At 69.2% G+C, this 48,992-nt stretch carries 67 protein-coding genes (1 of these 67 running past the window's edge); 55 read left to right on the top strand and 12 right to left on the bottom strand.

Annotated elements, in window-relative coordinates:
• From tuf to KAH28_RS08755, 38 genes are all read left to right on the top strand, one after another.
• Nucleotides 1-914 (top strand): elongation factor Tu (gene tuf / locus KAH28_RS08940; RefSeq protein ID WP_290575800.1); only part of this gene is annotated, 914 nt, incomplete at its 5' end.
• Between the two features lie 58 nt (nt 915-972).
• Nucleotides 973-1,290: a 30S ribosomal protein S10 gene (gene rpsJ, locus KAH28_RS08935; RefSeq protein WP_043768409.1), complete on the top strand. Its 318-nt coding sequence runs from the start codon at nt 973-975 to the stop codon at nt 1,288-1,290.
• Between the two features lie 20 nt (nt 1,291-1,310).
• Entirely contained in the window at nt 1,311-1,949 is a 639-nt protein-coding gene (gene rplC, locus KAH28_RS08930; RefSeq protein ID WP_290575798.1) for a 50S ribosomal protein L3, read from the top strand.
• 23 nt (nt 1,950-1,972) lie between these two features.
• Complete coding sequence (rplD, locus tag KAH28_RS08925) at nt 1,973-2,575, top strand: 50S ribosomal protein L4 (protein ID WP_290575797.1); 603 nt, start codon at nt 1,973-1,975, stop codon at nt 2,573-2,575.
• A complete protein-coding gene (rplW, locus tag KAH28_RS08920; RefSeq protein WP_290575795.1) occupies nt 2,572-2,871 on the top strand; it encodes a 50S ribosomal protein L23 in 300 nt (99 codons plus the stop codon). Before rplD ends, rplW begins: the two co-directional genes overlap by 4 nt.
• A gap of 8 nt (nt 2,872-2,879) precedes the next feature.
• Entirely contained in the window at nt 2,880-3,719 is an 840-nt protein-coding gene (rplB, locus tag KAH28_RS08915; protein WP_290575793.1) for a 50S ribosomal protein L2, read from the top strand.
• A gap of 13 nt (nt 3,720-3,732) precedes the next feature.
• Nucleotides 3,733-4,005, top strand: coding sequence for a 30S ribosomal protein S19 (rpsS, locus tag KAH28_RS08910; RefSeq protein WP_290575791.1), 273 nt, complete (start codon nt 3,733-3,735; stop codon nt 4,003-4,005).
• A 2-nt stretch (nt 4,006-4,007) separates the two neighbouring features.
• Nucleotides 4,008-4,340 (top strand): 50S ribosomal protein L22, encoded by a 333-nt coding sequence (gene rplV, locus KAH28_RS08905; RefSeq protein WP_290575789.1) that lies wholly within the window; start codon nt 4,008-4,010, stop codon nt 4,338-4,340.
• A gap of 17 nt (nt 4,341-4,357) precedes the next feature.
• Nucleotides 4,358-5,032: a 30S ribosomal protein S3 gene (gene rpsC / locus KAH28_RS08900; protein ID WP_290575787.1), complete on the top strand. Its 675-nt coding sequence runs from the start codon at nt 4,358-4,360 to the stop codon at nt 5,030-5,032.
• 14 nt (nt 5,033-5,046) lie between these two features.
• A complete protein-coding gene (gene rplP, locus KAH28_RS08895; RefSeq protein WP_290575785.1) occupies nt 5,047-5,460 on the top strand; it encodes a 50S ribosomal protein L16 in 414 nt (137 codons plus the stop codon).
• Complete coding sequence (gene rpmC / locus KAH28_RS08890) at nt 5,460-5,660, top strand: 50S ribosomal protein L29 (protein ID WP_290575783.1); 201 nt, start codon at nt 5,460-5,462, stop codon at nt 5,658-5,660. Before rplP ends, rpmC begins: the two co-directional genes overlap by 1 nt.
• A 12-nt stretch (nt 5,661-5,672) precedes the next feature.
• Entirely contained in the window at nt 5,673-5,963 is a 291-nt protein-coding gene (rpsQ, locus tag KAH28_RS08885) for a 30S ribosomal protein S17 (RefSeq protein ID WP_290575781.1), read from the top strand.
• Between the two features lie 10 nt (nt 5,964-5,973).
• A complete protein-coding gene (gene rplN, locus KAH28_RS08880; RefSeq protein ID WP_290575779.1) occupies nt 5,974-6,339 on the top strand; it encodes a 50S ribosomal protein L14 in 366 nt (121 codons plus the stop codon).
• A 20-nt stretch (nt 6,340-6,359) separates the two neighbouring features.
• Nucleotides 6,360-6,686 (top strand): 50S ribosomal protein L24, encoded by a 327-nt coding sequence (rplX, locus tag KAH28_RS08875; protein WP_290575777.1) that lies wholly within the window; start codon nt 6,360-6,362, stop codon nt 6,684-6,686.
• Between the two features lie 19 nt (nt 6,687-6,705).
• Nucleotides 6,706-7,242: a 50S ribosomal protein L5 gene (rplE, locus tag KAH28_RS08870; RefSeq protein WP_366918160.1), complete on the top strand. Its 537-nt coding sequence runs from the start codon at nt 6,706-6,708 to the stop codon at nt 7,240-7,242.
• Between the two features lie 15 nt (nt 7,243-7,257).
• Nucleotides 7,258-7,563 (top strand): 30S ribosomal protein S14, encoded by a 306-nt coding sequence (gene rpsN / locus KAH28_RS08865; RefSeq protein WP_290575773.1) that lies wholly within the window; start codon nt 7,258-7,260, stop codon nt 7,561-7,563.
• Between the two features lie 10 nt (nt 7,564-7,573).
• Entirely contained in the window at nt 7,574-7,969 is a 396-nt protein-coding gene (gene rpsH, locus KAH28_RS08860) for a 30S ribosomal protein S8 (protein WP_290575771.1), read from the top strand.
• 39 nt (nt 7,970-8,008) lie between these two features.
• On the top strand, nt 8,009-8,539 hold the full coding sequence (rplF, locus tag KAH28_RS08855) for a 50S ribosomal protein L6 (RefSeq protein ID WP_290575769.1): 531 nt from the start codon (nt 8,009-8,011) through the stop codon (nt 8,537-8,539).
• An 18-nt stretch (nt 8,540-8,557) separates the two neighbouring features.
• Nucleotides 8,558-8,917, top strand: coding sequence for a 50S ribosomal protein L18 (rplR, locus tag KAH28_RS08850; RefSeq protein ID WP_290575767.1), 360 nt, complete (start codon nt 8,558-8,560; stop codon nt 8,915-8,917).
• A 3-nt stretch (nt 8,918-8,920) separates the two neighbouring features.
• Nucleotides 8,921-9,457: a 30S ribosomal protein S5 gene (rpsE, locus tag KAH28_RS08845; RefSeq protein WP_290575765.1), complete on the top strand. Its 537-nt coding sequence runs from the start codon at nt 8,921-8,923 to the stop codon at nt 9,455-9,457.
• Entirely contained in the window at nt 9,450-9,638 is a 189-nt protein-coding gene (gene rpmD / locus KAH28_RS08840) for a 50S ribosomal protein L30 (protein ID WP_290575763.1), read from the top strand. The genes rpsE and rpmD overlap by 8 nt, the downstream gene beginning before the upstream one ends.
• An 85-nt stretch (nt 9,639-9,723) precedes the next feature.
• The gene (gene rplO, locus KAH28_RS08835) at nt 9,724-10,170 is read left to right on the top strand and encodes a 50S ribosomal protein L15 (protein ID WP_290575761.1); all 447 of its coding nucleotides are present in this window, start codon (nt 9,724-9,726) and stop codon (nt 10,168-10,170) included.
• A gap of 82 nt (nt 10,171-10,252) precedes the next feature.
• Nucleotides 10,253-11,560 carry a preprotein translocase subunit SecY gene (secY, locus tag KAH28_RS08830; protein ID WP_290575802.1) on the top strand — a complete coding sequence of 436 codons (1,308 nt, stop codon included), beginning with the start codon at nt 10,253-10,255 and terminating at the stop codon, nt 11,558-11,560.
• Nucleotides 11,561-11,584: 24 nt separating this feature from the next.
• Nucleotides 11,585-11,698 carry a 50S ribosomal protein L36 gene (gene rpmJ / locus KAH28_RS08825; RefSeq protein ID WP_290575759.1) on the top strand — a complete coding sequence of 38 codons (114 nt, stop codon included), beginning with the start codon at nt 11,585-11,587 and terminating at the stop codon, nt 11,696-11,698.
• 333 nt (nt 11,699-12,031) lie between these two features.
• The gene (gene rpsM, locus KAH28_RS08820) at nt 12,032-12,397 is read left to right on the top strand and encodes a 30S ribosomal protein S13 (protein ID WP_290575757.1); all 366 of its coding nucleotides are present in this window, start codon (nt 12,032-12,034) and stop codon (nt 12,395-12,397) included.
• Nucleotides 12,398-12,422: 25 nt separating this feature from the next.
• The gene (gene rpsK / locus KAH28_RS08815; protein WP_290575755.1) at nt 12,423-12,818 is read left to right on the top strand and encodes a 30S ribosomal protein S11; all 396 of its coding nucleotides are present in this window, start codon (nt 12,423-12,425) and stop codon (nt 12,816-12,818) included.
• A gap of 12 nt (nt 12,819-12,830) precedes the next feature.
• On the top strand, nt 12,831-13,454 hold the full coding sequence (gene rpsD / locus KAH28_RS08810) for a 30S ribosomal protein S4 (RefSeq protein ID WP_290575753.1): 624 nt from the start codon (nt 12,831-12,833) through the stop codon (nt 13,452-13,454).
• 72 nt (nt 13,455-13,526) lie between these two features.
• Nucleotides 13,527-14,504, top strand: coding sequence for a DNA-directed RNA polymerase subunit alpha (rpoA, locus tag KAH28_RS08805; protein ID WP_290575751.1), 978 nt, complete (start codon nt 13,527-13,529; stop codon nt 14,502-14,504).
• 22 nt (nt 14,505-14,526) lie between these two features.
• Nucleotides 14,527-14,949, top strand: a complete 423-nt coding sequence (rplQ, locus tag KAH28_RS08800) for a 50S ribosomal protein L17 (protein ID WP_290575749.1) — start codon at nt 14,527-14,529, stop codon at nt 14,947-14,949.
• Nucleotides 14,950-15,022: 73 nt separating this feature from the next.
• Complete coding sequence (holA, locus tag KAH28_RS08795; protein WP_290575747.1) at nt 15,023-16,063, top strand: DNA polymerase III subunit delta; 1,041 nt, start codon at nt 15,023-15,025, stop codon at nt 16,061-16,063.
• A gap of 2 nt (nt 16,064-16,065) precedes the next feature.
• Nucleotides 16,066-17,346: a glutamate-5-semialdehyde dehydrogenase gene (locus KAH28_RS08790; RefSeq protein ID WP_290575745.1), complete on the top strand. Its 1,281-nt coding sequence runs from the start codon at nt 16,066-16,068 to the stop codon at nt 17,344-17,346.
• 18 nt (nt 17,347-17,364) lie between these two features.
• Entirely contained in the window at nt 17,365-17,994 is a 630-nt protein-coding gene (gene nadD, locus KAH28_RS08785; protein ID WP_290575743.1) for a nicotinate (nicotinamide) nucleotide adenylyltransferase, read from the top strand.
• A gap of 3 nt (nt 17,995-17,997) precedes the next feature.
• On the top strand, nt 17,998-18,345 hold the full coding sequence (rsfS, locus tag KAH28_RS08780) for a ribosome silencing factor (RefSeq protein WP_290575741.1): 348 nt from the start codon (nt 17,998-18,000) through the stop codon (nt 18,343-18,345).
• A gap of 6 nt (nt 18,346-18,351) precedes the next feature.
• Nucleotides 18,352-18,822, top strand: a complete 471-nt coding sequence (gene rlmH, locus KAH28_RS08775) for a 23S rRNA (pseudouridine(1915)-N(3))-methyltransferase RlmH (protein WP_290575739.1) — start codon at nt 18,352-18,354, stop codon at nt 18,820-18,822.
• An 81-nt stretch (nt 18,823-18,903) separates the two neighbouring features.
• Entirely contained in the window at nt 18,904-19,479 is a 576-nt protein-coding gene (locus KAH28_RS08770) for a cytochrome b (protein WP_290575737.1), read from the top strand.
• On the top strand, nt 19,476-20,048 hold the full coding sequence (locus tag KAH28_RS08765; protein ID WP_290575735.1) for a YceI family protein: 573 nt from the start codon (nt 19,476-19,478) through the stop codon (nt 20,046-20,048). Before KAH28_RS08770 ends, KAH28_RS08765 begins: the two co-directional genes overlap by 4 nt.
• Nucleotides 20,049-20,106: 58 nt before the next feature.
• Nucleotides 20,107-20,694 (top strand): YceI family protein, encoded by a 588-nt coding sequence (locus KAH28_RS08760; protein WP_290575733.1) that lies wholly within the window; start codon nt 20,107-20,109, stop codon nt 20,692-20,694.
• A 58-nt stretch (nt 20,695-20,752) separates the two neighbouring features.
• Complete coding sequence (locus KAH28_RS08755; RefSeq protein ID WP_290575731.1) at nt 20,753-22,066, top strand: hypothetical protein; 1,314 nt, start codon at nt 20,753-20,755, stop codon at nt 22,064-22,066.
• 22 nt (nt 22,067-22,088) lie between these two features.
• On the opposite strand, the gene KAH28_RS08750 is transcribed toward KAH28_RS08755, so the two are convergent.
• From KAH28_RS08750 to KAH28_RS08740, 3 genes are all read right to left on the bottom strand, one after another.
• Nucleotides 22,089-22,556: a hypothetical protein gene (locus KAH28_RS08750; RefSeq protein WP_290575729.1), complete on the bottom strand. Its 468-nt coding sequence runs from the start codon at nt 22,554-22,556 to the stop codon at nt 22,089-22,091.
• Nucleotides 22,557-22,774: 218 nt separating this feature from the next.
• Nucleotides 22,775-23,737 carry a hypothetical protein gene (locus KAH28_RS08745; RefSeq protein ID WP_290575727.1) on the bottom strand — a complete coding sequence of 321 codons (963 nt, stop codon included), beginning with the start codon at nt 23,735-23,737 and terminating at the stop codon, nt 22,775-22,777.
• Nucleotides 23,738-23,767: 30 nt separating this feature from the next.
• Nucleotides 23,768-23,959 (bottom strand): hypothetical protein, encoded by a 192-nt coding sequence (locus KAH28_RS08740; protein WP_290575725.1) that lies wholly within the window; start codon nt 23,957-23,959, stop codon nt 23,768-23,770.
• 232 nt (nt 23,960-24,191) lie between these two features.
• Between KAH28_RS08740 and KAH28_RS08735 the strand changes: the two genes are divergently transcribed.
• Genes KAH28_RS08735 through KAH28_RS08725 form a run of 3 tightly spaced genes read left to right on the top strand, consistent with a single transcriptional unit; the run spans nt 24,192 to nt 26,982 of the window.
• Nucleotides 24,192-24,758, top strand: a complete 567-nt coding sequence (locus tag KAH28_RS08735) for a hypothetical protein (RefSeq protein ID WP_290575724.1) — start codon at nt 24,192-24,194, stop codon at nt 24,756-24,758.
• Nucleotides 24,759-24,766: 8 nt separating this feature from the next.
• The gene (gene dusB / locus KAH28_RS08730) at nt 24,767-25,756 is read left to right on the top strand and encodes a tRNA dihydrouridine synthase DusB (protein WP_366918159.1); all 990 of its coding nucleotides are present in this window, start codon (nt 24,767-24,769) and stop codon (nt 25,754-25,756) included.
• On the top strand, nt 25,753-26,982 hold the full coding sequence (locus tag KAH28_RS08725; protein WP_290575720.1) for an RsmB/NOP family class I SAM-dependent RNA methyltransferase: 1,230 nt from the start codon (nt 25,753-25,755) through the stop codon (nt 26,980-26,982). The genes dusB and KAH28_RS08725 overlap by 4 nt, the downstream gene beginning before the upstream one ends.
• Here the strand turns inward: KAH28_RS08725 and KAH28_RS08720 are convergent.
• Together KAH28_RS08720 and KAH28_RS08715 are read right to left on the bottom strand one after the other, a co-directional pair.
• Nucleotides 26,979-27,692 carry an alpha/beta fold hydrolase gene (locus KAH28_RS08720; RefSeq protein ID WP_290575718.1) on the bottom strand — a complete coding sequence of 238 codons (714 nt, stop codon included), beginning with the start codon at nt 27,690-27,692 and terminating at the stop codon, nt 26,979-26,981. The two genes, KAH28_RS08725 and KAH28_RS08720, sit on opposite strands and share 4 nt — an antisense overlap.
• A complete protein-coding gene (locus KAH28_RS08715; protein WP_290575717.1) occupies nt 27,689-28,744 on the bottom strand; it encodes a saccharopine dehydrogenase NADP-binding domain-containing protein in 1,056 nt (351 codons plus the stop codon). Before KAH28_RS08715 ends, KAH28_RS08720 begins: the two co-directional genes overlap by 4 nt.
• Before the next feature lie 247 nt (nt 28,745-28,991).
• Here KAH28_RS08715 and KAH28_RS08710 point away from each other — a divergent pair, with 247 nt between their 5' ends.
• Nucleotides 28,992-29,204 (top strand): cold-shock protein, encoded by a 213-nt coding sequence (locus tag KAH28_RS08710; protein WP_290575715.1) that lies wholly within the window; start codon nt 28,992-28,994, stop codon nt 29,202-29,204.
• An 89-nt stretch (nt 29,205-29,293) separates the two neighbouring features.
• Here the strand turns inward: KAH28_RS08710 and KAH28_RS08705 are convergent, their stop codons facing one another.
• Nucleotides 29,294-29,941: a hypothetical protein gene (locus tag KAH28_RS08705; protein ID WP_290575713.1), complete on the bottom strand. Its 648-nt coding sequence runs from the start codon at nt 29,939-29,941 to the stop codon at nt 29,294-29,296.
• 103 nt (nt 29,942-30,044) lie between these two features.
• On the opposite strand from KAH28_RS08705, the gene KAH28_RS08700 reads away from it, so the two are divergent.
• Both KAH28_RS08700 and KAH28_RS08695 read left to right on the top strand, forming a co-directional pair.
• The gene (locus tag KAH28_RS08700; protein WP_290575711.1) at nt 30,045-30,911 is read left to right on the top strand and encodes a hypothetical protein; all 867 of its coding nucleotides are present in this window, start codon (nt 30,045-30,047) and stop codon (nt 30,909-30,911) included.
• Nucleotides 30,908-31,060: a hypothetical protein gene (locus KAH28_RS08695; RefSeq protein WP_290575709.1), complete on the top strand. Its 153-nt coding sequence runs from the start codon at nt 30,908-30,910 to the stop codon at nt 31,058-31,060. Before KAH28_RS08700 ends, KAH28_RS08695 begins: the two co-directional genes overlap by 4 nt.
• On the opposite strand, the gene KAH28_RS08690 is transcribed toward KAH28_RS08695, so the two are convergent.
• The 3 genes from KAH28_RS08690 to KAH28_RS08680 are packed head-to-tail and all read right to left on the bottom strand — an operon-like array spanning nt 31,057 to nt 32,592.
• The gene (locus KAH28_RS08690) at nt 31,057-31,542 is read right to left on the bottom strand and encodes a C40 family peptidase (RefSeq protein ID WP_290575707.1); all 486 of its coding nucleotides are present in this window, start codon (nt 31,540-31,542) and stop codon (nt 31,057-31,059) included. The two genes, KAH28_RS08695 and KAH28_RS08690, sit on opposite strands and share 4 nt — an antisense overlap.
• A gap of 55 nt (nt 31,543-31,597) precedes the next feature.
• A complete protein-coding gene (locus KAH28_RS08685; RefSeq protein WP_290575705.1) occupies nt 31,598-32,062 on the bottom strand; it encodes a DUF4864 domain-containing protein in 465 nt (154 codons plus the stop codon).
• Between the two features lie 53 nt (nt 32,063-32,115).
• Entirely contained in the window at nt 32,116-32,592 is a 477-nt protein-coding gene (locus KAH28_RS08680) for an SET domain-containing protein-lysine N-methyltransferase (RefSeq protein WP_290575703.1), read from the bottom strand.
• Between the two features lie 99 nt (nt 32,593-32,691).
• On the opposite strand from KAH28_RS08680, the gene KAH28_RS08675 reads away from it, so the two are divergent.
• The 3 genes from KAH28_RS08675 (at nt 32,692) to KAH28_RS08665 (ending at nt 34,706) form a co-directional block, all read left to right on the top strand.
• The gene (locus tag KAH28_RS08675; RefSeq protein WP_290575701.1) at nt 32,692-32,979 is read left to right on the top strand and encodes a hypothetical protein; all 288 of its coding nucleotides are present in this window, start codon (nt 32,692-32,694) and stop codon (nt 32,977-32,979) included.
• Nucleotides 32,980-33,045: 66 nt separating this feature from the next.
• Entirely contained in the window at nt 33,046-33,750 is a 705-nt protein-coding gene (locus tag KAH28_RS08670; protein ID WP_290575699.1) for a nitroreductase, read from the top strand.
• Nucleotides 33,747-34,706, top strand: coding sequence for a beta-ketoacyl-ACP synthase III (locus tag KAH28_RS08665; RefSeq protein ID WP_290575697.1), 960 nt, complete (start codon nt 33,747-33,749; stop codon nt 34,704-34,706). Before KAH28_RS08670 ends, KAH28_RS08665 begins: the two co-directional genes overlap by 4 nt.
• Nucleotides 34,707-34,722: 16 nt before the next feature.
• On the opposite strand, the gene KAH28_RS08660 is transcribed toward KAH28_RS08665, so the two are convergent.
• Nucleotides 34,723-35,628, bottom strand: coding sequence for a lipid kinase (locus KAH28_RS08660; protein WP_290575695.1), 906 nt, complete (start codon nt 35,626-35,628; stop codon nt 34,723-34,725).
• Entirely contained in the window at nt 35,625-36,179 is a 555-nt protein-coding gene (locus tag KAH28_RS08655) for a hypothetical protein (RefSeq protein WP_290575693.1), read from the bottom strand. The genes KAH28_RS08660 and KAH28_RS08655 overlap by 4 nt, the downstream gene beginning before the upstream one ends.
• 74 nt (nt 36,180-36,253) lie before the next feature.
• Here KAH28_RS08655 and KAH28_RS08650 point away from each other — a divergent pair, with 74 nt between their 5' ends.
• Nucleotides 36,254-38,266 (top strand): hypothetical protein, encoded by a 2,013-nt coding sequence (locus KAH28_RS08650; RefSeq protein WP_290575692.1) that lies wholly within the window; start codon nt 36,254-36,256, stop codon nt 38,264-38,266.
• A gap of 59 nt (nt 38,267-38,325) precedes the next feature.
• Nucleotides 38,326-39,411, top strand: coding sequence for a TauD/TfdA family dioxygenase (locus KAH28_RS08645; protein WP_290575690.1), 1,086 nt, complete (start codon nt 38,326-38,328; stop codon nt 39,409-39,411).
• Nucleotides 39,412-39,444: 33 nt separating this feature from the next.
• On the opposite strand, the gene corA is transcribed toward KAH28_RS08645, so the two are convergent.
• Nucleotides 39,445-40,392 carry a magnesium/cobalt transporter CorA gene (gene corA / locus KAH28_RS08640; RefSeq protein ID WP_290575688.1) on the bottom strand — a complete coding sequence of 316 codons (948 nt, stop codon included), beginning with the start codon at nt 40,390-40,392 and terminating at the stop codon, nt 39,445-39,447.
• Between the two features lie 271 nt (nt 40,393-40,663).
• Between corA and KAH28_RS08635 the strand changes: the two genes are divergently transcribed.
• From KAH28_RS08635 to KAH28_RS08610, 6 genes are all read left to right on the top strand, one after another.
• Entirely contained in the window at nt 40,664-42,118 is a 1,455-nt protein-coding gene (locus tag KAH28_RS08635; protein WP_290575686.1) for a TolC family protein, read from the top strand.
• Complete coding sequence (locus tag KAH28_RS08630; RefSeq protein ID WP_290575684.1) at nt 42,115-43,284, top strand: efflux RND transporter periplasmic adaptor subunit; 1,170 nt, start codon at nt 42,115-42,117, stop codon at nt 43,282-43,284. The genes KAH28_RS08635 and KAH28_RS08630 overlap by 4 nt, the downstream gene beginning before the upstream one ends.
• Nucleotides 43,277-46,471, top strand: coding sequence for an efflux RND transporter permease subunit (locus KAH28_RS08625; RefSeq protein WP_290575683.1), 3,195 nt, complete (start codon nt 43,277-43,279; stop codon nt 46,469-46,471). Before KAH28_RS08630 ends, KAH28_RS08625 begins: the two co-directional genes overlap by 8 nt.
• 61 nt (nt 46,472-46,532) lie before the next feature.
• Nucleotides 46,533-46,847, top strand: a complete 315-nt coding sequence (locus KAH28_RS08620) for a hypothetical protein (protein WP_290575681.1) — start codon at nt 46,533-46,535, stop codon at nt 46,845-46,847.
• 156 nt (nt 46,848-47,003) lie between these two features.
• Nucleotides 47,004-48,182 (top strand): TolC family protein, encoded by a 1,179-nt coding sequence (locus KAH28_RS08615; RefSeq protein ID WP_290575679.1) that lies wholly within the window; start codon nt 47,004-47,006, stop codon nt 48,180-48,182.
• A gap of 12 nt (nt 48,183-48,194) precedes the next feature.
• Nucleotides 48,195-48,992: the 5' portion of an efflux RND transporter periplasmic adaptor subunit gene (locus tag KAH28_RS08610; protein ID WP_290575677.1), read on the top strand. It continues 549 nt past the right edge of the window; only the first 798 of its 1,347 coding nucleotides appear in the window; the start codon lies at nt 48,195-48,197; its stop codon lies beyond the right edge, outside the window.

The raw sequence follows: 48,992 nt of genomic DNA, 5'->3' as shown, positions 1-48,992 counted from the left end.
TCACGGGCGCGGCGCAGATGGACGGAGCGATTCTGGTGGTGTCGGCTGCTGACGGCCCGATGCCGCAGACGCGGGAGCACATTCTTCTGGCGCGTCAGGTGGGCGTGCCGTACATCGTGGTCTTCCTGAACAAGGCGGACATGGTGGACGACGCGGAGCTGCTCGAGCTGGTGGAGATGGAGGTCCGTGATCTTCTGAACCAGTACGACTTCCCTGGCGACGAGACGCCGATCGTGACGGGTTCGGCGCTGAAGGCGCTGGACGGTGACGAGGGCGAGCACGGCTCGCAGGCGATCGACAAGCTGATCGAGGCGCTGGACGCGTTCATTCCGGAGCCGGAGCGCGCGATTGACGGCGCCTTCCTGATGCCGGTGGAGGACGTGTTCTCGATCTCGGGCCGCGGCACGGTGGCGACGGGGCGCGTGGAGCGCGGCGTGGTGAAGGTCGGCGAGGAGATCGAGATCGTCGGCATCAAGGCGACCACCAAGACGACGGTGACGGGCGTCGAGATGTTCCGCAAGCTGCTGGACCAGGGCGAGGCGGGGGACAACATCGGCGTTCTGCTGCGCGGCACGAAGCGCGAGGACATTGAGCGCGGCCAGGTGCTGTGCAAGCCGGGCTCGATCAAGCCGCACACGCAGTTCGAGTGCGAGGTGTACATCCTGAAGAAGGAAGAGGGCGGCCGTCACACGCCGTTCTTTGCGGGCTACCGCCCGCAGTTCTACTTCCGGACGACGGACGTGACCGGCAACGTGACGCTGCCGGAAGGCGCGGAGATGGTGATGCCGGGCGACAACGTCAATCTGAAGGTGGAGCTGATTGCGCCGATCGCGATGGAGGAGGGTCTGCGCTTCGCCATCCGCGAGGGCGGCCGCACCGTCGGCGCCGGCGTGGTGGCAAAGATCATCGCCTGAAGCGGCGGGGCACGACCCCATCCGTTTCCTGTTCTTTCAATAACCGAGTCCAGTAAGCATGGCCGCAGCTAGCCAATCGATACGCATCCGGCTCAAAGCCTTCGATCATCGTCTGATCGACCGGTCGGCGCGTGAAATCGTGGAAACCGCCAAGCGCACCGGTGCGCTTGTGCGCGGTCCCATCCCGCTTCCGACCCGCCGCGAGCGCTACACGATCCTGGTGTCGCCGCACGTCTACAAGGACGCGCGTGACCAGTACGAGATCCGTACGCACAAGCGGCTCATGCAGATCGTCGATCCCACCGAGAAGACCGTGGACGCGCTGTCCAAGCTGGATCTTCCGGCGGGCGTCGAAGTCCAGATCAAGCTCGGCTGAGGCGCACGGGAGCGATAGAGATGAGTATCGGAATCGTGGGCATCAAGCGCGGCATGACGCGGATCTTCACCGACGCCGGTGCGTCGGTGCCGGTCACCGTGATCGAGTGCGAGCCCAACCGCATCACCTGCATCAAGACCGCGGAGACGGACGGCTATCGCGCCATCCAGGTCACGGTCGGCGAGGCCAAGCCGCAGCGCCTGAGCAAGGCCGAGCTGGGGCACTTCAAGGCCTCCGGGGTCGCGCCGGGCAAGGGGCTGTGGGAAATGCGTCTCGAGGACGGCGAGGACGAGGGCCTCGAGCCGGGTACCGAGATCCGGGTCGACCGCTTCAGCGAGGTCAAGACCGTTGACGTGCGCGGCACGAGCATCGGCAAGGGCTTCGCCGGCACCGTCAAGCGCTGGGGCTTCGGCGGCGGCCGTGCGACCCACGGCGCTTCGCTGTCGCATCGCACGCCGGGCTCGATCGGTCAGAACCAGTCGCCGGGCCGCGTGTTCAAGGGCAAGAAGATGTCCGGTCAGATGGGCAACGAGCGGGTCACGACCCTCAACCTGGACGTGGTGCGCGTGGACGCCGAGCGCAACCTGCTGCTGGTCAAGGGCGCGGTGCCGGGTGCCCGTGGCGGCACGGTCATTGTGCGCCCGAGTAATCGCGGCTGAACCGGACGCTGAAGGAAGCAATCATGGAATTGGCAATGAAGAGCGGCGGTAGCGCGGTGCAGGTGGCCGATGCCGTCTTTGCCGCGGAGTTCAACGAAGCGCTGGTACATCAGGTAGTGACCGCCTATCTCGCTGGCGGGCGCGCGGGCACCAAGGCCCAGAAGACGCGCTCGGAAGTCAGTGGCGGCGGCAAGAAGCCGTGGCGCCAGAAGGGTACCGGCCGCGCGCGGGCGGGCAGCATCCGCAGCCCGATCTGGCGCGGCGGCGGCGTGACCTTCGCGGCGCGTCCGCGCGACTTCGAGCAGAAGGTCAACCGCAAGATGTATCGCGGTGCGCTGCGCAGCATCCTCTCGGAGCTGGGCCGTCGCGAGCATCTGCTGGTGGTATCGGACATCGAGGCCTCGGGCAAGACCAAGGATCTGGCCGCGAAGCTGCGCGAGCTGGGCGCCGAGGATGCGCTGATCGTGGTCGAGACGGTCGAGCAGTCGCTGTTCCTCGCTGCGCGCAATCTGCCGGGCGTCTCGGTCGTGGATACCGACGCCGTCAACCCGGTCAGCCTGCTGGCCCACCAGAAGGTGGTGGTGACCGAGGCGGCCATCCGCAAGTTCGAGGCCTGGCTGTCATGAACGTCGATCGACTCCACCAGATCATCCGCGCGCCGCTGATCTCCGAAAAGAGCAACCGCGTCGCGGAGAATGACCAGCAGGTCGTCTTCAAGGTTGCGCGCGATGCCACCAAGCCGGAAATCCGCGAGGCGGTCGAGAAGCTGTTCGACGTCCGCGTCACCGGTGTGAGCACGCTCAACGTCAAGGGCAAGACCAAGCGCTTCGGCCGTTCGACCGGCCGACGCTCCGATTGGAAGAAGGCCTACGTGACCCTCGCCGAGGGGAGCGAGATCGACTTCCTCGGTTCAGCGAGCTAGAGGACATCATGGCTATCCAGAAGAGCAAGCCGACGTCGAACGGACGCCGCCACCAGGTCAAGGTCGTCAACAAGGACCTTCACCGGGGCGGGCCGCACGCGCCGCTGGTCGAGAAGCAGTCGCGCAGCGGCGGCCGCAACAACGCGGGTCGCATCACCACGCGTCATCGCGGGGGCGGCCACAAGCAGGCCTACCGCGTCGTCGACTTCAAGCGCGACAAGGACGGCGTGCCTGCGCGCGTCGAGCGCCTCGAGCACGATCCCAACCGGAGCGCGCATATCGCGCTGCTGGTCTATGCGGATGGCGAGCGGCGCTATATCATTGCGCCGCGCCACCTGAAGGTCGGCGATCAGGTGTTCAGTGGCGAGTCGGCGCCGATCAAGCCCGGCTGCTGCCTGCCGATGCGCAACATCCCGGTCGGCTCCACCGTTCACTGCATCGAGATGCGGCCCGGCAAGGGTGCCCAGATGGGGCGTTCGGCCGGCGCGGCGGTGCAGCTGGTGGCGCGTGAAGGTGCCTACGTCACGCTGCGCATGCGCTCCGGCGAGATGCGCAAGGTGCTTTCGGAGTGCCGTGCCGTCATCGGCGAAGTGGGCAACTCCGAGCACAGCCTGCGCGTGCTGGGCAAGGCCGGCGCCAAGCGCTGGAAGGGTGTCCGTCCGACCGTGCGCGGCACGGTGATGAACCCCGTCGACCATCCGCACGGCGGTGGCGAGGGACGTTCCGGGCAGGGCAACCCGCATCCGGTTTCGCCCTGGGGCGTTCCGACCAAGGGTTACAAGACGCGCTCCAACAAGCGCACCGACCAGTTCATCGTGCGCAAGCGCACGGCGAAGAAGAAGAAGTAACGAGGTATTCGAGATGCCACGTTCATTGAAGAAGGGACCATTCGTGGACCACCACCTGGCCAAGAAGGTCGACGAGGCGCAGTCATCGCGCGTCAAGCGGCCGATCAAGACCTGGTCGCGGCGCTCGATGGTGACGCCCGACATGGTCGGCCTGACCATGCAGGTGCACAACGGCCGGCAGCACATGCCGGTGTTCGTGACCGAGAACATGGTCGGGCACAAGCTCGGTGAGTTCGCTCCGACGCGGACCTTCAAGGGCCACGTCGCCGACAAGAAGGCACGCTGATCATGCAGACCCACTCCGTTTTGCGTTTCGCGCGGCTGTCGCCGCAGAAGGGGCGCCTGGTGGCCGACCAGGTCCGCGGCAAGCCCGTGGATCAGGCGCTGCAGGTGCTGCGCTTCTCGAACAAGAAGGCCGCAGGCGTGATCCGCAAGGTGCTCGAGTCCGCCATCGCCAACGCCGAGAACAACTTCGGCGCCGATGTCGACGAGCTGCGCATCTCCGAGATCATGGTCGATGCGGGCCCGCAGATTAAGCGCATGATGCCGCGCGCCAAGGGGCGCGCCGACCGCATCGTGAAGCCCACCAGTCACATCACGATTCGCGTCGCGGATCAGTAAGCGCAGGACGAGATTCCATGGGTCACAAGGTTCACCCCAACGGGTTCCGGCTCGGCATCACCACCAAGTGGACGTCGAACTGGTACGCCGAGCGCGAGACGTATCGCGACCAGCTCGCCACCGATCTCGAGGTGCGCGACTTCGTGCGCAAGCGCCTGGCCAAGGCATCGGTGTCGCGCGTGCAGATCGACCGGCCGTCGAAGTCGGCCCGTCTGACGATCCACACCGCGCGCCCGGGCATCGTGATCGGCAAGAAGGGCGAGGACATCGAGAAGCTCAAGCAGGACATTGCGGAGAAGATGGGCCTGCGCGCCGACGCCGTGCACGTCTCGGTCGAGGAGATCCGCAAGCCGGAGCTCGATGCCAACCTCATCGCCGAATCCGTCGCCCAGCAGCTCGAGCGCCGCATCATGTTCCGCCGCGCCATGAAGCGCTCGGTGCAGAACGCCATGCGCATCGGCGCGGGCGGCATCAAGATCCAGGTCTCGGGTCGTCTCAACGGCGCCGAGATTGCGCGCACCGAGTGGTACCGCGAGGGTCGTGTGCCGCTGCACACGCTGCGCGCCCACATCGACTACGGCTTCGCCGAGGCGCATACCACCTACGGGACCATCGGCGTCAAGGTCTGGGTATTCCACGGCGAGCAGTTCGAGGCCGAGAAGGCCGCCGAGCCGGCTGAAGCCACCAGCTAAGGAGACCGCCCGCCATGATGCAACCCAAGCGCACCAAGTTCCGCAAGCAGCAGAAGGGCCGCAACCGCGGCCTGGCGCAGCGCGGCAACAAGGTCTCGTTCGGTGAGTACGGTCTGAAGTGCATGGAGCACGGTCGGCTGACCGCGCGCCAGATCGAGGCCGCCCGTCGTGCCATCAACCGTCACGTCAAGCGCGGCGGCAAGCTGTGGATCCGGATATTCCCGGACGTCCCGGTCAGCGAGAAGCCCCTCGAAGTCCGTATGGGCAAGGGCAAGGGCAACGTCGAGTACTGGGCCGCCAAGGTACAGCCGGGCCGCATGCTCTACGAGATGGAGGGCATCTCGGAAGAGGTCGCGCGCGAGGCGTTCCGCCTGGCGGCGGCGAAGCTTCCCGTGAAGTGTGAATTCGTCAACCGGACGATCATGTGATGAAGAGCACCGATTACCTCAAGAGCCTGTCCGGCAAGGACGACGGCGCGTTGCGCGAGGAACTCGAGTCCCTGCGCAAGGAGCAGTTCAATCTGCGCATGCAGGCCGCGACCGGCCAGCTGACGCAGCATCACCGCGCCCGCGAGGTGCGGCGCAACATCGCGCGCGTCAAGACCATGATGCGCGCGGCCAAGGGTTAACGGACGAATACGATGTCGGAAGCGAATCAGGAAAGCAGCAGCATCGAGCGCCTCATCTACGGGTACGTCGTGTCCAACAAGATGGACAAGACGGCGACCGTGGTCATCGAGCGCCGCGTCAAGCACGGGCTGTACAACAAGTACATCCGTCGGTCGACGCGCATGAAGGTGCACGACGCCGACAACACCGCACGCGTGGGCGACCTCGTGTCGATCCGTTCGTGCCGTCCGGTCTCCCGCGACAAGCATTTCACCCTGGTCGAGGTGGTCGAGCGCGCCACCGACCTTTCCGCAGCCAGCTGAGGGCCCGAAGATGATTCAACAGGAATCCACTCTGCTGGCCGCCGACAACAGTGGCGCGAAGCTCGTGCAGGTGATCCGAGTGCGCGGCTCCACGGGTCGTCGCTACGCGCACATCGGCGATGTCGTGAAGGTCAGCGTCAAGGACGCCATCCCGCGCGGCAAGGTCAAGAAGGGCGAGGTGCACAACGCGGTGGTCGTGCGCACCCGTCATCCGGTGCGCCGTCCCGACGGGTCGGCCATCCGCTTTGACACCAACGCCGCGGTGCTGCTCGACAACAAGGGCGACCCCATCGGCACCCGCATCTTCGGGCCCGTGACCCGCGAGCTGCGTGAGAAGTACATGCGCATCATCTCGCTGGCACCCGAAGTGCTCTAGCGCCAGGCAGGTATCGAGTCATGAAGAGAATTCGCAAGGGCGACGACGTCGTCGTCACCACCGGCAAGGACAAGGGACGCCGCGGCACGGTGTCGCGCGTGGTCGATGACCAGCGCGTCGTGGTCGAGGGCGTCAACATCGCCAAGAAGCACCAGAAGCCGGATCCCAACGCCGGCGTGCCCGGCGGTGTCGTCGACAAGGAGATGCCGCTGCACATCTCCAACGTGATGCTCTGGAATCCCAAGGCCGAGAAGGGCGACCGGATCGGTTTCCGGGTCGAGGGCGAGGGCAGCGACGCGCGCAAGGTGCGCTACTTCAAGTCGAATGGTGAGGTGGTCGATGTCTGAGCAGGCCGCATCGAAGTCCGTGCCCAATCTGCAGGCGGCTTACCGCGACAAGATCCGCGGCGAGCTGCAGCAGCAGCTGGGCTGCAACATCCACGCGGTGCCCCGCGTGCTCAAGGTCACCCTGAACATGGGTGTCGGCGAAGCCGTGCGCGACCGCAAGGTGCTCGAGCACGCCGTGTCCGACCTGACCACGATCGCGGGTCAGAAGCCGGTGATCACCAAGGCGCGCAAGGCCATCGCGGGCTTCAACATCCGCGAGGAGTTCCCGATCGGCACCATGGTGACGCTGCGCGGGAGCCGCATGTACGAGTTCCTCGAGCGCCTGATCCATATCGGCATGCCGCGCATGCGCGACTTCCGGGGCATCCCGGCGCGCGGATTCGACGGCCGGGGCAACTTCAACTTCGGGATCAACGAGCAGATCATCTTCCCGGAGATCGATTACGACAAGGTCGACAAGATCCGTGGCATGAACATCACGATCACGACCTCCGCACGCAATGACGAGGAAGGCCGCATGCTGCTCGACGCCTTCGGCTTCCCCTTCCGCAAGTAAGAGCGACGAACAGGCATGGCAAAGAAAGGCATGGTCAACCGCGAGCGCAAGCGTCAGAAGCTCGTGGCCAAGTACGCGAACAAGCGTGCCGAGCTGAAGAACATCATCAGCAGCGAGAGCGCGAGCTTCGAGGACAAGCAGGCGGCGGTGGCCGCCCTGCAGAAGCTGCCGCGCGACTCCAGCCCGATCCGCGTGCGCAACCGCTGCGCCGTCACCGGCCGTCCCCGCGGCGTGTACCGGAAGTTCGGCCTGGGCCGCAACAAGCTGCGCGAGGCCGCCATGAACGGCGAAGTCCCGGGCCTGAAGAAGTCGAGCTGGTAGGAGCCGAATCATGAGCATGAACGACCCCATCAGCGACTTCCTCACCCGCATCCGCAACGGCCAGGCGGCGGGCAAGCGCAGCGTCACCGCGCCTGCCTCCAAGCTCAAGCTGCACATCGCGGAGGTGCTCAAGGCCGAGGGCTACATCTCCGACGTCGCCGTCAGCGGTGAGGGGGCAGAAGCCATCGTGACGGTGACGCTGAAGTACTTCGGCGGCAAGCCGGTCATCGAGCGCATCGAGCGCGCAAGCAAGCCGTCGCTGCGCATCTTCCGCGGCAAGGACGACCTGCCCAGCGTGCTGGGCGGCCTCGGCGTCGCCATTGTCTCGACCTCGCGCGGGCTGCGTACCGACCGCCAGGCGCGTGCCGAGGGGATCGGCGGGGAAGTCCTCTGCTACGTCGCCTGACGCGACGCTCATTCGTTCCTATTTCCGGGAAATCGCAACATGTACCGAGTCGCTAAAGCGCCGATCACGGTCCCCAAGGGGGTCGAGGTCACCATCAACGGCCGCGACGTGCAGGTCAAGGGCAGCAAGGCCACGCTGAACATGACTCTGAACGACGGTGTGGACGTCGAGCTCGAGGGCGACCAGCTGCGCGTCTCCAACGCCAGCGCCGAGAAGGATCCGGCGATGGCGGGCACCGTGCGCGCCAACATCAACAACATGGTCACCGGGGTCTCCAGCGGCTTCGAGCGCAAGCTGCAGCTTGTCGGCGTGGGCTACCGCGCGCAGGCGCAGGGCGCCAAGCTGAACCTCCAGCTGGGCTACTCGAACCCCATCGACTACGAACTGCCGGAGGGGGTCAGCGTGCAGACGCCGACCCAGACCGAGATCGTGCTCTCGGGCAGTGATCGCCAGGCCGTCGGGCAGGCCGCCGCGGAAATCCGCGCGCTGCGTCCGCCGGAACCGTACAAGGGCAAGGGCGTCCGCTATGAAGGCGAGCGCATTGTCATGAAGGAAGCCAAGAAGAAGTAGCGCCTCAGGATCAGAGCCATGCAAGCAAAGAAGATCAATCGCCAGCGCCGTGCGCGCAAGGCGCGCGCCAAGATCCGGCTCCAGGGGCACTACCGCCTCTGCATCAACCGGACGCCGCGCCATATCTACGCGCAGATCATCGCTCCCGATGCCTCGCGCACCGTGGCGGCGGCGGCAACCACCGAGAAGACCCTGGCCGAGGGGCTGGACGGCTCCACCGGCAATGTCGCGGCGGCCACGCGCGTGGGCGCGGAGATCGCCCGTCGGGCCAAGGAGCTCGGCATCACCTCGGTCGCCTTCGACCGCTCGGGATTCAAGTACCACGGTCGCGTGAAGGCGCTCGCCGACGCCGCCCGTGAAGCCGGACTGGAGTTTTAGGACATGGCCAAGCAGGACAACCAGTACGACAGCGGGCAGGGCAGTGATCTCGCCGAGAAGCTGATCACCATCAACCGCGTCTCCAAGACGGTGAAGGGCGGCAAGCAGTTCGCCTTCACCGCGCTCACCGTGGTGGGTGACGGTCAGGGCCGCGTCGGCTTCGGCTACGGCAAGGCGCGCGAGGTCCCGGTCGCCATTCAGAAGGCGATGGAGCGGGCGCGGAAGACCATGGTCAGCGTGGCGCTGTCCGGCGAGACCGTGCAGCACGCCATCGAGGGCAACCACGGCGCCACGCGCGTGCTGGTGCGCCCCGCGTCGAGCGGTACCGGCGTGATCGCAGGTGGTGCCATGCGCGCCGTCTTCGAGGTGGCCGGCGTGCAGAACGTGCTCGCCAAGAGCTACGGCTCGCGCAATCCGATCAACCTGGTGCGGGCGACCATCAACGCGCTGTCGGCCATGCACCTCCCCGAAGAGGTCGCGGCCAAGCGCGGCAAGACCGTCGAGGAGCTGCTGGGCACGGAGGCGACGACCCATGCCTGAGCAGAAGAAGATCCGCGTGACGCTGGTGCGCTCGCTTGCCGGTCGCCTCCAGCAGCACCGCAACAACGTCAACGGCCTCGGTCTGCGCAAGATCGGCGACAGCCGCGAGGTGATCGCGACGCCGGCGAACATGGGCATGGTCCGCAAGGCCGAGTTCCTGCTGCGCGTCGAGGAAGTCTGACACCGGGGTCCGGGCACCGGGCAGCGGCCTCTCCTCGAGGGTGCCGGGCGCCAGTTCCCCCCACTGCGTTTCTCTGGAATACGATATGAAGCTCAACGACATCCATCCCGCAGCCGGCTCCAAGACCGCGCGTAAGCGGCTCGGTCGCGGCATCGGCTCCGGTCTCGGCAAGACCGGCGGCCGCGGGCACAAGGGTCAGCACGCGCGCTCAGGCGGGTACCACAAGGTCGGCTTCGAGGGCGGCCAGATGCCGCTGCAGCGTCGTCTGCCCAAGCGCGGTTTCCGGTCGATGGCGGCCGGCGGCACCGCCGAGATCCGCCTTTCCGACATCGAGCGCTGCGGTCTGGAGAGCATCGACCTCGCCGCGCTGAAGGAAGCGGGCGTGGTGGCACGCGGCGCCGATCGCGCCAAGATCATCGCCACCGGCAGCATCAGCCGGAAGGTCACGATCAGCGGCGTCGGCGTGACCAAGGGTGCGCGCGCGGCCATCGAGGCCGCCGGCGGCAGTATCGCCGACGCGCCGGCCGCCTGAAGCCTCCCACCAACCGCAAGCTCCAGCAGTCCAGATCATGGCCCGCAAACAGCAGAACGCCGCCGGCGCCGCCACTCCCGGCATGAAGCCCGACCTGTCGAAGCTCGGCGAGGTGCGTTCGCGCCTGCTCTTCGTGCTGGGCGCGCTGGTGGTCTATCGCGTGGGCAGCTTCATTCCGGTGCCGGGGATCGACCCCGTGCAGCTGGCACAGCTCTTCGAGGCGCAGCGCGGGACCATCCTGGACATGTTCAACATGTTCTCGGGCGGTGCGCTGGAGCGCCTTTCGATCTTCGCCCTCGGTGTCATGCCGTACATCTCGGCGTCGATCATCATGCAGCTTCTCACTGCCGTGGTGCCGACTCTCAAGGAACTGCGCAAGGAAGGCGAGCAGGGGCGTAGGACGATCACCCGCTACACGCGCTACGGCACCCTGGTGCTGGCCGGCTTCCAGTCGATCGGCGCATCGGTCGCACTGCAGAACTCGGGCGTTGCCTTCCATCCCGGCATCGGGTTCATCTTCGTGGCCGCGGTCTCGCTGACCACGGGCACCATGTTTCTGGTGTGGCTCGGCGAGCAGGTCACCGAGCGCGGCATCGGCAACGGCATCTCGATCCTGATCTTCGCGGGCATCGTGGCCGGCCTGCCGTCGGCACTGGGGTCGATCGCGCAGCTCACGAGCGAGGGCGAGATGAGCGCCTTCCAGGTGCTGATCATCATGGTGCTCGCGGTGCTGGTCACCTGGTTCATCGTGTTCATGGAGCGCGCCCAGCGCCGGATCCCCGTGCAGCACGCGCGCCGCCAGCAGGGCCGCCGCGTGTTCGCCGCGCAGACCCAGCACCTGCCGCTGAAGGTCAACATGGCCGGCGTCATCCCGCCGATCTTCGCCTCCAGCATCATTCTGTTCCCGGCATCGATGATCCGCTTCTTCGGCGAGGCCGGGTCGGGAACCATGGGCGCCATTGCGAACACGCTCTCGCCGGGGCAGCCGGTCTACATCCTGCTCTACGCGAGCATGATCATCTTCTTCTGCTTCTTCTACACGGCGCTGGTGTTCGATTCCAAGGACACCGCCGACAACCTCAAGCGCTCCGGCGCCTTCATTCCCGGGATCCGGCCCGGCGTGCAGACGGGGCAGTACATCGACACCGTGCTCACGCGCATCACCGTGGTGGGGGCGGCGTACATCACCGCCATCTGCCTGATGCCGGAGATTCTCTATTCGCAGTGGAGCGTGCCTTTCTACTTCGGTGGTACGTCGCTGCTCATCGTCGTGGTGGTTTCCATGGACTTCATGTCGCAGCTCCAGGCGCACCTGATGTCCCACCAGTACGACAGCGTCCTCAAGAAAGCCAACCTCAAGTCCATCGGCCGCGCCGGCAGCGTTCGCTGACCGGTCAGCAGCAGGAAGTCCGCCATGAAAGTCCGCGCATCCGTCAAGAAGATCTGCCGCAACTGCAAGATCATCCGCCGCAACGGCTCCGTTCGCGTCATCTGCACCGACGCCCGCCACAAGCAGCGGCAGGGGTGAGCGAGATTTTTGTGTCCAGTGAACACAAAAATCTCGCGAACGCCGCGGCCAGGACGGTCGCGGCAGGGTCACTTAGCGAGCACAGGAAGTGCGAGCTTAGTGACCGCGGCGGCCGCATGCACCAGGTTGCCCCGCGGAGCGCCAGCAGCGCCCGCCGGGCATTGCGCATCGCCACTGTGACAATCGAGCACGGAGCGCTCAACGCCCGCGAACGCCGGCTCGCATCCGGCGCTGCATTGCGTTGCCGGCCCGCCGGATTTTGATTTCCGACATATTTCGTTTACAATCCCGCGCCTTTTTCGGCGCCGCTGATTCTTCAGGAGCACCCTAGGCATGGCCCGTATAGCTGGCATCAATGTCCCGGCCAACAAGCACACCGTGATCGCGCTTCAGTCGATCTACGGTATCGGCAACACGCGTGCCCGCGCCATCTGCGTCGCGGCCGGTGTCGATCCGACCCAGCAGGTCAAGCAGCTCACCGAGGCCGAGCTGGAGCTGCTGCGCTCGGAGGTCGGGAAGTACTCCGTCGAGGGTGACCTCCGCCGCGAGATCTCGATGAACATCAAGCGCCTGGTCGATCTGGGCTGCTACCGCGGCCTGCGCCACAAGCGCGGCCTGCCGGTGCGCGGTCAGCGCACCCGCACCAACGCCCGTACCCGCAAGGGCCCGCGCCGCGCCATCGCCGGCAAGAAGAAGTAAGCCTCAGGAACCAGAGTCCGCATTCATGGCAAGTCCGAACACTGCGAGCAGCAAGCGCAAGCGCGTCAAGAAGAACATCACCGATGGTGTCGCGCATGTGCATGCCAGCTTCAACAACACCATCATTCTGATCTCCGACCGCCAGGGCAATGCGCTGGCATGGTGCACCGCCGGTGCCTGCGGGTTCCGCGGTTCCCGCAAGTCCACGCCCTTCGCGGCGCAGGTTGCGGCGGAGCGCGCCGGTCAGGGTGCCGCCGAGCACGGCGTGAAGAATCTCGAGGTGTTCGTTAACGGCCCGGGTCCGGGTCGCGAGTCGGCGGTGCGTGCGCTGAACTCGGCCGGCTTCAAGATCACCAACATCACCGACGTGACGCCGATCCCGCACAACGGCTGCCGCCCGCCCAAGCGTCGTCGCGTTTAAGGATATTCGTCTATGGCCAAGTACACCGGACCCAAGTGCAAGCAGTCCCGTCGTGCCGGGACCGACCTGCTGACCAAGGGGCGCGGTCGCTCGCTCGATACCAAGTGCAAGCTCGACACCCCGCCCGGCCAGCAGGGCGGTGCGCGTCGCCAGCGCCTGTCCGACTATGCCGTGCAGCTGCGCGAGAAGCAGAAGCTGCGCCACATGTACGGCGTGCTCGAGAAGCAGTTCCGGAACTACTACCTCAAGGCGCAGCAGCGCAAGGGCTCGACCGGCGTGCTGCTCCTGCAGATGCTGGAGTCGCGTCTCGACAACGTCGTGTACCGCATGGGCTTCGGTGCCACACGCGCCGAGGCTCGTCAGCTGGTCAATCACAAGGCGATCAGCGTCAACGGCGTGACCGTCAACATCCCGTCGTACCAGGTGCGTGAGGGCGATGTGGTCGAGGTCCGCGAGAAGGCGCGCAAGCAGTCGCGGATCGCCGAGTCGCTGTCCATCGCCGCCCAGATCGGCTTCCCGGACTGGGTGCAGGTCGACGAGAAGGGCCTCAAGGGCACCTTCAAGGCCGCACCGGAGCGCGACCAGATTCTGCCCGACATCAACGAGAACCTCGTCGTCGAGCTTTACTCCAAGTAGTAGCCGCCGAAGTTCGGTCGGTCATCCCCGTCGGGGGATTCATTCGAAGTTTTCGCGAGGTGGTACGCGTCCATGCAGGGTCAAGTTTCCGATTTGCTCAAGCCCCGTAACATCAATGTCGAGGCCGTCAGCGCCTATCGCGCGCGCGTCTCGCTCGAACCGATGGAGCGCGGCTACGGTCATACGCTGGGCAACGCGCTGCGCCGTATTCTGCTGTCGTCGATTCCGGGCGCGGCCGTCACCGAGGTCCAGATCGAGGGCGTCGTGCACGAGTACGCCGCGCTCGAGGGTGTGCAGGAGGACGTCATCGACATCCTGCTGAACATCAAGAATCTGGCGCTGCGCCTGAATGCCCGTGACGAGGCCACCCTGACGCTGAAGAAGTCCGGGAACGGCCCGGTGACGGCAGCCGACATCGCGCTGGATCACGATGTCGAGCTGATCAACCCCGAGCTCGAGATCGCCAACCTCACCGGCGGCACCCTGGAGATGACCCTCCACGTGACCCGCGGTCGCGGCTATCAGCCGGTGACACAGCGCCAGGAAGACGATGACGGTGCGGTGATCGGCCAGCTGCGGCTGGATGCGAGCTACAGCCCGGTCCGTCGCGCCAGCTACAGTGTCGAGCGTGCCCGCGTCGAGCAGCGCACCGACCTCGACAAGCTGGTGCTGGACGTCGACACCAACGGCTGCATCGATCCGGCCGAGGCCGTCCGGCTCGCCGCCCGCATCCTGCGCGAGCAGCTCGCGGTGTTCGTCGACCTCGAAGGCGAGGCCGAGGAAGCGGCCGAGTCGCAGCGCAAGGAAGTCAACCCGCTCCTGCTGCGCCCGATCGACGATCTCGAACTGACGGTGCGCTCGGCCAACTGTCTGAAGGCCGAGAGCATCTACTACATCGGTGATCTCGTGCAGCGCAAGGAGACCGAGCTGATGAAGACGCCCAATCTCGGCAAGAAGTCGCTGAACGAGATCAAGGACGCGCTCGCCAGCAAGGATCTCGAGCTCGGCATGACGCTCGAGAACTGGTCGCCGCCCAAGACCACCGCCTGAATCCCGCACCCGAGCAGACATCATGCGTCATAGAAAGGCCAACAAGCGCGTCGGTTTCCATACCGGCCACCACAACGCCAACCTCCAGAGCCTGAGCAACGCGCTGCTGCGGCACGAGATCATTCGTACCACGGTGACCCGTGCCAAGGTGCTGCGTCGTCACGCCGAGCCGCTGATCACGCGCGCCAAGACCGACAGCGTCGCCAACCGGCGGCTGGTCTTCTCGCGCCTCCGCGACCGCGAGATGGTCCAGAAGCTCTTCAACGAGATCGGTCCGCGTCACGCCTCGCGCCCCGGTGGGTATCTGCGCATCATCCGCTGCGGCTTCCGGCCCGGCGACAATGCGCCGATGGCCTACATCGAGCTGGTCGACCGCCTCGACGCCGCGTCCGGCGGCACCGCGCCGGAGCCGGCCACCGAGAGCGCCGAGACCGCCAGCGCCTGACCCGGCGGCAACAGCGCGATCATCGTGAAAGCCGGCGCTTGCGCCGGCTTTTTCGTTGTCCGACAGTATCGACATGCCCATCCGTCCCGATCAGCTCGATCGTGTCCTCGCCAGTGACGCCCGTCTGTGGGTTGTCGCGGGCGAGGAGCCGCTTGTGATCGAGGAGAGCGTCGACCGCGTCCGTGGCGCGCTGCGCGAGCGCGGATTCGCGACGCGCGAGCAGATGCAGGCCGACGGCCGCTTCGACTGGGATGCGCTGCACGCCGCCTGCGCGAGCCCCTCGCTGTTCGCCGAGCAGCGCATTCTCGAGCTGCGCGTGGACGGCCTGGACGCCAAGGCCGCCACGGCGCTGCAGGAGGCGTTCGACAATGCCGGCAGCGACACCGCCATCCTCGTCATCGCGGGCGCCATCGACGGCCGTGCGCGCAAGACCAAGTGGTACACAGCGCTCGAGGCAGCGGCGCAGCTGGTCTACGCGTGGCCGGTACGCGACGACGAGATGCCGTCCTGGATCGAGGCACGGCTGCGCCAGCGCGGGGTCCGGGCCCAGCGGGAATCCGTCGCCGCGATCGCCGCGTGCGCGGAGGGGCACCTGCTGGCCGCGGCCCAGATCGTCGACCAGCTCTGTGCACTGCACGGCGCCGATGCCGAGCCGCTCGACGCCGAGGCGGTCTGGGCGCTCGGTGCCGACATGGCGCGCTTCGATCCCTTCTCCCTGATGGATCGCGTGTTCGCCGGCGATGCCGCCGGGGCACTGCGCGCGGCGCGGGCCCTGCGGCGCGCCGGAACCGAGCTGCCCGCCATAACGGGCGGGCTCGCCTTCGTGCTGCGGCAGTGGCACGGCGCCCAGCGCGCCTTCGCGCGCAGTGGCGACACCCGGGCGGCTGCGCAGAGCGCGCGGGTCTTCGGCCCACGCGCCCGGCATCTCGAGCGCGCCCTGCAGCGCACGCGTCCCGGCCATGTCCAGGCGCTGCTGCGCTGGCTGAGCGAGATTGACACCGCCGCCAAGCAGGGCGCTGCGACGGCGGCCTGGGACGACCTGCTAACATGGACGAGCGTCGCAAGCGGCGCCGTTTCCCCCGGGTTCCTGCCCAAAGCGATATGGAAGAATTAGCCGTGGCCGCTGACAACGCCAGTGCCGTCGATGCCGTCCAGGATCAGATGCGCGCCGTTGGCGCGCGTGCGCGAAACGCCGCGCCCGCGATCGCGCGCGCCGACAGCGGCACCAAGAATGCCGCGCTGTTCGCGCTCGCGGACGCGCTGCTGGAGGGCGAGGAGCGCATCCTCGCCGCCAATGCCCGCGACATGAAGGCGGCGCGCGAGGGCGGCCTCGATGCCGCACTGACCGAGCGCCTCGAGCTCACCCCGGACCGTGTCGCGAACATGGCCGAGGGCGTGCGCCAGGTGGCCGAACTGCCCGATCCGATCGGCGCCATCAGCGAGCTCGTGCGCCGTCCTTCCGGCATCGAGGTGGGCCGCATGCGCGTGCCGCTCGGTGTCGTCGGGATCATCTACGAATCGCGGCCCAATGTGACCGCCGACGCCGCGGCCCTGTGCATCAAGAGCGGCAACGCCTGCGTGCTGCGTGGCGGCTCGGAGGCACTGGAATCCAATCGCGTCATCGGCGACATCATCCAGAAGGCGCTGCGGGCGGCCGGGCTGCCCGCCGAGGTCGCGCAGGTCGTGCAGGTGAGTGATCGCGCCGCCGTCGGCGCCATGCTCGCAATGCCCGAGTACGTCGATGTGCTGATCCCGCGTGGTGGTCGCAGCCTGGTCGCCTTCGTGTCCGAGCACGCCCGCATGCCGGTGATCAAGCATCTCGACGGCATCTGCCACGTCTACATCGATGCGGCGGCCGATGCGGAGAAGGCGATGGCCATCGCCGTCAACGCCAAGACCCAGCGTTTCGGAGTCTGCAATGCGGCGGAGACCCTGCTCGTGGATGCGGCCGTCGCCGACGCGTTTCTGCCCGATCTCGAGCGCCGGCTCGCGCCCTACGACATCGAACTGCGCGGGTGCGACCGCACCTGCGCAATCCTGCCCGGGATCGCTTCGGCGAGCGAGGAGGACTGGCGCACCGAGTATCTCGGCCCGATTCTCTCGGTGGCCGTCGTGGACGGCATCGAGGCCGCCATCGCGCACATCGCCCGCTACGGGTCGGGTCACACCGACGCCATCGTCACCGAGAACTACACCCGGGCGCGGCAGTTCCTGCGCGAGGTTGATTCCGGATCGGTCATGGTCAACGCCTCGACGCGGTTCGCCGACGGCTTCGAGTACGGTCTCGGTGCCGAGATCGGCATCAGCACCGACAAGTTCCATGCGCGCGGGCCGGTCGGCCTCGAAGGGCTGACCTCGCAGAAGTGGGTCGTCTATGGCGACGGCCAGGTCCGCTGACGGCATGCGCTGCTCCGGGTGATCGGCCTCTACGGCGGGACCTTCGCTCCCGTACACAACGGGCATATCCGTTTTGCGATCGAGGCACGCGAGCAGCTCGGCCTGGAGGCCGTGCACGTGCTGGTCGCGGCGCGTCCACCGCATCGCGATCAGCCGGCGATCGATGGCTGGCGCCGGCACGAATGGCTCCGTCAGGCGATCGGTGACGAGGCCGGACTCGTGGCGGACGACGACGAGCTGCGTCACGACGGCATTTCCTACACCGCCGACACGCTGGCGCGCGCGCGCGATCGCTTTCCCGGGCACACCTGCCTGTGGCTGGTCGGCGCCGATGCCTTCAACAAGCTGCATCGCTGGCACCAGTGGCAGCGCATATTCGAGCACGCGCACGTGGTGGTGGCCTCGCGTCCGGGACACCCTTTGTCGCCGGCGCCGGAAGTACGCGCCTATCCCCGGGTCGACGCCGACGGCCTGCGAGCACGTGCGCACGGCTGCTGGCACGCGCTGGCCATTCCGGAGCTGGATATCGCGTCCACCGCCATCCGCATGCGGATCCGCGCCGGCCGCAGCCTGCGCGGCGTGGTGCCGGACAGTCTGCTCCGGAGCCTCACCGAAACCGATCTCGCTGCTCTAGCCGCCATCGACTGATCCATGCCCGATTCGCTGGTAGAAACCGTGGTGGGTGCCCTGGAGGATCTCAAGGGTGAACAGATCACCAAGCTGCATGTCGCGCCGCTGACCACGGTCACCGACGACATGGTGCTGTGCACCGGCAGTTCGTCCCGGCACGTCCAGTCCCTCGCGCAGCGCGTGGTCGAGGATGCCAAGCGCAGCGGCGTGCAGCCGCGCGGCGTGGAGGGCATGAGTCGCGCCGAATGGGTGCTCGTCGATCTGGGCAGCGTCGTGGTCCACGTCATGCAGGCCCAGATGCGGGCGCTGTACCAGCTCGAGAAGCTCTGGGACCTCCCGCCCGACGCATCGGTCGAGAGCGGCGACTGAGGCACCGTGCGGATCCGGGTCATCGCCGTGGGTACCCGGCTCCCGCAGTGGGCGCAGGGGGCGGTCGACGAGTACGCCAAGCGCATGCCGCCCGAGTGCCGCGTCGAGGTCTGCCCGGTGGCCGCGGCCAGCCGCCCGCGCAAGCCCGACGTGCCACGCATGCTGCGCGACGAGGCTCAGCGCATGGAGGGGCTGCTGCTTCCCGGTGCCCTGCGCGTGGCGCTCGACGAGCGCGGCCGCGAGTGGCGGACCGCCGATCTCGCCGGGGCGCTGGGCGAATGGATCGCGGACAGCCGCGACGTCTGCATGCTAATCGGCGGAGCCGACGGGCTCATGCCGGAGCTGCGCGCACGTGCCGACTTCGCGCTCGCGCTGAGCCGACTGACGCTGCCGCATGCGCTCGCGCGCGTGGTGCTGGTGGAGGCGCTCTATCGCGCCTGGAGCCTGCACGCCGGGCATCCCTACCATCGCGCCTGATCTGCTACCTTCAAATCCACTGAATATCGACACGAGAAGCTTCCGCTTGTCGCCAGGGCAGGGCGGCTCTAGCCTCATGCCATGAATTCCAGCACGTCCCACCTCAGCGAGCGCTACGGGCCGGTCGCCCAGTCACTGCACTGGCTGACCGCGGCGGGCCTGGTCGGCGCCTTCGCGATCGGCCTGATCATGGTGGAGATGGCGTTCTCGCCCCAGCAGCTCAGGATGTATTCGTGGCACAAGTGGCTGGGCGTGTCGCTGTGGGCGCTGGTGCTGGTGCGGCTGGCCTGGCGGTGGTGGCGGTCGCCGCCGCCGTTGCCGGCTACCACGGCGCCGTGGCAGCGGCATGCGGCGGCCCTGACCCACTGGGGGCTGTACGCCCTGCTGATCCTGATTCCGGTGAGCGGCTGGCTGATGAGCTCGGCCAAGGGCTTCAGCACGGTGCTCTACGGCGTCTTCCCGCTGCCTGATGCCCTGGCGCGCGACGAGGCGCTTGGCGACCGGCTCGCGGATCTGCACTGGGTGCTCAACAAGACGCTGCTCGCGCTCATCGCGCTGCACGTGGCGGCCGCACTGAAGCACCACTTCATCGACCGCGACGGCCTGCTCTGGCGCATGGTGCCGGGTCGTCGCACCATCGGAGCACGCAACCCATGACCGGCATCCTCCCGCTGGCGCGCCTGGGCGCATTCATCGTCGCGATCGCGGCAGCCGCACCGGTGGCGGCGCAGAAGCCGCTGGCCATCGATCACGACGCCAGTCGCGTCGGATTCGAGGCCACCCAGATGGGTGTGACCGTCGAGGGCGGATTCTCGGACTGGGACGCCGAGCTCCGCATCGACGAGGCCGATCCGGCCGCGAGCACCGCACGCGTCGTCGTGCGCACGGCCTCGATCGACGCCGGCCACGGCGATACCAATGCCGAAGTCAAGCGCGGGAACTGGCTGGCCGTGGAACAGTTTCCCGAGGCGGTCTTCGAGTCGACCTCGGTGACGCGTCGCGACGACGGCACCTGGCTCGCGACCGGCGCGCTGCGCATCCGCGATCAGACCGAAACCGTCGAGGTGCCCTTCACGGTCGACAAGGGTGCCGACGGCGCACGCCGCATCACCGGCTCGTTCACCATCAAGCGCGCGACCTTCAACGTCGGCGGCGGCGCCTGGGGCGATTTCGATGTGGTCGCCAACGAAGTGCGCGTCACCTTCGATCTGCACGCACGGGTCTGACCACCCGGCGCGCCCTTTCCACCGCCAACCCGCTTCCCACCCGCACAGGAGTCACACCATGCAACGTCTGCTCGCAGCCGGGTTCGCCGGCGCCGTACTGTCCGTCACCGCCGTCGGCGCCCAAGCCGCCGAATACGAGATCGATCCCACCCATACCTTTGCGCACTTCGAGATCAGCCACCTCGGGCTCAGCCATTTCACCGGCCGCTTCGAGGATATCGACGGCACCGTGACCTTCGATGCCGAGGCCGGTACCGGCAGCGCCGACATCGTCATCGATGCGAGCTCGGTGAGCACCGGCGTCGCCGATCTCGACGAGCATCTGCGCAACGAGGACTTCTTCCACGTCGAGAAGTATCCCGAGATCCGCTTCAGTGGTGACGACTTCGAAGTCTCCGAAGGCAAGATCATGGCGGTGACCGGCGAACTGACGCTGCTCGGCGAGACCAAGCCGGTGACGCTCAAGTTCAGCAACTTCAACTGCATCGAGCACCCCATGCGCAAGGTCCCGGCCTGTGGCGGCAATGCGGTGACGCGCATCATGCGCAGCGCCTTCGGCATGGATGCCTATGTCCCGGCCGTGGGGGACGAGGTGAAGCTGAGCATCGAGGTCGAGGCCTTCAAGCCGAAGGAAGGCGAAGGCTGATCCGCCTCCCGGACGACGCGGCCGGGGCACGCGCCCGGCCGCGTCAGGGTGCCCGGCCATGACGCAGACCGCGACGCCGGAACCGGTCGACAGCGTCTACGCCATGGTGAGTGGCGATGATGACGTCGAGCGCATCTGCTCGACGATCCCCGACAGTGCCTGCCGGCATGCACCCCGCAACTACCTGCTGAATCTCGCCAACGGTGCGGCGACCAAGCTCGCCGAGCAGCTCGCCGGGCCGAGGCTGGCGCTGCCCTGGCTGCTGGCGGCCCACGGGGCGCCCGCCGTCGCGGTCAGTGCCCTGATGCCGATCAAGCAGGCCGCCAGTCTGCTTCCGCAGCTGCTGATGGCCGGGGCCGTGCGTGCGCGGCCGGTGCGCAAGTGGTTGTGGGTGGCCGCGGGCTGCACGCAGGCGGGGTCTCTCATCCTCATGCTCGCCGCGGTGCTGACGCTGCCGCCGGTGGCGATGGCGGCGAGCGTGCTCGCCCTGCTGGCGCTGTTCTCCGCGGCCAGCGGGCTGGCGTCGCTGGCATTCCAGGATGTCATCGCCAAGACCGTCGGCAAGGGCGTGCGCGGCAACCTCCTTGCCAATCGCGCCATGGCGGGCGGTCTGCTCGCCTTCGGCGCGGGCCTGCTCATGCAGTTCGCGCTGGACGGAGCGGCGACGACCTGGCTCGTGGTCGCGCTGCTGGGGGGCGGTGCGCTGCTCTGGCTCGCAGCGGCGGCCTCCCTCGCGTTGACGGTGGAGGCACCCGGTGCCACCGACGGCGGCCGCAACCCGATCGACGAGACGCGGGCAGGTATCGCCCTGGTGCGCTCGGCACCGGGCTACCGCCGTTATCTCGCGACCCGGTTCCTGCTGCTTCCCGTCGAGCTCGCGGCGCCGCTGTTCGTGCTCGCCGCGCAGGATGCCGGCGGCGGCGCGCTGCTCGGACTGATCCTGGCGGCGATGGCGCTGGCGGACATATTCAGCAGTCGGCTCTGGGGCGACATGGCCGACCGCGCCCCGGGAAGGGTGCTGGCCCTCGCGGGCGCGGCGGGGGCGGCAGCCGCCGTCGGCATGCTGCTGCTCGTTGCCGCAGCGCAGACGCCGGACTGGCTGCACGCGATGCCCTTCGCACTGCTCGGCGTCGCCGAGTCGGGTGTCAGGCTCGGCCGCAAGACGTGGCTGGTCGACGCCTGCGGCGACGGGGAGCGTGCAACCGCGGTGGCTTTCGGCAACACGCTCACCGGTATCGCGGCCCTGCTCTTCGTCGCGATCGGCGCCCTGGGCATGGCGAGCGGCGCCGCGCCGCTCGCGGCCGTCGCGCTGCTGGCGGTGCTGGGTGGCGTCCTGGCGCTGAGACTGCCTGCGACGCTGGGCACGCGCTGACGAGCCCCGCCCCGCACGCCGATCAGGCGAAGGTGCAGGCGCCGGGGTCGAACTTGTGGAGGATCACCTCGGCTCCGGCCGGATGCTGGTCGCCGGCGAGCAGCGCGCTCCAGAAATCGCGGTCCAGTTGTGCGCTCAGGTGCAGGTAGCGACAGGCGGCGATCAGGCCCGGCTGGTCCCAGACCGCCCCCGGTCGGCGCGATCCGCGGATGCCGTAGTGATCCTCCAGCGCGAAGAAGCTGAGCTTCTCGCCCTGCGTCCAGCGGTCGCTCAGGAAGGCGAGCAGTTCGCGAAGGGGGGCCTCGCGGACCGTGAAGCACGCCTCGAAGGGTGGATGCCAGGACGCCGTCCCGTGCAGAAGCGGATACACCGCCGCCCACCATGCGTAGGCGTAGCTGCTGCCGACGTTCTGTTCCGACGACGCGCTGGTGAACAGCGAGAGGATCTGAAAGCGCTGCACGCCGAAAAGCATGCGCTCGGTGGGTTCCATGCACATCTCCTGCGATGGACGGGCCCGGCGCTGCAGTCGCGCGACAGCAGGGCGAGGGACCGAAGGATGTCCGGGGTTCGGGTATCCGGCGTCGGTGCACGGGACCGCCGGCAGCGTCGCGCAGCGGTTCCGGGATGGTGCCGCCAGCGGCACCGTCTGGCAAGTCCGCGATTCGTCGGGGAGGGCGGTGCCGCTCGTCGTCGGGATGTCACCCGCGCTCAGTGCGGGCGCGTGTCTCCGCCCGCCGCGTGCAGCAGCCGCAGGTTGTAGCGCGTGATCTGGGCGAGGGGCGGATAGGCAAAGACACCGTTCTCGGGCAGGGCGGTGGTGGCGGCAGCGGTGACCAGCGCCGTGAAGAAGGTCTCGTTGTCGTTGCTGGCGCGCAGCATGATGTCGTCCGGTGCATCGGCGCGCAGCCCCTGCAGGAAGTCCAGCAGCGCTTCGATGCGCATCCGCGCTGCCGCCTGGTCCGCCGAGAGCGTCTGCCGGGCGTGCTCCACCGGATGCAGGTCACGGGTGACGATGGCGGTGATGCGCCCGTCCTTCTGCAGCGAGGCGACCGGCTGCTGCACATCGGCACTTCCTGCCTGCGCGGCCGCGACATAGCGCAGGAAATCGTCGTGGAAACGGTCGGGCCGCATCACCGGGCACAGGGCCGGTGTACCGCCGAGCTGGGCGGCGGCGTCGACGTGCGCGAGCATGGTGCGCAGTTCCATGAGCCCGCGACCGCCGAGCAGCTCGTCCTCGCTGCGCAGGCCGTCGTAGAGGCGGTAGATGGCACGCGCCAGCGCCTGATGCAGCGGTTCGCGATCGCCCTCTGAGACGGTGATGGCATCGGCAAGGGCTTCGGCGCGCGACAGCCACTCTGCGGCATCGTGGCGCGCGGCGAGATCGGGCGCCAGCGCGCTCAGCGCATCGAGCACGTCGTCGGCGTGCGGCTCGGCGAAGCGCTCCTGCAGCCCGAACCGCAGGCCACGGTGGGCAGCCAGCGCCGCGCGCGTGATCAGCCAGAGCCCGCAGCCACGGTCGTCACCGGATCGAAGGACTGCGCCCAGCGCGTCCTCGGCAGCGTCGTCGCCCTCCACGAGCACGCCGTCCAGGTCGGTGTAGACCTGCCGCGTCAGTTCGGCCGCGAAGTCGTGCGGATGGACTTCGTCGCCGGGCTCGTCGGAAACGCTCAAGGTGTGCTCCGCGCAGCGGGATCGGGTGGTTCAGAGGTCGCGATCGGGCAGGAAGTCACGAAGAAAGGTATCGGCGTCGATGGCGGAGAGCGTCACGCTGTCCAGGGAACAGGCGTCAGCATCATAGGATACCGCGCCCACCACCCAGCGACGGGCGTCCTCGTCCCACTCCATGTCGCAGCCGTTCTCGGCAGCCAGGCGGATGGCCTCGGCGACATCCATGCGCGGATTCCGCGGTTCATGCCGGATAGCGGCAGCGTAGTGCCGGCTCCGGGTCGACGGCAAGCCGCGGCCGCACGCTGACCCGTCGGCGTCCATCAACGGGCGCCGCCGTGTCGCGCTTGCGCGGCGTCGCGCACTGCGACCGCCTTCACGGTGTCCGCGCGGGCCGGGGTACGCATCACCGCGACATGCGCGAAAATGACGGCCCCGTACCGTACCCGGCATCGCGATCATGCGACATTCCGCCACTCCCTTCGCGCGCATGCGCAGCGGTCTCGGCCGCCGCGTCGCGGTGGTCGAGCGGCGCGTGCTGGACAAGCCGCCGACGGATACGCCCGCGGTGCCCGTAACGCGGGCCCTGCCCCTGATGCTGATCGCCACCATCGCGCTGTGGACGTTCGCGCCGGCGGCGTGGCTGAGCACGCTGACGCCGTGGGTGGGCGCCTTCGCGCTGCTCTGCGCGGGCATCTACCTGGCGCGCGTGGTGCTGCGCATCGGGCGGTTCTACTGGCGCCATCTGTCGGACATGGATGACGCCAATCCCTCGGTGCGCGCGCTGCGCAAGGCGGTCTACCAGACGGTCGGCGTGCTGATCGGCACGCTGCTGCTGGCGGCCGGCTTCTTCGTGCTGTCGGCGCAGCTGCTCGCCGAGACCGGCGGCGTCCGCGAGTCGCGTCTGCTCTGGGCGCTGACCGTGGGCGGGATGGTGCTTTCGCTGTTCTTCGGCGAGCTGGTGACGCGCCTCATCGAGGCCATGGATGCGCTGCTCGGCCGACGCACCGGGGACGGCGGGCAATGACCGCGACCATGCCGCCGCCGTTGCGCATCGGGCCGCATGTCATCGAGACGCCGCTGCTGCTGGCACCGATGGCGGGGGTGACCGATCGCTGCTTCCGCATGCTGTGCCGGCGTCTCGGCGCGGGACTGTGCTTCTCGGAGATGACGCACGCCGATCCGCGCCTGCGCGAGACCCCGAAGTCGCGCGCGCGCCACGACCACACCGGCGAGCCCGCACCGGTGGCCGTGCAGATCGCCGGCGCCGAACCCGCCATACTGGCGCGTGCGGCGCAGTACAACCGCGCGCACGGTGCCGGCATCATCGATATCAACATGGGCTGTCCGGCCAAGAAGGTGTGCCGGCGCGACGCCGGCAGCGCGCTGCTCGCCGACGAGCGCCTGGTGGCCGCGATCCTGCGTGCCGTGGTGCGCGCCGTGGACTGCCCGGTGACGCTCAAGATCCGCACCGGTGTCGCGCCCGGACGCCGCAACGCCGCGCGCATCGCGCGCATCGCCGAGGATGCCGGCATCGCCATGCTCAGCATCCACGGCCGCACGCGGGTCGAGGCCTACGGTGGGCGGGCCGAATACGACACCATCGCCGCGGTCAAGCAGACGGTCGGCATTCCGGTCATCGCGAACGGCGACATCGACACCCCCGAGCGCGCCCGCGCCGTGCTGGCCCACACCGGTGTCGACGGCCTCATGGTCGGTCGAGCCGCCCAGGGGCGGCCCTGGATCTTCCGCGAGATCGCCGCCGTGCTCCGCGGCGAGGCACTTCCGCCGCCGCCGTCACCGACCCAGGTCGGCACCTGGCTGCTCGAGCATCTGGACGCGCTGTACGGCCTCTACGGCGAATCGGCCGGCGTGCGCATCGCGCGCAAGCACATCCGCTGGTACTGCGCCGAGACGCCGGGTGCCGATGCGCTGTGGGCGCGCGTCTGTCGCCTGCCGGATGCCGCGTCCCAGCGCCGCGTCGTCGCCGAGGGCTTCGCCATCGCGCTGGATCGCGCCGCGTGAGCGCGCCGCTGGCGACCCTGCGTCCGGCTCAGGTGGCAATGGCGCGCGCCACCTTGACCGAGGTGATCGAGGACGGCGCCGCCGCCGACCGGGCGCTGGCCCGGCAGATACGCGGCCAGCGCAAGATGGGCGCGCGCGACCGGCGCTGGCTGAGCGCGCTGGTCTTCGGTGTGCTGCGGCGCAGCTGCGCACTGCGCGAGCGCGCCGGCGACGATGTCGACGCCTGGCTGGCCGCCGAGCTGGCCGATCGGCACGGCGCCGGCGACGGCGATCTCGACCGCCTCGGCCTGCCCGGCGCGCCGGCCGTGCGGGCGCTCAGTGCCGGAGCGCGCCGCAACTGGCCGGCCTGGCTCAACGACGCCGCCGAGGCGCGCTTCGACGATGCCCGCTGCGACGCGCTGGCTGCCACGCTCGCCATGCAGGCGGACGTCGATCTGCGCGTGAACCGGTTGCGCGCCGATCGTGACAGCGCGCGGCGCGCGCTCGCGGCCGACGGCATCGAGGCCGAGCCGATCGCCTGGTGCGATGACGCGCTGCGCCTGCACGCCCGGCGGCCGCTGCAGCACACGCGCGCCTGGCGCGATGGGTTGATAGAGCCGCAGGACGCGGGCAGTCAGCTGGTGTGCGAGCTGCTGGCGCCGGTGGCCGGCGAGCGCATCGCCGACTGGTGCGCCGGCGCCGGAGGCAAGGCGCTCGCCATGGCCGGGCGCCAGGGGGACCGCGGCGAGATCGTCGCGCTCGACGTCGACGGCAGGCGCCTGTCGCGCATCGCGCCGCGCGCGCAGCGCCTGGGCGTGACCAGCATCCGCGCGCTTTTGCTCGGCGATCACGACAGCGAGGCGCACTTCGACGGTGTGCTGGTCGATGCCCCCTGCTCGGGCAGCGGCACCTGGCGGCGTCATCCGGATCAGGCGCTGCGCAGCGTCGATCTGCGCGCGACTGCGGCAACCCAGCTCGCGATCCTGCGCGCGGCCGCAGGCGCGGTGCGGCCCGGCGGGCGGCTCGTCTACGCCACCTGCAGCTTCCTGCCGCAGGAGAACGACGACGTCGTGAGCGCCTTCCTGCGGGACGCGCCCGACTTCACCATCGTGCCGGCACGGTCGGTGGTGGGGGACATCGCCGACGATGCGGACGATCCGTGGCTGCGGCTCACGCCCGATCGGCACGGATGCGATGCGTTCTGCGCGGTGCGGCTGCAGCGTACCGCCACCGCGCCGGCCGGCTAGCGCGGCAAGCGTTCGGCGATCGCGCGCAGTACCCGGCGATTCGCGACCAGCGCCATGTGACTGCCGTCGACGGCGACGTTCTCGGTGTTCGGGCCGGGGCGTTCCTGGCAGCAGCGCGCCGCCACGATGCCGTCGCGCGGCGAGTAGATCGCGACGCACGGAACCGGCGGCGCGACTTCGCGACGCGTGAAGCCGTCCCAGTCGATCTCGCCGGTGTGCCGGGGGTTGGCGAGGCGGAACAGGCGTTCCATGTTGTTGGCATGCGGGTGGTGGCCGATGGGGCTGCCCAGCGTGATGACGCGGCGCACCGCGTCGGGGCGGCCGCGTGCGAGCTCGCGCGCGAACACGCCGCCCAGGCTCCAGCCGATGAGGCTGACCGGGCCGCCGGTCTCCGCGAGCTCACGGATGCGGTCGTCCAGCGCCCGGCCGATGGCGCGCCGCATGCCGAGATTGCGCCCCTGCTCCCAGCCGTGAACGTCGTAGCCCAGGCGCGCGAGCGCGCGGCGCAGCGGCCAGGTGGCGTGATCGTCGGCGCCGAAGCCCGGTATCACCATCACCGGATGTCCGTCGCCCCGCGGAAGTCCCCGCGTCGGCATCCGCAGCAGACCGCGCGGCCACTCCACCAGCGCGCTGAGCTCGCCGAGCAGCAGGCGCCGCGACGGCGGAGCGGGATTGCGGCTGCCGAGGTCGTCCGGCCAGACCCGGCTCATGCCGTGCCGACCGCGATCGAGCCCGATCCGGGCAGGCGCTCGACCAGGTCGGCGCCCATCAGCGTCGCCGGGGTATACGTGCCGCCGTCCGGACGCTCCTGCGCGAGATGACGCACGGTGGCAAGCGAGCCGGTGACGGTCAGGCTGTAGCCGTTGGCGGTCCGGACGCGGGCTTCGACGATCTGCCCGGCGGCATTGCGCACCTCGCCCCAGACGAAGGTGGGCATGCGCTCGCGCGCGGCGGCATCGGGTCCGCGGACGGTCCGCCCGATCCGGCGCTTGAGCAGCGCCTGCACCGGGCCCAGTCGCAGCAGCCAGCGCAGATGATTGGCGCGCCGCGCATTGCTGATGAGCCGGGGCGAGCCCGGGATGTAGACCTCGATGTTCGGGATGCCGGTGGTGTGGAAGGCAGTGGCGACATCGCCCCAGGGAATGGTCATGGCGAGCTTCTCGCCGTCGCCGAAGTCGATCTGCCGCGTGCGCCAGGCGAGCGGTACCGGCGTGATCTCGCCGTTGCGGCGGATCCGGCCACCCTGTGCCAGGCCCTCCACCGACGTCTTGGCCGTCCCCGGTGAAAAGCCCGAGCGCGAATCGAAGCCCAGTGCGAGATGGGTGGCGTCGGGCATCGCCTGCTTCAGCGTCAGCGCCACGCAGTCGGTCGGGATCACGTCGAAGCCGACACCGGGGCAGATGACGATGCCGGCCTCGGCCGCCCGCGCGGACTGTGCGTGGGCGTGCTCGAACACGGTGATCTCGCCGCTGATGTCCAGGTAGTGGGAGCCGCCGGCCAGGCAGCCCTCGATCATCGGGGCGCTGGTGGCCGAGAAGGGGCCCGCGCAGTGCAGGACCAGTGCCATGCCCCGCAGACCGTCGGCGAGCGCGCCGGCATCGTCCAGGCCGAAGGCGCGTGCTTCCAGGCCCAGCTCGTCGGCCAGGGCCTGCACGCGAGCAGCGTTGCGGCCGGCGAGCACCGGCTGCAGGCCTTCGGAAACGGCCTGTCGGGCGATGAGCTCGCCGGTATAGCCGTTGGCGCCATAGATCATCCACTGCATGGCAGCTTGCTCGCGTCGTTCAGGGGCCGCTCAGCATACCGTCATCATCGCGAAACGGCGCCTGCGGCATAGTCGACAAGCGTCCCGGGCGGCGCTAATGTGGGAATGTCGCTTCTGTCAAGTGCCGTGTTCCGTTTCGTCGAGCGGTGCATCCGCCGACCGTCGTTCCGGGCGCCATGCGCTTGCCGAGTGGCGCGGAAGCAGGCGCGTCCTGCCGTTCATTGCTCATGTGATCGAGGATGGTTGTATGTCGAATGTGTCCACCGGCACGGTGAAGTGGTTCAACGACGCGAAGGGCTACGGTTTCATCACTCCGGAAGGGGGTGGCCAGGATCTCTTTGCTCACTACAAGGAAATTCAAGGCTCGGGGTTCCGCTCGCTCAAGGAAGGCCAGCGCGTCGAGTTCGAAGTGCGCGAGGGGCCGAAGGGTCTTCAGGCATCCCAGATTCGCGGCCTCTGAAGGCGCGGCGAACATCGCGCGTCGGACCGCAGTCCCGACGCAGCTGACCCCGGCCCCCGCCGGGGTTTTTTGTGCGCGTCGCGCGCCGCTCAGAAGCGCAGGCGGACACCCGCGTGCAGACGCAGCGGGCGGAACTCGACATTGCCGCCGGCCTCGCTCGCGCCCAGGTCCGCATAGCGCGCCTCCACGTACGGGCTGTAGCGCACGAGGTTGAGGCGGACGCCGAGCTTGGCCTCGAGCCCGTCGAAGTCCTCGAAGGCGAGATAGCCGATCTGTGCGTAGGGCAGGAAGCGCGCGTCGTCGTCCCGCCGGTCGAAGCGCAGGTGCACGCCGCCGCCGAGCTCGTCGTCGCCAGTGGCGCTGGCGCCTTCAGGGTCGAGGCTGGTATCGGCCCAGGCGATCTCGGCCCAGATCGCGGACATGATGGTTCCCTCGCCGACACCGCCGGCCGCGCCCACACCCAGGCGCGCGACGTGGCGGTCGAAGTCGTAGTCGGTCGCGCGATAGGTGCCGTCGGTGAAGGCGAGGGAGACGTCGCCCTGCAGGAACGCGCCACCCTCGACGAAGACCCGGCCGCGCGCGTCCAGACCGAAGCCGGAAGCGGTGTCGTCGATGCCGGCGGTCTCGATGTCCGCGGTGGCGAAGCTCGGGCCGATCTCGATGAAGTTCTCGTAGGCCGGTGCCGGCGCCGTGCACACCCCCAGTGCACACGCGGCCAGTCGGGCGATCTTTCGCATGCTGTGGTCTCCCCGCAAGTACCCGACGGCATCTTCCCAGATTTTTTGTGCGCGCGGGTCGGGGGCGCTTATGCTCGCGGTCACGAACGAGAGGGGAGAGGGCATGAGTGGAAAGAACCGGGCCGAGCGGCTGCTCGACGCGCACGTGGCGCACATTGCCGAGACGCTGACCGGCGAGGGATTCGCGGACTGGCTGTCGGACACCGTCAGCGCCACCGTCGCCGATGCTTCGCGGCTGAAGCTGGAGGATGCAGTACCGCGCAAGCAGGTCAAGGCGGCCGTGGCCGAGGTGGCCGACGAGCTGGTCACCGCCCCCGACTTCCGGCTGATGATCGAGCAGGTTGCGCGTGCGGTGCTCGAATCCGGTGCCCACGACGATGCCACCATCGGCGACCTGATCGAGGAGACCGTCTACGAGGCCGGACGCGACAAGGCCGTCGCCATGCACAAGCTGCGCGAGGCGGCGGTGCGCTCGCTGCTGGAAAGCAGGGCCTATCGCGGCTTCGTCGCCGACCTCCTCTATAACGGCATCCGCGGCTGGGCCACCAACAATCCGCTGACCCAGTCGGTGCCGGGCGCCAAGCGCGCCTTCGCGCTGGGCCGGTCGGTCATCAGTCGGGCGCGGCCGGGGATCGAGGACAGCCTCGACCGCAAGCTGCACGACTACGTCGACAAGAGCGTCGACGCCAGCGCCGAGATCGGTGCCGAGCATCTGCTCGGCATCGAGGACGCCGAGATCCGGCGCGCGGCGGATGCGGTCTGGTCGCATGTGTCGCAGGCGCCGATCAGCGAGGTGCTCGCGGCCGTCGACGGCAACGATGCCGAGGACTGGGCCGCATCGTCCACGACGGGCTGCAGCATCTGCGCGGTACCGAGTGGTTCGCGCGGGTGGTCGCCGACGGTGTCGACGCCTACTTCGACCACTACGGCAAGCACACGCTCGATGCCCTGCTCGCGGACATCGGCGTGACCGAGGCCATCATCGAGCGCGAGATCAGACGCTTCGCGCAGCCGGTCATCAAGCTGCTCAAGCGCAAGAAGCTGCTGGAACCGGCCATCCGGCGCCAGCTGGCACCGTTCTACGAATCCGAGGCGGCGCGGGCGATCCTCGACGACTAGTCGATGAGGCTGCGCGCCGTGTGCAGGCGCTCGCGCCACCAGGGCTGATCGATCTCGGCGACCGTCACGGTGCGTCCCGGTTTCGGGGCGTGCACGCCGCGGCCGTCGCCGACGTAGATGACGACGTGGTTGCCGCCGTCGATGCGGTAGAACAGCAGGTCGCCGGGCAGCGCTGCCTCGGGAGACACCGCGCGGCCTTCGCGGCGCTGCTGTGCGGCGGTGCGCGGCAGGCCGATCCCGGCGTCGGCGTAGACGTGACGGACCAGGCCGCTGCAGTCGAAACCGTCGTAGTCGCCGCCGCCGTAGACGTAGGGGCGGCCGATCTGCGCGAGGGTCTCCTCGAGGATGCGCTGGCGCAGCTCTGCTTCCGCCGGCGAGGGCGGTTCGGGCGGGGCCGGCGCATGGGCGCAGCCGCCGATCAGAAGGGCGAGCATGAGCAGCAGGATCGGGCGCATCGCCATAGCGTACTGCGCCTCGCGCACGATGATCATCCGCTGCCGGGCACCCGGCCGAGCGGTGTCGCGGGCCGGGCCGGTGCTACAGCGCGCGGGCGTCGGGATTGGCGGGTCGCCGCGTGACGCCGTCGGTCATCCAGCAGGCGGAGCAGTCGGCGGTGTCGTAGCGACCCAGGATGAAGATGTAGAGATGCTCCCGCCCGTCCGGACCGATCACGTCCACTGCCTGATAGGTGTGCCGCTCGTCGGTGCGCTGCGGGCCGAGCTCGGCGGACTGGTGTCCGAGCAGCTCGGGATAGCCTTCGCGGATCATGGCCGCGAAGCGCGGCAGCGGACCGGTCTGCGCGCGGTTGCCCGGCGATGCGAAGGCGAAAGCGCGTGCGATGCCGGCTTCGTTCCCGGCGGCGAAGCCCGAGAGCTGCGCGCGCACGACATCCTCGACCGACAGCGAGGGGTCGGGACGTGGCTGCTGCGTCCAGCCCTGTGCCGCGACGGCGAGGCCGGTCAGCGCCACCGCGGTGCGAACATGCGTCCAGATGCGATGCACGGCGCGACTCCGGAATGACCTCCGGAAAGCCTATGCCGGTGATGCGGGCGTTGTCACTTCCTGCCCGACTTCGGTTTGAGAAGGGTGCCGGTGCAGTTCGGGCTGCCGCACAGGCAGGCCCATATGCGCTTGCGCGCACGGGTGTGCGGGACGTCGAGCCGGATGCCGTAGTCGAAGCTGAGCTCCTCGCCGGCGCTGATGTCCCGCAGCGCCTCGATGACGATGCGATCCCGCTCCGGCCGCTCGTGCGCGTCCTCGATAGTGACGGCGTGGCAGTTCGGATCGCAGCTGTGGTTGATCCAGCGCGCCGAGTTCCCCTGATCGTTGCCGTCGATCACGTAGTGCTCGTTGAGCGTGAACAGATAGGTGTGCCCCTCGTCGACATTGCCGCCGTAGCGCTCGTCGGCCTCCGCGTGGGTCAGCAGGCGCCCCTGATAGCGGATGATCTCGGTACCCGCGGGGATGTCGCGGTGGGCGAATACACCCATGCCGTGGATCGGCGAGCGTCTGACGGTGATGCGGCGGGGCATGCGGCGGGTCCGGGCAGGGAAGCGGCGAGCCTGCAGCAGCGCGATCGCCCGTGCAAGTTGCCGCGTCGCCGGCCCGGGCTGCGCTGCTAGCATGCGGGCATGAGCAACGGGCACGACGATCAGCGCGAGCCGGCTCCCGGCGACGAGGAAGGGCCGGGCGACGGACCGCGGTCGCACAGGCCGCCGCAGGTCCACCTCGACGACGTCAAGGAGGCGCACACCACGCACTGGGACATGGATGTCATGTCGCGCGACGAGCTCGAGGCGCTCTACGCCGAGCGCCGGCGCGCGCGGACGCGGCGCCGGCTGCTCCGCGTCGCCGGTGTTGCGGGCGGCGTCCTCGCCGTTGCCTGCGCCGCGGGCTGGGTGCTGCTCCACACGGCCTGACCGTCCGCCCGGAGCGCGGCCGCCGCGCCGACTGCTCGTTCGCCGCCGGGTGATTACCATAGCGGCATGAACCGACCCGACAACGAACCGGCGACAACCGTCACCGAGGCGCTGCGCACCCGCCGCAGCATCCGCGCCTTTCGACCCGATCCGGTGGACGATGCCACCGTGCGCGAACTGCTCGAGCTGGCCGCGCGCGCGCCGTCCGGCGGCAATCTGCAGCCGTGGTCGGTCTGCGTGCTCAACGGGGCCGCCACCGAGGCCTTCCGCGAGCGCATTCGCGCTGCGCGCGAGAAGCGGCCCTTCGGTGATCCGCCCGAGTATCCGGTCTATCCCGAGGATCTGCCCGATCCCTTCCGCAGCCGGCGGCGCGACATCGGCGAGCAGCTCTACGCCACGCTCGGCATCGCGCGCGAGGACAAGGCAGGGCGCCTGCAGCAGTTCGCGCGCAACTTCGAGTTCTTCGGCGCACCGGTGGCGATGTTCTTCACCATCGAGCGCTTCATGAATGCCAACCAGTGGGCGCATCTGGGCATGTTCATGCAGAGCCTGATGCTGGCCGCGCGCGAGCGCGGCCTGCACACCTGCCCGCAGGAGGCCTGGGCGGTGTGGCACCGCGAGATCGCCGATTTCTGCGAGGTGCCGGCTTCGCGCATGGTCTATTGCGGCCTTGCGCTGGGTTATGCCGACGAGGCGGACGAGGTCAATACGGTCTACAGTCCGCGCGCGCCGCTGGACGACTTCGCGCAGTTCCGGAACGACGCGCCATGAGCTATGCGCGCATCCGGGGCACCGGCTCGTATCTGCCCGAGCGGGTGGTGACCAACACCGAGCTCGAGGGGCGCATCGATACCTCCGACGAATGGATCGTCTCGCGCACCGGCATCGAGGCGCGTCACGTCGCTGCCGACGACGAGCTCACCAGCGATCTCGCGCTGCACGCTGCGCGCGCGGCGCTGGAAGCTGCCGGGCGCGAAGCCGGCGAGGTCGATCTCATCATCGTCGCCACCACCACGCCCGACATGGTCTTTCCGTCCACTGCCTGCATCGTGCAGCACAAGCTCGGCGCCGGCGAGGCTGCGGCCTTCGACGTGCAGGCGGTCTGTACCGGCTTCATCTATGCGCTCTCGGTGGCCGAGCGCATGGTTGCGACCGGCGCGCACCGCTGTGCGCTGGTGGTGGGCGCGGAGGTGTTCTCGCGGCTGCTCGACTGGAACGATCGCCGTACCTGCGTGCTGTTCGGCGACGGCGCCGGCGCGGTGGTGATCTCGCGCGACGACGAGCCCGGCCTGCTCGCCAGCCATCTCGGTGCCGACGGCAGCCAGGGGCACATCCTGCGCGTGACCGGCGGCATCGCCGAGGGCGTGGTGCGCGGCAATCCCTTCATCGAGATGGACGGCCAGGCGGTGTTCCGGCTGGCGGTCCGTGCGCTGGGCGAGTCGGCCGAACGCGTGCTGACCGAGGCCGGTCTGGCGGCCGATGCCATCGACTGGTTCATTCCGCACCAGGCCAATCTGCGCATTATCCGGGCACTCGCCGACCGCATCGGGCTGCCCTTCGAGCGCGTGGTGACCACGGTCGCGCATCACGGCAATACGTCGGCGGCGTCGGTGCCGCTGGCCCTGGACACGGCGGTGCGCGACGGACGCGTCCGGACCGGTCAGACGCTGCTGCTGCAGGGCGTGGGTGGCGGCATGACCTGGGGCAGCCTGCTGCTGCGGTACTGACGCCGCGGCGGGACGCTCACGCCGCCGGTGCGAGAACGGGAAGCGCCGCCGGCAGGACACCGAGGCGGACCGGTGTACGGAACGCTTCCTCACCGTCCACCGAGACCGTCTTCGGGCGGTGCGTGCGGATCTCGAAGGCGGCGCCGGACAGCGTGAGGATCTCGCGATGGCTGCGCATGCGGCCGCGCCGCAGCGCCGGAATCATGGCGACCAGCGCGTGCCACTTGCCGGCCGGCAGGGCATAGAGGTCCAGTCGCGCGTCGTCGATGGCGGCATCCTCGGCGACCGGAATGCCGCCCCCGTAGAAGCGCCCGTTGCCGACCGATACCTGGATGGCGCGCAGGCGCCGCCAGGCGCCGTCCTCGCCCCGGATGTGCGCGACGAAGGTGCGCCGCGTGCGGAAGGCGCTCCATGCCGCCGCCGGATAGGCGAGCGAACCCAGCCGCTGCTTGCTGCGCGCATCCGAGCGGCGCGCCACCTCGACCGCGAGGCCGATGTGCGCGACGTTGAGGAAGTAGCGGTCGTTGATCGTGCCGACATCGATCCGGCGAACGCGGTCGGCTGCCGCCACCCGGCAGGCCGCGGTGATGTCCATCGGAATGCCGATCGAGCGCGCGAAGTCGTTGGCGGTGCCCAGCGGAATCACGCCCATGGGCAGGCTGCCGTCGAGCACGGCCGGAAGGGCGGCGTTCATGGTGCCGTCGCCGCCGCACACCACGACGCGGTCGACGGTGTCGCGGTGACGCCCCAGTGCATCGGCGATATCGCCCGGTTCGCGGAGGTCGATGCGCACCGTCTCGAGACCGGCTTCTCCCAGGGCCGTGATCACCGCATCGGCGGCGGTGTCGCCGCGGCGACTCCCGGCGTTGAGCAGGACCAGCGCCCGGCGACCCGGAGCGGCGTCCGTACCGTCGACGCTCATTCGCTGTCTTCGGTGCGGAAGTGCTCGCGTGCCAGCAGTTCGCGCACGGCGCGGTAGTCGGCATCGAAGCGTTCGGCGATGGTTCCGGCCAGCTCCGCGCCTGCGTCATCCGGCGCCATGTCGGCCACGGCCGCCGCGGTGTGGCGCGATTGATTGGCGATGTTCATCAGGGCGAGCAGGTAGAGCCGCTCGAACTCGGTGCCGCCGCTGAGCGCCAGCTCCGCGAGCAGCGCGTTGCGCGTGCGGGTGCGCCGGGCGACATCCGCGTCCGGCAGGCCGGTGGCGTCGAGCGCGATGGCGGGATGCGACTCGGCATACGACGCAATGTCTGCACGTGCATCGGCGGCATGCTCGCCGAGCCGGGTGGCGAGCTCGTCGAGCGCATCCGATTCGAGCTTGACGTAGAGCACCGCCGGCAAGCGTTCCAGCTTGCCGAGCGTGTCGTGCAGCAGCGCGTAGCCGTGCGCGGCCGGCTGCGGGTCGTTCGCGGCGGCAGCGGAAGCGACGCTCAGCGCGGCGCAGAGTGTGAGGATGCGGCGGTGGCGGACCATGTGGCTCATCCGTGGTGGGGGCGCGCGCACGGCATTCCGGGGGACGGGTACCTTGCCAGCGGCAGCATAGCGCGATGCCCGGCGACGGCGGCGCCGGCCGCTCCGGCTGGTGGACGGTGCCGGAATCCGTGCAGAATCGCGCCATGTACCGATTGCGAGCGGCCGACCGGCTCCGATACTTCCTCGAGCGCCAGTTCATCAAGGGCGCCGGCTACCAGCTGCTGGTGGTCGCGGGCACCATCGGGCTGGTGTCGCTGCTCGGGGGGCTGCTCATCCTGCCCACCGGCGAGGAGAGCTCGTCGGAGGCGGTGTGGTGGGCCTTCCTGCGGCTGACCGATCCGGGCTATCTCGGCGACGACGAGGGCACCTGGCGGCGGACGGTGTCGACCATGCTGACGATCAGCGGCTACGTGCTCTTCATGGGCACGCTCATCGCCATTCTCACCCAGTGGCTGACGCGCACCATGCGCGCGCTGGAACAGGGGCTGACACCGATCACCGTCCGCGGGCACGTCGCCATCCTCGGACTCGGCAGCCGGACCTTGCCGGTGGTCGCCGAGATTCTCGGCGCGGGCGAGCGCCTGCGGCAGTTCCTGCGCATCGGCCGGACGCGCCGACTCAACATCGCCGTGCTCTCGGAGCGCGTCGATGCCGAGGTCGCGCAGCGCTTCCGCCGGTACGGCGCCTCCGGCCGGCATGCGCGCGACATCATCCTGCGCAGCGGCAGCGCGCTCCAGACCGAGGACCTGCACCGCGTCAATGTCGCGGATGCCGGTGCCATCATTCTCGCCGGCGGCGTGTTCGCGCGCTCCGAGCTGCAGAGCGAGGATGTCGCCACCATCAAGACGCTGATCGCGCTGCGCGACGAGGCGCGCCCCCGTCGTGGCCGGCCGGCACCGCTGGTCGTGGCCGAGCTCCAGGATCGCCGGCAGGTGCCGGTGGCGCGGGCGGCCTATCCCGGCCCGCTCGCGCTGGTGGCGGTGGATCAGGTGCTGAACCGCATCCTCGTCCAGCAGCTCCGCTACCCGGGTGTGGCGCGTGTCTTCGAGGCGCTGCTCTCCCGGCAGGGCAGCCATCGCTTTCACGTGCGCGATGCCTCGGACTTCGCCGGCGGTCGCTTCGGCGAGCTGCAGGCCCATTTTCCCGATGCGCTGGTCTGCGGCCTGGTGCGTCCGGACGGCGACGGCTTCTCGGCACGCCTCAACCCGCCGGCGGCGACGCGGCTGCAGCGTCAGGACCGGGTCGTGCTGATCGCCGCGACCCACGATGCCACCGAGCCTCGCAGCGGCAACCGAGTTTCCGCTCCGGTGGCGATCGCCGCCACCTGGGTGCCGCCGCCGAGCCCGCCGCACCGCCTTCTGGTGCTGGGCTGGAACCGCCGTCACGTCGCCCTGCTCGAGGAACTCGCGGGACGGCCCGATATGCCGGTCGAGATCACCTTCGTGTCGCTGCATCCGGCGCAGGAGCGCACTGCGCTCTGTGCCCCGGCACTGGCGGATGTCACGCATGTGCAATGCCGGCAGATCGAGGCCGATTTCGTGGTCGACAGCGAGCTCGCCGCATGCCGGCCCGAGCACTACGACAGCATCTACATCGCGACCTCCGACCTGATCGAGAGCGAACAGGAAGCCGATGCGCGCACCGTGGTCGGCCACCTGGTGCTCAGTCGCACGCTGGCCACGGCGCAGAAGCGGCCTCGGGTGCTGCTGGAGCTCGCCGATGCCGGCAATGCCAGCATGCTCGGATCGCATCGCGACGATGTGCTGGTACCGCCGCTCGTGATCAGTCACATGCTCGGTCAGGGGGCGCTGCGTCGCGAGCTGCTGGCGGTCTTCGAGGCCCTTCTGCAGAGGGACGGTGCCGATCTCATGCTGGTCGAGCCGGACTCGGCCACGGAGCCGGAAGCGCGCGCGGGTGATGTCGCGACCCTGCGCACGCACCTCCTGTCGCGCGGGTTGCTGCTGCTGGGCTGGCTGGACGGGGCCGGCGCCCTGCAGGTGCAGCCGCCCGACGGGGAAACGCTGCCAGCCGGCTTGGACGTGCGTTGGCTCGTGCTTTCGGCCGGCACGGCTTTCGACGCACCCTGAGCTAACATGGCGCCCTTGGAAAAGCCCGGCGGACGACCGGGCGCAATGGAGGAGCAAACGTGAGCACCACCGCCCCCCGCAGCCGCGACCTGCCCGTCGGCGCATCGCTTCCGGAGCTGGAAGGCGTCACGCAGGAGGGCGGCATACCGCTGGTGATCCGGGCGCCCGCTCCCGGCACCAATCTGGCGGCATGGCTCCGGGAGCGGCGGGATTCGATCATGGCTGCCCGCCGCACGCACGGCGCCATCCTGTTCCGCGGCTTCGGTGTGCTCGAAGCGCAGTCCTTCGAGGATGCGGCCCGGGTCATCGCGCCCGATCTGCAGTGCGACTACCTCGGACAGAGCCCCCGGCGCAAGCTGTCCGACTACGTCTTCACGTCGACCGAGCTGCCGCCGCACTATCCGATTCCGCAGCATGCGGAAATGAGCTTCTACTACGACCGGGCTCCGCACAGCCTGTTCTTCTGGTGTGCGCGCGCCGCTCCCATCGGCGGCGCCACACCGCTGACCGATCTGCGGCAGGTCTATCGCGATCTGGATCCCGTGGTGCGGGATGCCTTCGATCAGCGCGGCGTACGGCACATCCGGGCCTACAAGGGGCCCGGGGGTGGCCCCAATCTCGATGTCTTCCAGTTCAAGCGCTGGCACGAGGTCTACGGCACCACCGACAAGGCCGAGGTCGAGCGCATTGCCGCCGAGGCCGGTGACGAGCTGGTGTGGGGCAGGCGCGACCGCCTGACCCTGTACAGCACCCATCCGGCCACCCGCAACCATCCCGAGACCGGTGAGACCGCCTGGTACAACCACAGCCAGGTCATGCACCTTGCCGCCACGCCGCGCGAGCTCATGCGGCAGGCGCGCCGGCTGCAGAGCCTGCGGCTGTTCGGCGCGGCCTGCCTGCTCCGGGTGATCGCGTCCGCCAAGCACCGCCTCGTCCCGGCCGACCGGCAGAGCTATCACGTGACCTACGCCGACGGCGGCGAGATCCCCAACGCACACATCCGTCACGTCTGCGACACCATCTGGCGCAATACCGTCATCACACCCTGGCGGGTAGGCGACGTGCTGGCCATCGACAACGCCAGCGTGGCGCACGGTCGTACGCCGTTCCGCGGCGATCGGCTGGTCGCGGTCGCCTGGGCCTGAACGGCTCCGGGGTCGCTGCGCGCTGGTGCCGCGCTACAGCCACCCCTTGTAGCGGAAGAAGGCGTAGGGGGCGATGCCGGACAGGATCATGCCCACGACCGCCAGCGGATAGCCGAAGGTCCAGCTCAGCTCCGGCATGTGCGCGAAGTTCATGCCGTAGATGCTGGCGATGAGGGTCGGGGGCAGGAAGACCACGGCGGCGATCGAGAAGGTCTTGATGATCTGGTTCTGCTCGATGTTGATGAAGCCCTGCGCCGCATCCATCAGGAAGTTGATCTTGTCGAAGACGAAGCTGTTGTGCGGCAGCAGCGATTCGATGTCCTGCGCCAGCTCGCGCACCAGCTGGCTGTGCTCGGGCCTGAGGCGGCCACGCCGCTGTAGGAAGGTGAGCGCGCGCTGAGTGTCCATCAGGCAGAGGCGCACCTTCCCGCTGATGTCCTCGTGCACGGCTAGGTCGTCGAGTGCGTCCTCCATGTCGGCGTCGTTCTCCTCGAGCACCAGCGCGCTGATCTTCTCCAGGCCGGTGTAGACCTCCTCCAGCGTGTCGGCGAGATCGTCGATCTTGATCTGGATGAGGTTGAGCAGGATCGACATGGCGTCGTCGGCGAGCCCCGCGTGCCGGCGCGACCGCATGCGCAGCAGCCGGAACGCGGGGACCTCGCGCTCGCGCAGCGTGAACAGCCGGTCGCTGGTGACGGTGAATGCCACCGAGGTGTTGCGCGGCCGGCCATCGACGTCCTGCAGGAAGAGGGAGTGGATGTGCAGGCCGCCGGCGTCCTCGTAGAAGCGGGCACTGGCCTCGATCTCGTCGACGTCCTCCGTTTCCGGCAGGGTCTGGCGATAGAGATGGCTGACGCGTTCGCGCTCGTCGTTGTCGGGGTCCAGCAGATCGACCCAGATGGCTTCGTCGAGTGCGACGTGCAGGCGCTCCTCGTCGAGCGGCACGAGTCTCCCGTGTTCGAGCGCAAGCGCGTTCAGCATGGCGTCCCTCCGCGCATGGATGCGCCGAGAGTCTACCCGGGCGCGGCGACGCGCGCGGGGGCTGTGCGACACTGCGCGCCGGCGACGGTCCGACGGCGCGTGAACCGTTGGCTGCATTCCGCGGTCAGTGCGCTGTCCGGCCGGTCCCGTCCGCGGGAAGGCTCCGGCGGACGCGATATTCCGCGCGGATCCCGACAATCCAGCACGAGGCAGGGCCATCAGCAGATCGCAACATCGCTCGACCGGCAGGGCCGCTTCCGGGACGCGCCGCGTGTCGGGGCGAGCGCTGCGCAGCGTGTCGCGGCTTTCGGCCCTGCTCGTCGCCGGATGCACCGCGGGCTGCATCGTGCCGGTTCAGCTCGCGGTCGACGACACGCTGGGCGAGACCTCGCGCTTCGCGGGCAGTGGCGACGCCGCGCCGAGCCAGTGCACGGCGCTGGGCGGTACGCCGCTGCAGTCGCTGATCGCATCGGCGTTCGACGAGAGCCCGACACTGGCGCAGAGCTGGGCGCGCCTGAGTCAGGCGCGCGCCGCGTCGCGCGCGGAGTCGGGCAGCCTGCTGCCGAGTCTGTCGCTGTCGGCCCAGCGCAGTGACGCGTCGGGCAACGGGGGCGGCAGCGTGGCGGGCGGGACCCCGCCGACCGGGGGCGCAACCGGTGGAAGCGACTGGCAGGCGACCGCGGCCGCCAGCTACGAGCTCGATTTCTGGGGACGCCTGGACAGCCGGCGCGAAGCGGCACGGCTGTCTGCCCGCGCGGCCGAGGCCGATCTGCGCACGGCCACCATCTCGCTTGCCGCCGACATCGCCACCGCCTGGGCCGAGTGGGTGACCGCCGCGCGCCGCGTGGCAACGCTGGAAGCACAGTACGGCGACGCCCGGTCGCTCGAACGGCTGCAGGCGCTGCGCTTCGCCAACGGGCAGTCGGACGCGCTGGCACTGTCGCAGGCCCGGGAGCAGGCAGCCGGCGTCTCGGCCCAGCTCGCCGATGCGCGCGGGGGGCTCGATGTGGCTCGCCTGCGACTGAATCTCCTGCTGGGGCGTGCGCCCGACGACGATCGGCTGCCGGCGCCACCGGATGCGCTTCCCGAACCCGGGCCGTTGCCGGCGGCCGGCCTGCCCAGCGCACTCCTCGACAACCGGCCCGATCTGCGCGCCGCCTGGCTGCGCCTGCAGGCGGCCGATGCGCGGGCCGCCGCCGCGGCTGCCGAGCGCTGGCCGCGCCTGACGCTGTCGGCAAGCCTGTTCACGCAGGCCGAGGCCTTCGGCGACCTGTTCGATCGAACCATCCGCCAGATCGCCGCGGCGCTGGACTGGAGCCTCTTCCAGGGCGGTACGCTGGCGGCGCGGCAGGACGAAGCCGAGGCACTCGCGGTCGAGCGCCTCTACGCGCTCGAGCAGGCGTGGCTGGAAGCGCTGCGCGAGGTGCAGGCCGCGCTCGACAGCGAGCGTGCCGCCGGCGAGCGCATCGCGGGCCTGGAGACTCGGCTCGGCCATGCCCGCGAGCGTCTGACCCAGGCGCGGCGCAGCTATGCGCAGGGGCAGCGCGCATATCTGGAGGTCCTGTCCGCGCAGCAGGCGGTCAACAGCGCCGAGCTCGAGGCATTGTCGGCGCGCAACGCGCGTTTCGTGCAGCGGGTCAACCTGTGCCGGGGACTGGCGGCCAACGTCGCCGGCACGCCGCCGGCACCCGAGCGGCTGCGATCGGAGAAAGAGGAAGCGTCGTGAGAAACCGTTCCTGGAAGGCCCTGCTGCCGCTGCTGGTGCTGTTCGCGGCAGTGGTAGTGGTCGCATTGATGGTGATGAGCAGCGAGCCGCCGGCGCGCCACGATACCGGCGAGGTGCCCGCGCGTCTGGTGCAGACCGCGACGGTTTCGCGGGCGGAGCACCGCATCGACGTCCAGGCGACCGGCACGGTGGTGCCGGCGGAGTCGGTCGTCCTGCAGCCACAGGTCGCCGGCCGGGTCACCGCGATCAGCCCGGAGCTCGAGCCGGGGGCGCTGGTGCGCAGGGGCGACGTGCTGGTGCAGATCGAGCGCACCGATTACGAGGCGGCGGTCGCCGAGGCCGAGGGCCAGCTTGCCCAGGCGCAGGCCGATCTGGCGCTGGAGCGCGGGCGCGGCGATGTTGCCGCCGAGGAGTTCGAGAGCTTCGCGGACGAGCTGGATGTGCCGGTGAACGAGGCACTGGCGCTGCGCGAGCCACAGCTGGCGGCGGCGAGGGCGGCGGTGCGCCGTGCCGAGGCGGCGCTCCGGCGCGCGCGCGCCGACCTCGATCGCACCAGGCTCACCGCGCCCTTCGATGCGGTGGTGGTATCGAAATCGGTCGACGTCGGTGCGCAGGTGACCGCGCAGAGCCAGCTCGCCGAGCTGGTTGCGGTCGATCGCTACTGGGTGCGGGCCACGCTGCCCATAGCGCACCTGTCCGAGATCGATGTCCCCGGGTTCAACGCGGAGCACGGTTCGGAGGCCATCATCCGCCAGAGCGTCGGCACCGGGCGGACGGTCGAGCGCGCCGGCGAAGTCACGCGCTTGTTCGGCGGTGTCACGGAGCAGGGCCGGCTCGCACAAGTGCTGGTCCGGGTTCCCGATCCGCGTGCGCGGGAAACCGACGGCCTGCCGCTGCTGCTCGATGCCTTCGTCGACGTCACGCTGCGCGGCAGGCGTTCGCGCGAACTGATCCGCCTGCCGCGCGAGCATCTGCACGAGGGCGATACGGTCTGGGTCTTTGACGACGGAACGCTCGATATCCGTTCGGTCGGGGTGGTCTGGCGGGCGCGCGACCACGTGCTGATCGGCGAGGGTCTGGACGACGGCGAAGCCATCGTCACCAGCCCGCTCAGCGGTCCGGTGGCGGGTCTCCGGCTGCGCCGCGAGGACAGTGCCGATGGCTGAACCGCGCGGACCGATCGCGTGGATGGCCGAGAACCACGTCGCGGCCAACCTGCTGATGCTGGTGCTGCTGCTGGGCGGCCTGATCTTCGCGCTCAACGTCAAGCAGGAGGTGTTCCCGAACATCCAGCTCGACACCATCACTGTCGAGGTACCCTTCCCCGGTGCGACGCCCAGCGAGGTCGAGGAAGGCGTCGTGCTGGCCATCGAGGAGAACCTGCGCGACATCGAGGACATCAAGGAGATGCGCTCGACCGCGGCCGAGGGGCGCGGCGTGGTCACCGCCGAGCTGTTCGCGGGCAGCAACATCAACGCCGCGCTCAACGACGTCAAGAGCGCGGTGGACCGCATCACCACCTTCCCGACCGAGGCCGAGGAGCCGATCATCGCCCCGGCCAGCCTGCGTCAGCAGGTGGTGGCGCTGATCCTGCACGGCGACGTCGATACCCACACGCTCAAGCGGTTGGCCGAGCAGGCGCGCAGCGAGCTGCTCGACATGCCCGGGATCACGCTGGTCGACATCGCCGCGATTCCGCCACCCGAGATCAGCGTCGAGATATCCCAGGCCGAGCTGCGCCGGCACGGGCTGACCCTGCCGCAGGTCGCGCAGCGCATCGATCAGAACTCCCAGCAGCTGGGTGCCGGCACCATCGAGACGCGCGGTGGCGAAGTGCTGGTACGGGTGGACGAGCGCCGCGAGACCGCCGAGGCGCTGCGCGAGCTCGTCGTCATCGCGGCCGCCGACGGCACGGTGGTCCGCCTGGGCGACATAGCCCGCATCGATGACGGTTTCCAGGACACCAACCGTGCGGCCTACTTCAACGGGCGGCCGGCCGGGCAGGTGCGCATCTTCCGCGTGGGCGAGCAGTCGCCGCTGGACATTGCCGCGGTGGTGCGCGACTACGCCGAGCGCAAGCGTGCCGAGTGGCCCGACAGCATCGGTGTCGAGGTGTGGCAGGACCGCTCGGAGCTCTACGCCGGACGCATCGGGCTGCTGATCAGCAACGGACAGATCGGCGTGGTGCTCGTGCTGATCGTGCTGGGGCTCTTCCTTCGGCCGGCGCTGGCCTTCTGGGTGACGCTGGGCATTCCGGTCACCTTCCTGGGCGTGTTCCTGTTCATGCCCATGTTCGGGGTGTCGGTGAACATGCTCTCGATGTTCGCCTTCCTGCTGGTGCTCGGTATCGTGGTCGACGACGCCATCGTGGTCGGCGAGGCCGGTTTCCATCATCGCGGCGAGGGCGTGGCGCCGCGCGAGGCGGCCGTGCGCGGCGCGCGCGAGGTGGGGCGCCCGGTGGTGTTCGCGGTGCTCACCACCATCGTGGCGTTCGCGCCGCTGCTCTTCATGCCGGGAACCATGGGGAAGTTCTTCAGCGATATCCCGCTGGTGGTCATTCCGATTCTCCTGCTGTCCCTGGTCGAGAGCCTGTTCATACTGCCGGCGCACCTCGCTTCGGTACGCGAGGTGCGTCCGTGGCGCGGGCCGCTGGGCTCGCTGCAGCGCCTTCAGGAAGGGGTTTCGGTCCGGCTGCAGCGCTTCATCCGCCATCGCTACCGGCCGTTCCTGGCGCGTGCGCTGCGACGTCGCTATCTGACCCTCTCGCTGGGTCTCGCCGCGCTGATCGTCGTGCTCGGACTGCTCGCGTCGGGTCGAATGCCGGTGCGCTTCATGCCGGACATCGAGGGGGACTCGGTCACGGCAACGGTGGTCCTGCCGGTGGGCGCCGCCATCAGCGAGACCGGCAAGCTCGTGCAGCGGCTCACCAGCGAAGCGCGTGCGACCGCGAACGAACTGGCCGGCGAGGGCGCCGATGGCGTGCTGCGCGGCATCTATGCCGAGGTCGGCGGTCAGGCCGGAGAGGGCGGCCCCGGCGGCGGCGGCAGTTCGCAGGGCAGCGCCAATTCGGGCTTCGTGCAGGTGGAGCTGGTCGAATCGGGCCAGCGCGAGTTCAGCGCACGCCAGTTCTCGGATGCCTGGCGCGCGCGGGTGGGGGAGCCGGTCGGTGTCGACCGGCTGAACTTCTCGTTCGGACTGGGGCCCGGCAGCGGTGCCGACCTCGGCATCGAGCTGGCGCACCGCGACCAGGACACGCTCGAGCGCATGGCCGAACGCCTCGCGGCCGAGTACGCCAGCTATGATGGCGTCTACAACATCGACGACGGCTTCACGCGCGGCAAGACGCAGATCGAGGTCCGTCTCACCCCGCTGGGCCGCGCGCTGGGCCTCGACGTTGCTGCGGTATCGGCGCAGCTGCGCGGCAGCTTCTTCGGCGCCGAGGCCGAGCGCCAGCAGCGTGGTCGCGACGAGCTGCGCATCTACGTGCGTCTGCCGGAGGCGGACCGCGACCGTCTGGAAACCCTCGAGAATCTCATCCTGCGCACCCCGAGCGGTGGCGAGGTGCCGCTGGACCAGGCCGCGACGCTGACCTACTCGCGCGCCTTCACCAGCATCGGCCGCGAGGACGGGCGGCGGGTCATCGATGTCACTGCCGCGGTGAATCCCGCGCTGGCCTCGGCCAGCCAGATCAGCGCCGATCTGCAGGCCCGTGCGCTGCCCGCGATGGCCCGCGACTATCCGGGCATGGACTGGGAGCTCTCGGGCGGCCAGGAGGATCGCGCCGAGTCCTTCGCGGCGCTCGGCAGTGGACTGCTGATGGCCCTGTTCATCATGTACGCGCTGATCGCGGTGGCGTTTCGCTCCTATGTGCAGCCGCTGCTGATCATGCTGGCGATCCCCTTCGGTCTCATAGGCTCGGTGGCAGGGCATCTCATGCTGGGGCTGGACATCTCCTTCATCAGCCTGTTCGGGCTGGTGGCGCTGTCCGGCGTCGTGGTCAACGACAGTCTGGTGCTCATCGATGCGGTGAATGCCGCGCGCGATCGCGGCCACAGTCCGGCGTGGTCCGTGGTGATCGGCAGCGCCCGCCGCTTCCGGGCGGTGCTGCTCACCTCGCTGACCACCTTCTTCGGACTGGTGCCGATGATCTTCGAGACCTCCCTGCAGGCCCGCTTCCTGATTCCCATGGCGGTATCGCTGGGCTTCGGCGTGCTCTTCGTCACCGTCATCGCGCTGGTGCTGATCCCGGCGGCCTACCTGATGCTGGAGGACATCCGGCGCGGCACCCGGCGCGGTGTCGAGCACCTGCCCATGCCGGAGCACGAGGACAACGGGGCGGCGGTCGAGCGATGAGAGGGCACTGCGCGGAGGTCGGACCGTCCATGTGCCACTCGTCCCTGCTACGCTGCGATCCATGAGGCAACGCGCTTCCACCATCACGGCGCTGTCGTTGGCGGTGTTCGTGCTGCTGACCGGGTTCTCCTGGTCGGCGCACATCGACACGCCCGCGGCGGGCGAGGGCGCTCTCGCGGCCGCGCATGCCCACACCGATGCGGGAGACGCCGTGACCGACTGCGACCATTGCTGCCATGCGTCGGCGCACCTGATCGCGTTGCTGCCGGTTCCCGGTACCCACGAGCTCATCGCGGTCGCGCAGCGACTCCCGGAAGCGGTCGACAGCGTTCCGCAGACCGAGCCCGATCCCCCCTACACACCTCCCATCGTCTGAGTCTTCTCCGCAGTTCGTCGCGGCGCGCAGCGCGCCGTGTCCGCTATTCGCGATGAGGACGCAACGATGTCTCTCCCTTCAATTCGCGCGGCCGGCGTACTGCTGGCCTGTGCGCCATGCCTTGCAGTTGCTGCACAGCCGCCGTCACCGCTTGACTTGAACCAGGCCCTGGACTGGGCCCAGCGCAACAACCCCACACTGATTGCCGCCCGCATCGGGCTGCGCCAGCGCGAGGGTGCGCTGGTCCATGCCGAGCGTGCGGTGCCCGCCAACCCCCAACTCGGGCTCGAGGCTGCCGATCGCGATCCACCGGGCGGATCGGCCAGCACCGATATCGGCATCCGCCTGAGTCAGGAATTCTGGATCGCCGGGCAGGGCGGGCTGCGCCAGCGCGCCGCGCAGGCGCGGTTGACCGCCGACGAAGCGGACTTGCGGTTTCTGCAGGTTGCCACGCGTTCGCGTGTGCGCGCCGCCTTTCTGGACGCGCTCGTGGCGGAGCGCGCAGTGACCACCGCGCAGGAGGTGGTGGCCGTGAACCGCGACCTTGCCGACTACGCGCAGCGGCGCCTTGATGCGGGGCAGGGCACGCGCATGGAGACCAATGTCGCCCGCATTGGTGCGGGGCGCGCCAGGGCGCTGCTGGCGCGCGCCCAGTCGGAACGGGCGCAGGCCCGTATCCGGCTGCGCGAGCTGCTGGCGCTGGCGCCGGATGCACCGCTGCAGCTCGAAGGACGGCTGAAGCCTACGGCGCCGGAAATTCCCGACAAGCAGACCCTGATTGAGCGCGCGGTCGCCCAGCGCGACGATCTCGCGGCGGCGGCGTCGCGGGTAGCCGCGGCGCACGAGGACCTTCAGCTCGCACGCCGCCAGATCACCCCCAACCTCACCGTTTTCGGCTTCTACCAGGAAGAGGAAGGGGCGCGCATCGCCGGTGGCGGTGTCTCCCTGCCCCTGCCGGTGCTGCACCGTTACGGCGGGGAGCGCCAGCAGGCCGTCGCCGGCCTGGAAGCGGCGCGTCTCGACCGCGAAACCCTGGAGCGCGAGGTCCGACTGCAGGTGCTGTCAGCGCTGAGCGCGCTCCAGGCAGCACGACAGCGCGTCGAGGCCATGAGCGAAGAGGTCGTGACCGCGGCGCGCGAGAACTTCGCATTGACCCAGCGCGCCTTCCAGGCCGGAGAGCTGGGCGCACCGGCGCTGACGACCGCGCAGGACACCCTGATCAATACGCGGCGCGACCATCTCGACGCCCTGCGCGAGCTGGTTGCCACCGGCACCGAACTGGAGCGCGCAACGGGGGGGCTGATCGCTCTCGGCAACGCGCCCGTCAACGAATAGAGGAATACCGGAATGCATACACGACACAACGCCGCGCTGCTGCTGGTGGCCGGCACCTTGATGGCTACTGCTGCCTGTGGTGGCAGCACCGATCGGGCCGTGACCGCCCCTGCTGGTGACGATGCACACGCCGGTCATGAGGGCAACGCGTACGGGGAAGGCGATAAGCACCAGGGTAGCGGACACGAAGCCGAAGGCTCTGATGCGGAGCGCCGGCACGCACCGGGACACGGCGAAGCCGGGCACGATGAGGACGGCAGGGAAGGCCATGATGGCCACGCGCAGGAAAAGCGCACACTGCATCTGGAGTCGGCCCAGCGCGATCAGTTGTCGCTGCGCATCGCGCCAGCCGAAGCCGGCACGGCGACCGACAGCGTGCAGGCGCCCGCGACAGTGGCCTTCGATGCGGATCGCATTGCCCGCGTCGGGCCGCGGCTGGAGGCCAAGGTGCTGAAGGTGAGTCGGGACCTCGGAGAACGTGTCGCTGTCGGCGAGACGGTTGCCATTCTGGACAGCGTCGCGCTGGGGCGCGCCAAGGCGACCTATCTGACGGCCCGCGCCAAGCTATCGGCCGAGCGCGCGAACTACCAACGGCACGAGAAGCTGGCCGAGCAGCAGATCATCAGTCAGGAGAAGCTGCTGAGCTCGCGTGCGACCTACCTTCAGGCACAGGCCGAGCGCGACGCCGCCCGCGCCGAGCTGCGCCTCTACGGCCTCAGCGAGGACGCCATCGCGGGCATTGCCGCCGGCGGTGACGCGCCGCTGTCGCGTTACCCACTGACTGCTCCCGTCGACGGCACGATCCAGCAG

The organism is Algiphilus sp., assembly GCF_023145115.1.
GTDB lineage: Bacteria > Pseudomonadota > Gammaproteobacteria > Nevskiales > Nevskiaceae > Algiphilus.
Note: the sequence above shows the minus strand (reverse complement) of the source record. Positions and strands in the feature narration are given on the sequence as shown.

Bases quoted from the DNA above. Each gene is read 5' to 3' on its own strand.
- rplR (WP_290575767.1), top strand. From the start codon at position 8,558: ATGCAAGCAAAGAAGATCAATCGCCAGCGCCGTGCGCGCAAGGCGCGC.
- rpsK (WP_290575755.1), top strand. From the start codon at position 12,423: ATGGCAAGTCCGAACACTGCGAGCAGCAAGCGCAAGCGCGTCAAGAAG.
- KAH28_RS08680 (WP_290575703.1), bottom strand. From the start codon at position 32,592: ATGCCCCGCCGCATCACCGTCAGACGCTCGCCGATCCACGGCATGGGT.
- rpsD (WP_290575753.1), top strand. From the start codon at position 12,831: ATGGCCAAGTACACCGGACCCAAGTGCAAGCAGTCCCGTCGTGCCGGG.
- rplC (WP_290575798.1), top strand. From the start codon at position 1,311: ATGAGTATCGGAATCGTGGGCATCAAGCGCGGCATGACGCGGATCTTC.
- KAH28_RS08705 (WP_290575713.1), bottom strand. From the start codon at position 29,941: ATGCGAAAGATCGCCCGACTGGCCGCGTGTGCACTGGGGGTGTGCACG.
- rpsC (WP_290575787.1), top strand. From the start codon at position 4,358: ATGGGTCACAAGGTTCACCCCAACGGGTTCCGGCTCGGCATCACCACC.
- KAH28_RS08750 (WP_290575729.1), bottom strand. From the start codon at position 22,556: ATGGAACCCACCGAGCGCATGCTTTTCGGCGTGCAGCGCTTTCAGATC.
- KAH28_RS08655 (WP_290575693.1), bottom strand. From the start codon at position 36,179: ATGGTCCGCCACCGCCGCATCCTCACACTCTGCGCCGCGCTGAGCGTC.
- secY (WP_290575802.1), top strand. From the start codon at position 10,253: ATGAAGCCCGACCTGTCGAAGCTCGGCGAGGTGCGTTCGCGCCTGCTC.
- KAH28_RS08755 (WP_290575731.1), top strand. From the start codon at position 20,753: ATGACGCAGACCGCGACGCCGGAACCGGTCGACAGCGTCTACGCCATG.
- dusB (WP_366918159.1), top strand. From the start codon at position 24,767: ATGCCGCCGCCGTTGCGCATCGGGCCGCATGTCATCGAGACGCCGCTG.
- KAH28_RS08650 (WP_290575692.1), top strand. From the start codon at position 36,254: ATGCCCGGCGACGGCGGCGCCGGCCGCTCCGGCTGGTGGACGGTGCCG.
- KAH28_RS08675 (WP_290575701.1), top strand. From the start codon at position 32,692: ATGAGCAACGGGCACGACGATCAGCGCGAGCCGGCTCCCGGCGACGAG.
- KAH28_RS08720 (WP_290575718.1), bottom strand. From the start codon at position 27,692: ATGAGCCGGGTCTGGCCGGACGACCTCGGCAGCCGCAATCCCGCTCCG.
- rpmJ (WP_290575759.1), top strand. From the start codon at position 11,585: ATGAAAGTCCGCGCATCCGTCAAGAAGATCTGCCGCAACTGCAAGATC.
- KAH28_RS08620 (WP_290575681.1), top strand. From the start codon at position 46,533: ATGAGGCAACGCGCTTCCACCATCACGGCGCTGTCGTTGGCGGTGTTC.
- rpmD (WP_290575763.1), top strand. From the start codon at position 9,450: ATGCCTGAGCAGAAGAAGATCCGCGTGACGCTGGTGCGCTCGCTTGCC.
- rpsQ (WP_290575781.1), top strand. From the start codon at position 5,673: ATGTCGGAAGCGAATCAGGAAAGCAGCAGCATCGAGCGCCTCATCTAC.
- KAH28_RS08670 (WP_290575699.1), top strand. From the start codon at position 33,046: ATGAACCGACCCGACAACGAACCGGCGACAACCGTCACCGAGGCGCTG.
- holA (WP_290575747.1), top strand. From the start codon at position 15,023: ATGCCCATCCGTCCCGATCAGCTCGATCGTGTCCTCGCCAGTGACGCC.
- rplV (WP_290575789.1), top strand. From the start codon at position 4,008: ATGCAGACCCACTCCGTTTTGCGTTTCGCGCGGCTGTCGCCGCAGAAG.
- KAH28_RS08625 (WP_290575683.1), top strand. From the start codon at position 43,277: ATGGCTGAACCGCGCGGACCGATCGCGTGGATGGCCGAGAACCACGTC.
- rplB (WP_290575793.1), top strand. From the start codon at position 2,880: ATGGCTATCCAGAAGAGCAAGCCGACGTCGAACGGACGCCGCCACCAG.
- KAH28_RS08710 (WP_290575715.1), top strand. From the start codon at position 28,992: ATGTCGAATGTGTCCACCGGCACGGTGAAGTGGTTCAACGACGCGAAG.
- rpsE (WP_290575765.1), top strand. From the start codon at position 8,921: ATGGCCAAGCAGGACAACCAGTACGACAGCGGGCAGGGCAGTGATCTC.
- rpsS (WP_290575791.1), top strand. From the start codon at position 3,733: ATGCCACGTTCATTGAAGAAGGGACCATTCGTGGACCACCACCTGGCC.
- rpsH (WP_290575771.1), top strand. From the start codon at position 7,574: ATGAGCATGAACGACCCCATCAGCGACTTCCTCACCCGCATCCGCAAC.
- rsfS (WP_290575741.1), top strand. From the start codon at position 17,998: ATGCCCGATTCGCTGGTAGAAACCGTGGTGGGTGCCCTGGAGGATCTC.
- rplN (WP_290575779.1), top strand. From the start codon at position 5,974: ATGATTCAACAGGAATCCACTCTGCTGGCCGCCGACAACAGTGGCGCG.
- KAH28_RS08735 (WP_290575724.1), top strand. From the start codon at position 24,192: ATGCGACATTCCGCCACTCCCTTCGCGCGCATGCGCAGCGGTCTCGGC.
- rpmC (WP_290575783.1), top strand. From the start codon at position 5,460: ATGAAGAGCACCGATTACCTCAAGAGCCTGTCCGGCAAGGACGACGGC.
- KAH28_RS08660 (WP_290575695.1), bottom strand. From the start codon at position 35,628: ATGAGCGTCGACGGTACGGACGCCGCTCCGGGTCGCCGGGCGCTGGTC.
- rplO (WP_290575761.1), top strand. From the start codon at position 9,724: ATGAAGCTCAACGACATCCATCCCGCAGCCGGCTCCAAGACCGCGCGT.
- corA (WP_290575688.1), bottom strand. From the start codon at position 40,392: ATGCTGAACGCGCTTGCGCTCGAACACGGGAGACTCGTGCCGCTCGAC.
- KAH28_RS08665 (WP_290575697.1), top strand. From the start codon at position 33,747: ATGAGCTATGCGCGCATCCGGGGCACCGGCTCGTATCTGCCCGAGCGG.
- rplQ (WP_290575749.1), top strand. From the start codon at position 14,527: ATGCGTCATAGAAAGGCCAACAAGCGCGTCGGTTTCCATACCGGCCAC.
- rplP (WP_290575785.1), top strand. From the start codon at position 5,047: ATGATGCAACCCAAGCGCACCAAGTTCCGCAAGCAGCAGAAGGGCCGC.
- KAH28_RS08715 (WP_290575717.1), bottom strand. From the start codon at position 28,744: ATGCAGTGGATGATCTATGGCGCCAACGGCTATACCGGCGAGCTCATC.
- KAH28_RS08765 (WP_290575735.1), top strand. From the start codon at position 19,476: ATGACCGGCATCCTCCCGCTGGCGCGCCTGGGCGCATTCATCGTCGCG.
- KAH28_RS08740 (WP_290575725.1), bottom strand. From the start codon at position 23,959: ATGGATGTCGCCGAGGCCATCCGCCTGGCTGCCGAGAACGGCTGCGAC.
- rplF (WP_290575769.1), top strand. From the start codon at position 8,009: ATGTACCGAGTCGCTAAAGCGCCGATCACGGTCCCCAAGGGGGTCGAG.
- rplD (WP_290575797.1), top strand. From the start codon at position 1,973: ATGGAATTGGCAATGAAGAGCGGCGGTAGCGCGGTGCAGGTGGCCGAT.
- rpsM (WP_290575757.1), top strand. From the start codon at position 12,032: ATGGCCCGTATAGCTGGCATCAATGTCCCGGCCAACAAGCACACCGTG.
- rpsJ (WP_043768409.1), top strand. From the start codon at position 973: ATGGCCGCAGCTAGCCAATCGATACGCATCCGGCTCAAAGCCTTCGAT.
- rplW (WP_290575795.1), top strand. From the start codon at position 2,572: ATGAACGTCGATCGACTCCACCAGATCATCCGCGCGCCGCTGATCTCC.
- KAH28_RS08770 (WP_290575737.1), top strand. From the start codon at position 18,904: ATGAATTCCAGCACGTCCCACCTCAGCGAGCGCTACGGGCCGGTCGCC.
- rplX (WP_290575777.1), top strand. From the start codon at position 6,360: ATGAAGAGAATTCGCAAGGGCGACGACGTCGTCGTCACCACCGGCAAG.
- KAH28_RS08760 (WP_290575733.1), top strand. From the start codon at position 20,107: ATGCAACGTCTGCTCGCAGCCGGGTTCGCCGGCGCCGTACTGTCCGTC.
- rpsN (WP_290575773.1), top strand. From the start codon at position 7,258: ATGGCAAAGAAAGGCATGGTCAACCGCGAGCGCAAGCGTCAGAAGCTC.
- rpoA (WP_290575751.1), top strand. From the start codon at position 13,527: ATGCAGGGTCAAGTTTCCGATTTGCTCAAGCCCCGTAACATCAATGTC.
- KAH28_RS08700 (WP_290575711.1), top strand. From the start codon at position 30,045: ATGAGTGGAAAGAACCGGGCCGAGCGGCTGCTCGACGCGCACGTGGCG.